The organism is Aureimonas endophytica (assembly GCF_014642635.1).
Taxonomy (GTDB): Bacteria; Pseudomonadota; Alphaproteobacteria; order Rhizobiales; family Rhizobiaceae; genus Plantimonas; species Plantimonas endophytica.
Map to the genome: position 1 here is coordinate 55,721 of NZ_BMIQ01000005.1, position 56,212 is coordinate 111,932.

Genomic DNA, 56,212 nt, shown 5'->3' on the forward strand with positions numbered 1-56,212 from the left:
GTCGCAGCGCCATCCGGCGCGGCTGCGCATCCTCGGCGTCACCAGCTTCGCCCCGACCGGCGACGCGGGCTTCCTGCTCGACCATTTCGGGCTGAACGCGGCCGGCATCGAGGCCGCGGCCCGCGAACTCGTCGCGGCCTGATCCGATGGCGGCGGCGGATCTCCTTCTCGCGATCGACCAGGGCACGTCCTCGACGAAGTGCCTGCTGATCGATCGCGCCGGCACGGTGGTGGCCGAGGGCGCGGCGCCGCTCGGCGAGACCTGCCCGCAGCCGGGCCATGTCGAGCAGGACCCGGAGGAGATTTGGCAGAGCCTCAAGACAGCGGTCGCCCGCACCTTCGAGCGGGCGGACGCGGCGCGCGTCGCGGCGGTCGGCCTGTCGACGCAGCGCGAATCCATCCTTCTCTGGGACAAGGCGACGGGCAAGGCCCTGTCGCCCCTCCTTTCCTGGCAGGACCAGCGCACCGTCGAGCTCGCCCGGCGCATCGGCACCGGGGAGGCGCGCCGGACCGTGCGCCGCCTCAGCGGCCTGCCGCTCGATCCGATGTTCTCGGCGCTGAAGGCCGCCTGGCTGCTCGATCGCTTCGACCCTGAGCGCCGGCGGGCCGAGGCCGGCGAGATCGCGCTCGGCACGGTCGATTCCTGGCTCCTCTGGAAGCTCGGCGGCGAGCATGTGACCGAGATCGGCAATGCCTCGCGCACCCAGCTTCTCGACACGGCGCGGGCCGAATGGTCGCCCGAGCTCTGCGACCTCTTCCGCGTTCCGATGGCGGCGCTGCCGCGCCTCCTGCCCTCGGTCGGCCCCTTTCCGGCGGTGCGCGGCCTCGCGCCGCTGCGCGACGGCACGCCCGTCACCGCCGTTCTCGGCGACAGCCATGCCGCGCTCTTCGGCCATGGCGCCTTCCGCCCCGGCTCGGTGAAGGCGACCTTCGGCACCGGCTCCTCGGTCATGGGCCTCGTCGGCGAGGCGGCCGGAGCCATGGACCCCGGCACCTGCCTCACCATCGGCTGGCAGATCGAGCCGGGCCGGCCCGCCTTCGCGGCGGAAGGCAATATCCGCTCCGCCGGCTCGACGCTGCGCTGGCTCGCCGCGATCTTCGACCGGCCGGTGGCCGAGCTCGTCGCCGAGGCGCTGGAGGCGCCCGCCGCCGGCATCCATCTCGTGCCGGCCTTCAACGGGCTCGGCGCGCCCTATTGGGACGACGGCGCGACGGCGATCCTGTCCGGCTTCAAGCTCGGCACCTCGCGCGGCGCGATCATGCGGGCCGGCCTCGAATCCATCGCCCATCAGGTGGCCGACGTCGTCGCGTCGGTGGAGCGCACCACCGGCAGGCGCATCGAGCGGCTCTTCGCCGATGGCGGACCGTCGGGCAACGACGATCTCATGCGGATGCAGGCCGATTTCGCCGATCTGACGGTGCTGCGCGCCCCGGTGGCGGGCCTGTCCGCGATCGGCGCCGCGCATCTCGCCGGTCTGTCGGCGGGTCTGTGGAGTCTCGCCGATCTGGAAGCCCTGCCGCGTCGGCGGGACATTTTCGAGCCCCGTTCGAGCGCGGACGAACGCGCGGCGGCGCGGGCCGCCTGGGCGGGCGCCGTCGCCAGGGCGCGCGGCGAGGCCGGGACGCCCTCGGGGCTCCGGCCGGACGCGGCGCCGGCACCGGCATTGGCCGGCTGACGGGAATGGGGGAGGAACGGAACATGAGCAGCGACACGATGACGACAGGCGCGACCCGGACGCGGCGCATGCCGAAGCTCGAACTCGGCGGCGTCGCCGGCCCGCTGATCGGCCTCGTCCTCCTTTGCGTCGGCTTCGCGCTGACCTCCGACTATTTCCTGTCGGTCCGCAACGGCCTCAACATCCTCGACCAGGTGACGGTGCTCGGCATCCTCGCCATCGGCATGACCATGGTCATCATCATCGGCGGCATCGACCTGTCGGTCGGCTCGGTCCTCGCCCTGTCGATGATGATGATGGGCTGGCTCGCCAAGAATGCCGGCCTGCCGCTGCCGCTCGCCATGGCGCTCGGCATCGTCACCGGCGCGGCCTGCGGCACGGTCTCGGGCCTGCTCATCACCTATGCGCGGCTGCCAGCCTTCATCGCGACGCTCGCCATGATGTCCGTGGCGCGCGGCCTCGCCAATCTCCTCACCGACGGGCGCCAGATCGTCGGCTATGCCGAATGGTTCACCGATCTCGCCACGATCCGCCATCTCGGCTTCTTCTCGGCGACGGTCACGACCTTCGTCCTCCTGATGATCGCGGCCGGCATCTTCCTGCGCTACCGGGCGACGGGCCGCAATCTCTTCGCCATCGGCGGCAATCCGGAAGTCGCCCGCCTCGCCGGCATCGACGTCCGCCGCTACACGATCGTCACCTATGCCGTGGCGGGGGCGCTGGCCGGCGTCGCCGCCGTGGTCATGGCGGCGCGGCTGAATTCCTCGCAGCCCAGCGCCGGCCTCGGCATCGAGCTCGACACGATCGCCGCCGTCGTGATCGGCGGCGCCAGCCTCGTCGGCGGCGTCGGCTCGATCGCCGGCACGCTTATCGGCGTCCTCATCATCGGCGTCCTGCGCAACGGCCTCAATCTCCTCGGCGTCTCGCCCTTCTTCCAGATGGTGGTGATCGGTCTCGTGATCGCGCTCGCCGTCGCCTTCGACACACTGGGGCGCGAACGCGGCAAGTGAGGGCCGCGCCGTTCCAGTCCCCTTTCCATCAGAGCAACGGGAGGACCATATGCTCGCAGACTGCCTGAAGACCCTGACCGCCGGACTCGTCCTGTCGGCCGCCCTCGTCGCCTCGCCGGCGCTTGCCCAGGACGGCAAGAAGACGGTCGGCCTCGCCGTCGCCAATCTCCAGGCCGACTTCTTCAACCAGATCAAGCAGTCGGTGGAGAAGGAAGGCAAGGCCAAGGGCGTCGAGGTGGTGACGGTCGATGCCGGCGGCGATTCCGCGACGCAGGTGAGCCAGATCCAGGATCTCATCACCCGCAATGTCGACGCGATCATCTATATCCCGGCCGGCGCCACCGCCGCGAGCGTGCCCGTCCAGGCCGCCAAGAAGGCCGGCATCCCGGTCGTCGCCGTCGACCGCAATCCGCCGGACGCCCCCGCCGACACCTTCATCGCCACCGACAGCGTCGCGGCCGCCGAGGAGCTCGGCAACTTCGTCTGCAAGCAGTCGGGCGGCAAGGGCCGGCTCGCCGAGATCCAGGGCCAGATCGGCACGACGCCCCAGATCGACCGTGACGAGGGCTTCGCCAAGGCGATGAAGAACTGCGCCGGCATCCAGGAAGTCGCCAAGCAGGCGAGCAACCAGTGGGCGCAGGACGAGGGCTTCAACATCGCCCAGGCGATGATCCAGCGCGATCCCGAGATCTCGATCTTCTGGGGTCAGGCCGACGCGCTGGCGCTCGGCGCCGCCCAGGCCGCCAAGGTCGGCAACCTGTCGAACGTGATCGTCGTCGGCTTCGACGGCGACGTCGCGGGCCTCGAGGCCGTCCAGTCCGGCACGCTGACCGCCACCATGACGCAGCAGACGCAGCTGATGGGCCGTCTGGCGCTCGACTCGGCCCTGAAGCTCGCCGCCAAGGAGAGCGTGCCCGCGACGCAGCTCCAGCCTGCGACGCTGACCACCAAGGACAATGTCGGCCCCTTCATCGAGCAGCATCCCTGATCGATCGCGGGAGGCGCCGCTCCGGCGCCTCCCCTTCCGCCGCGCGGCACCCGTCGCGCGGCGCCAAGGTTTCGACCCCCCATTCCAGTCTGGGAGGACTGTTGCCATGTCCGCAGCCCTGGCGCATGCGCCGATGCCGACCGACGCCGCGAACCCCGCCGGCGGCCTGACGATTCGCGGCATCGCGAAGTCCTTCGGGCCCGTCCGCGTGCTTGAAAGCATCGATCTCGACATCCGGCCGGGCGAATGCATCGCCGTTCTCGGCGAGAACGGCGCCGGCAAGTCCACCCTGTCCTCCATCATCGCCGGCGTCGTGCCGCCGAGCGCCGGGGCGATGACCTGGAACGGCGCGCCCTACGCGCCGCGCTCGCCCGCCGAGGCGCTGTCGCAGGGCATCGGCCTCATTCACCAGGAAATGCGGCTCCTGCCGGAGCTCTCCATCGCCGAGAACGTCTTCGTCGGCCGACTGCTGATGAAGAACGGCCGCGTCGACCGCGCCGAGATGGTGCGCCGCGCCGAGATCCAGCTACGCCGTCTCGGCCTCGACGTGCCGGCCACCGCCAAGGTCGGCACGCTGAAGGTCGCCGCCCAGCAGCAGGTCGAGATCGCCAAGGCGCTGACGCTGGAAGCCCGCCTCCTGATCTTCGACGAGCCGACGGCGGCGCTCGGCGGCGACGAGACCGACCGGCTGTTCGAGCAGATCCACCGCCTGAAGGCCGAGGGCGTCGCCTCCGTCTACATCTCGCACCGCCTGGAGGAGATCGCCCGGATCGCCGACCGCATCGCGGTGCTGCGCGACGGCCGGCTGATCGCCGTCCACGAGACCTCGGCCGTGCCGGTGCGCCAGCTCGTCGAGGAGATGGTCGGGCGCAGCGTCGACCGGCTCTTTCCCGAACTGCCGGCGCCGCAGCCGCGCGAGGTCCTCGCCGTCTCCAACCTCACGGCGGCGGCCGGCGCCTTCCGCGACATCTCCTTCTCGGTGCGGGCGGGCGAGATCCTCGGCATCGCCGGCATCGTCGGCGCCGGGCGCACCGAGCTGGTGCGGGCAATCGCCGGCGTCGACGCGCTGGCCGGCGGCGAGGTGCGGCTGGAGGACCGTCCGCTGCGGCTCACCCAGCCGCGCGACGCGATGGAGGCCGGCATCGTGCTGGTGCCCGAGGATCGCAAGGCGCAGGGCCTGCTCCTGAAGCAGACGATCGAGAACAATGTCGCCGTCGGCAATTTCGACCTCATCGGCAGCGGCGGCTGGGTGCGGCCGACCGACAAGCGCGCCTTCGCCGAGAAGGCGATCGCGGCCATGGGCGTGAAGGGCCGGCCGGAACAGCTCGCCGGCCGCCTGTCGGGCGGCAACCAGCAGAAGGTCGTCATCGCCAAGTGGCTGGCGCGCAATCCCAAGCTCTTCATCATGGACGAGCCGACGCGCGGCGTCGATGTCGGCGCCCGGGCGCAGATCTACGCGGCGATCGTCGCGCTCGCCCGCTCCGGCATGGCCGTCATCGTCGTCTCCTCGGATCTCGAGGAGGTGATCGGCCTGTCGCATCGCGTGATGGTGCTGTCGCGCGGCCAGAATCGCGGCATTCTCGAACGCGGCGCGGCGACCCATGTCGCCATCATGGAACGCGCCACGACCTGACCGGCCGCCGGATCAATCCTCAGAACGGAACGACCATGAAGCTCTTCGACCTATCCGGCCAAGTCGCGCTCGTCACCGGGGCGGGCAGCGGCATCGGCCAGCGCATCGCGATCGGCCTCGCCGAGGCCGGCGCCGACCTCGCCCTGCTCGACCGCCGCTCGGACGACGGCCTGGCGCAGACGGCCTCGGCCATCGCCGCCAAGGGCCGGCGCAGCCTGTCGCTGGCCGCCGACGTGACCAAGGCCGAGGCGCTGGCTGAGGCCGTCGCCCGCACCGAGGCCGAGCTCGGCCCGCTCGCCCTCGCCGTCAACGCCGCCGGCATCGCCAATGCCAATCCGGCGGAGGAGATGGGCGAGGACCAGTTCCAGACGATGATAGACATCAACCTGAAGGGCGTCTTCCTGTCCTGCCAGGCCGAGGCGCGCGCGATGCTGGCCCATGGGCGCGGCGCGATCGTCAACATCGCCTCCATGTCGGGCGTCATCGTCAATCGCGGCCTGTCGCAGTGCCATTACAACGCCTCGAAGGCGGGCGTCATCCATATGTCGAAATCCATGGCGATGGAGTGGGTCGGGCGCGGCATCCGCGTCAACACGATCAGCCCCGGCTATACGGCGACACCGATGAACACCCGGCCCGAAATGGTGCACCAGACGAAGCTCTTCGAGGAGCAGACGCCGATGGGCCGCATGGCCAGCGTCGACGAGATGGTCGGCCCAGCGATCTTCCTCCTGTCGGAGGCCTCCTCCTTCGTCACCGGCGTCGACCTTCTGGTCGATGGCGGCTTCTGCTGCTGGTGAGCGCGATGCGTCGCAAGCTCGCCGCCGGCAACTGGAAGATGAACGGCTCGCGGACGGCGCTGGCGGAGGTGGAGGCGCTAATCGCCGCCCATCCCGCGCCCGGCTGCGAGATGCTGCTCTGCCCGCCCGCGACGCTCATCGCCGCGATGGCGGCGACGGCGAAGGGCGGCCCGCTGAAGGTCGGCGGCCAGGACTGCCATCACAAGCCCTCCGGCGCCCATACCGGCGACCTTTCGGCGGCGATGCTCGCCGAGGCGGGGGCCAGCCACGTCATTCTCGGCCATTCCGAGCGCCGCGCCGACCATGGCGAGACGAGCGCGCTGGTGCGGCAAAAGGCGGAGGCCGCGAAGGCGGCCGGCCTCGTCGCGATCGTCTGCATCGGCGAGACCGAGGCCGAGCGCGACGCCGGGCGCGAGCTGGACGTCGTCGGCGGGCAGCTCGCGGAGTCCCTGCCCGATGCCGCGACGGGCGCCGACACGGTGATCGCCTACGAGCCGGTCTGGGCGATCGGCACCGGCCGCACGCCGAGCGAGGCGCAGATCGCCGCGATGCACCGCTTCCTGCGCGAGCGCCTCGTCGCCCGCTTCGGCGAGGGGGGCGAGGCCTTCCGCCTGCTCTATGGCGGGTCGGTGAAGCCGGACAACGCCGCCGCGATCTTCGCCATCCCGGATGTCGACGGCGCGCTGGTCGGCGGCGCCTCGCTGAAGGCCGGCGATTTCGGCGCGATCATCACGGCGCTCGGCAACTGACGCGATGTCATCGGCCCGAGGACAACCATCGAGGGTCCGGTGACAAAGTCTTAAGATCGACCGCGCTAGATCTTTGGCCAGCCAATCGTTCGTCGGGAGGGACGCGACGTACACGACACGAGCTGGACCCATGCTGCGCAGGAACGAATGCGACGAGATCTACAGGGCACTGGTCGCGGAACTCGCCTATAGTATCGTGCCGACCGCGATCATGAGCGCGACGCTTTTCGGCGTCGGGCTCTATGCCTATCTTCAAGCCGGCGAGCTGCGGCTCATCGCCGTCACGCTCGTCGGCACGCTCCTCAGCCTCGCCAAGATCGGCCTCATCCTCGCGCATCAGCGGCAGAGCGCGCGAGTCCTCGTCTCGACGCCTCTCGCCCGACGGTTCGAAGCCATGCATGCCGTCATCACCTGGCCGATGGCAAGCTCGGTCGGGGCGCTCGCGGCGGCGATGTTCCATGCGCCGGTCGAGTCCCTCCACATCGTCGCCACCGCCCTGCTCTTCGGCTATTGCGCCGGCGTCGTCACCCGCCTGTCGATCCGGCCTTTGATCAGCGCGACGGCCGTGATGCTGGCGGCGGCTCCGCCGCTCGCCACGGCCGCCCTGTCCGGCGTGGGGCCGCATATGATCGTCGCCTCGATCTTTCTGGTCTTCCTGCTCGGCTCCCTGGAAACGATCGGCTATGTCTACCGCACGGCGAAGGACCAGATCACCCTGCGCCTGGAGATGGCCGCGCTCGCCCGGCGCGACCCCCTCACCCATCTCCTCAACCGGCTCGGCCTGCGCGAGGCCTTCGATCAGCTGAAGCAGCGGCCCGGCACGGTGGTCGCGCTTCACGTCCTCGATCTCGACGGGTTCAAGGCGATCAACGACACCTATGGCCACCATTCCGGCGACCGGCTGCTGAAGGAAGTGGCCAACCGGCTGAACGGTTTCGCGGAAGGCGGCGCGATCGTCGCCCGCACCGGCGGCGACGAGTTCGTCATCGTCCAGCCCGGCGCGGCGCCGGAGGTCGCGCCGGACCCCGCGCTCGGCCCCGCCATCCATGCCAAGCTGACCCGCCCCTACGCCTTCGCCACCGGCGAGGAACATCGCATCGGCCTCAGCCTCGGCTATACGGTCGCCGCCATCGGCGAGGCGGCGCTGGAGGATCTCATCCGCTGCGCCGACCATGCCGCCTATGCGGCCAAGCGCGGCGGCGGCGGCGTCCGCCACGCGCCCTATCCGCCGCCCGCCGCCCGCGTCGTCATGGCGAGGGCCTGACGGCCGGTTCAGGCCTCGCTTTGCGACGCCCCGCCCGTCGCGCCGCGCAGCCATTGCCGGAAGGCGACCAGCGGCGGGAAGCGGTCGCGCTCGCGCGGCCAGACGAGGTGATAGTTCTCCGCCGAGCGCATCGGGCGCTCGATGATCGGCACCAGTTCGCCGCGCTCGATCTCCTTGGCGACGAGGACGGTCGGCAGAAGCGCGACGCCGAGACCGGCCATCGCCGCCTGGGCCATGGTCGCGAACTGGTCGAACAGCATGCCGGTCACGCCCTCGGCCGGCACGTCATTGGCGATGAACCACTGTTCCCAGGCGTCCGGGCGCGAGGTGATGTGGAGGAGCGACAAGGCCCGGAGCCGGCTCGGATCGCCGTCGACCGGATGGCTCGCGACGAAATCCGGGCTCGCCATCGGCACCACCTCCTCGGCCATCAGCGTCATGTGATGGGTGCCCTGCCAGTTGGGCGCGCCGAAATGCACCGCCGCGTCCATGTTGTCGAGGCGGAAGTCGAACTCGACGAGGCGGGTCGCGAGATTGATGGTGATGCCGGGATGGCGCGCCAGGAAATCCGGCAGGCGCGGCGCCAGCCAGCGCGTGCCGAAGGTCGGCAGGATGGCGAGGTTGAGCGTGCCGCCGCAGGGATTGGCGCGCAGGTTGAGCGAGGCGGTGGAGATGCGCCGCAGCGCCTCGCGGATGTCGCGGGCATAGGCCTCGCCCGCCGGCGTCAGCCGCACGGTCTGGCGCTCGCGCAGGAAGAGCTCGACGCCGAGCTGCTCCTCCAGCGCCCGGATCTGCCGGCTGATGGCGCTCTGCGTGAGATTCAGCTCGCGCGCCGCCGCCGTGAAGCTCCCCGTCCGCGCCGAGGCCTCGAACGCGCTGAGAAGGCCGATGGAGGGAAGAAACCGACGCGGCGTCTGCATGGGGCCATTCCAGAATGGAATGGGGGGCATTGGCAACCGGTTTCGGCGCGGGCGCGGGCAAGCTGTGAGAAGGCGCGGGCCGCGCTGCCGCTTTCTTCTCCCCAGCGGGGAGACGTGCCGGCAGGCGATGAGGGGTCGGCGCAGCCGAGGGGCCTCGGTCATTCTCCACCGCCGCAGGCCCCTCACCCGGCCGCTTCGCGGCCACCCTCTCCCCGCAGGGTAGAGGAAGGGCGCCTTTCCGCCCCCGACTTGGCTGCATCCGCCGCTTCTTCGGCGCCGAATAAAGCGGAGGCCGCAAAGCTTCCTCCTTCTCCCGAGTCGGGAGAAGGTCGCGGCAGCGGGATGAGGGAATGACGGGCGCCGGCGTCTGCGTCCGGTGGTGGATGCCAGCATCCGAGCCCTACGGCTCCCTCACCCGCCTGCCGGCACCCTCTCCCGATTCGGGAGAGGGACGCGGTGGCGCCCTTCCCACCTGTCCTGACCGCTTGCGAGAAGGTGCCGCCGCGCCACCGCGTTCTTCTCCCCTGCGGGGAGAAGTGCCGGCAGGCGATGAGGGGTCGGCGCAGCCGAGCGGCCTTGGTCATTCTCCACCGCCGCGTGCCCCTCACCCGGCCGCTTCGCGGCCACCCTCTCCCCGCAGGGGAGAGGAAAGGCGCCCTTCCGCCCCGACTTGGATGCATCAGCCGCTTCTTCGGCGCCGAATGCGGCGGGGGCCGCGAAGCTTCCTCCTTCTCCCGAGTCGGGAGAAGGTCGCGGCAGCGGGATGAGGGAATGGCGGGCGCCGGCGTCCGCATCGAGCGATTGACGCCAACGTCGGCGCCCCACGCCTCCCTCACCCGCCTGCCGGCACCCTCTCCCGACTCGGGAGAGGGACGCGGCGACAACGGATCCGCCTCATCGAGGCGGCGGGTCGAGATCGCGGAGGCCGAGGGCGGCGAGGAGGGGGGGGTCGAGGGCGTGGCTGCGGTCGTCCATCACGCCCATGCCGTCGAAGAGGTTCCACAGGGCCCAGCCGAAGCCCGAAGCTTCGGCGCTCTTGCGCACGTCGCGCAGATAGCGCAGGCGGTCGGCGCGCCCCGCCGCGACATAGCGGGCGTCGCTGCCGAGGGCGCCGAATTCGCCGAGGAGGATGCGGGAGGGCGGAAGGCCGTGGCGCGCGCCCCAAGCGGCAACGCGCGCCATGTAGCCGTCGACGAACCAGCGGGCCGGCCGCGCCGCGAAATATTCCGTCATGACGCGCACCGTCTCGGCATAGGCGGCCTCGCGTCGCTCGGACGTCAGCGCCGGGTCCGCTGCCATGCGGCGGCGCACGGCGGCGAGCACCGTTTCGAGATCGCCTTGGTCGGCCGGCCAGGGCACCTCGTTCAGCGCCCGGTAGACCGGCTCGCGCATCCAGGGCGCGCCCTGATGGGTGAAGAGATAGGGCTCGTAGAAATGGAAGGTGAAGAGCGTCGGCCCGGCGAGGAGGTCCGGCGCGGGGTCGAGCGCCTCCAGCCCCGGCACCATGCTGCCGCAGGCCCCGGTCGCGACATAGGCGAGATCCGGCGCGGCCTCCCGGCAGGCGCCGACGAGCCGGGCCTGGAGGAGGCTCCAGGCCGGCGCGCCGCAGGCGCCCGGCGGCTCGTTCACCGGCTCGATGGCGAGACGCGGGTCGCCAAGCCGCGCCAGCATGCCCGCGACGGTGCCGGCGAGCCGCAGATAGCCTTCCAGAAGCGGCGCCTCCGGCGCGCCGAACATCCGCTCGGGATTGTAGAAATGCGTCGCGCCGTTCGCCTGGAGATTGACGACGACCGAAAGGCCCGCCGCGAGCGCCGTCTCGACGGCACCTTCGAGATTCGAGACGAGCGCCTGGCGTCGCGCCCCCTCGAAGAACAGGAAGGGGCCGGGATCGACCGGTAGCCGCACGAAGTCGAAGCCCGCCGCGGCGAGGCGGCGCAGATCGCTCCCGGTCGGCACGGGTCGCCCCTCCTGGAAGGGAGGCCAGGCATAGTCGGTGCGCGGCGCCGGATATTCGCGCGTCAGCGAGAACCAGGGCCAGAGATTGACGCCGCGCCGCAGAACGGGCGGCGCGGCGCGGCGCGGCGCCGGAAGGGCGGCGGACGCGACGAGACCGGCGCCGGCGACGCCGAGGAAGCCGCGCCGCGTTAGGGGCGGCGCGCCCGTCACTCGGCCGGGCCGCGCGTCGGCACGGCGATCTCCGGCGGCGGGCCGGCGCTCGCCGCCGGACGGCCGAGCGAGGCCTCGGCGGGGCGCGGCTCGCGATCCGGCGCGACGGCGGGGCGCGTCTGCTCCAGAAGCTGCGCCTCGTAGGCGCCGAGCACCGAGGGCCAGTCGAAGCGCGCCGCCTCCCGCCAGGCGATGGCGCGGACCTCGCCGGGCTCGCGACGCTCGGCGAGCCGGGCCTCCAGCGCGGCGACGAACTCGTCGCCGGTGCGGAAGAAGCGTGCCGCCGCGCCGGCCGTCCAGCGGTTGAACGCGTTGTCGTGCGCAATCACCGCATTGCCGGCCGCGAGCGATTCCACCAGCGAGGGATTGGTGCCGCCGACCGTATGGCCGTGCAGATAGGTGAAGGCATGGAAGCGCAGCGCCTGGACCTGGGCGGGATCGTAGAGGCCGCCGGTGAAGACGACCTCCGGCCCGGCGGCATCGAGCAGCGCCCGATGATAGGGGATGGCGGGATCGAGATTGCCGAGCACCGCCAGTTTCTTCCCGCGCGGCCGGCGGGAAAAGCCCTCCACCATCGGCAGGATGCTGTTGTCGGGCTCGAGCCGGGCGATGGAGACGAGATAGTCCTGCGGCGACAGGCCGAGCGCCGTCACCGGCTCCACCGGCGCGTCGGTCACCATGTCGCTGCCATAGGGAATCATCGCCGTCGCCGCCCGTGCCCGCCGCGTCGCCAGATGGTCGGCGATGGCGGGATGATCGGCGATCATCCGGTGCGAGGTCCAGGCCGCGATCCACTCGTTCGTCCAGAACCAGGTCTTGGCCGCCATGCCCCATTTCGCCCGGCGCCATTCGATGCCGTCCATATTGGTGACGACGCGCCGGCCGTGGAGGCGCAGATACGGAAGAAAGGCGGCGCCGTTATAGCCGAGCACCAGATTCACCGCGTCGCGCCGGGCGGCGTCGCGCACGCAATGCCAGTCGAAGACGAGGGTGGAGAGCGGCCCTTCGGAGGGCACCGCCACATGGAGAAGATCGATGCCGCGCCACGTCTCCGTCATCAGACGCGAACCGGAAACGGCGCGCTGGTCCTGGCAGTAGACGCCGACCTTCCAGCCGCGATCGACGAGAAACAGCGCGAGATGTTCGGCGAAGGTTTCGAAGCCGCCATGGGCGGCGGGGATGCCGCGCGTCCCCAAAATCAACACAGACCGACCGTGCATTGCCAAGATCCGAACGACGCAATAGGCATATGCTTAGCCGGAAACATTCTGCGGATCGCCTAAGTCATTATGTCTAATTCGAAGCATAAAGGTTGTTTCGAAAGAACTACGCCGCTCGATGGATCGAGAGACGTTTCGCAAGGAAAGTCGGTTCAACTGCACGTCGGCATCGCGCCGATGTCCCCGTCAGACGAGGCTCTCTCCGTCGTGCGCATCGCATGTATCCATCAAGGTTACGAGCTCTACGGCTCCGACCGCAGCTTCGTCGAAACCGTCATGACGCTACGGAATGCCTATCCGTCGGCGGAGGTCGAGGTCGTCCTGCCGCGCGACGGGCCGATCGTGGCGGCGCTCCGTCCCTTCGCGACCGTCATCCGCTTCGAGCCGCTCTTCGTCCTGCGCCGGCGCGGTCTGGCGGCGCAGCTCCTCGCCGCCCCGGTCCGCCTGCCGCTGGCGCTCTGTCGCGCGGCGCGCCGGCTGGCGCGCTCCGACCTCGTCTATGTCAACACGGTCGTCGTGCTCGACCACATCCTCGCCGCGCGGCTGGCGCCGAACCGGGCCGTCCTGCATATCCACGAGATCCCGGAAGGGCGGGCGCGCGCCGTCTTCCGCGCGCTTCTCGCCTGGAGCCGAGCCCGGATCGTCTTCAATTCCAACGCGACGCGCGCCGCCTATGACCTGCCGGCCGGCGCCCGCGCGCGCGTCGTCTATAACGGCATCGCCGATCCCGGCCCGCCGGCGGGCGCGGCCTATGACGGCGAGCGGCCGCTGCGCGTCCTGATGCTCGGCCGCATCAGCCGCATCAAGGGCCAGGAAGTGCTGGTCGAGGCCCTGGCGCTGCTGCCGGAGGCGGTGCGCCGTCGGGTGGAGCTGCGCATCGTCGGCAATGCCTTCGAGGACGCGGAGCGCGAGCGCGCCCTCGCGGCGCTGGTCGCGGCGCGAAACCTCACCGCCGAAGTGACGCTCTCGCCCTTCGTGCCCGATCCGTCCGACCATTACCGCTGGGCCGATATCGTCGCGGTGCCCTCCCGCCGGCCGGAATCGCTCGGCCGCGTCGCCATCGAGGCGATGGCCTTCGGCCGGCCGCCGGTCGTCTCCGCCATCGGCGGGCTGACCGAGGTGGTGGCCGATCGCGAGACGGGCTGGATCGTGCCGCCGGACCGGCCGGAGGCGCTGGCCGAGGTGCTGGAAGAGGCGGTGACGCAGCCGGCGGCCTGGCGCGATTTCCGCGCGGCGGGCCGCCGGCGCTACGAGCGGCTCTTCAGCGCCACGGCCGTCGCCACGGCCATCGCCGGTGTCGCGGCGGAGGTGCTCGGCGCCGCGCCGGCCGGAACGGCGGCGCGCGCCCCGATCGCGGCGGAGGCGGGACGATGAGGGCGGCACCGGCCGCGCTGCTGCGCCGCGGCGCGCTGATGCTCAGCGGCGAGATGCTGCAGAGCGCCTTTCATTTCGCGCTGAACATCGTTCTCATCCACCAGCTGGCGCCGACCGATTACGGCATCTTCGCCATCGTCATGCTGATGGGCGGGCTGGCGCTCACCTATATGCGCTCGCTCGCCGGGCTGCCGGCCAATCTCCTGATTCCGGCCCATGCCGGGCGCCGCCGCGCGCTGCCCTTCGAAGTGACCTTCGGCACGGTGGCGGCCTTGTCCGCCCTCGCCATGGGCCTCGCCACCGCCGCGCTGCTCGCGCTCTGGCTGCGCTCGGACAGTCTCGTGGCCGGCGGCGCCTTCGTCGCGCTCTGGGCCCTGCGCAGCTATCTGCGCAGCCTCGCCTTCGCCAAGGGGCGGCAGGGCGAGGCGAGCCTCGGCGACCTGACCTTCGCGCTGACGGGCGCGCTGCTCGTCGCCGGCTTCGCGCTCGGCTGGCGCGGGGCGGACCCGCTGAACAGCGTGTTCATGCTTCTCGCCGCCGCCAATGGCGCCGGCATTCTCATGGCGCTCGGGCTGGCGCGGCGCTGGCCGCGCCTCACCCTGCGCCGGTCGATGCGGCGGCGCTACGGCACGATCGGCCGGCAGGTCCTCTGGTCGGTGCTCGGCACGACCACCACCAATATCCAGGGCCAGGGCCAGGTGATGCTGATCGCCGCCTGCGCCGGCCCGGCCGCCTATGCGCCGCTCGCCGCGATGACGGTGATGTTCGCGCCGCTGCGGATGCTGACGGCGGCGATCGGCAACATGGTGCAGCCCGAGCTGGCGCGGCTCTGGCAGGCGGGCGCGACGGAAGCGGCGCTGCGGATCGCCCGGCGCTGGACGCTCGGCGTCGCCCTCGTCGGCATTCTCTACGGCGCGGTCGTCGTGACGCTGGTGCCCTTCCTCCGCTTCCCCGTCTTCGACGGCCAGCCGGTGCTGCTCATCGGCCTCCTGACCTTCGCGACCGCCCTGCCGCCGCTCTTCTACCTGATGCCAAGGCTGCTGCTCGAAGTGCGGCGCTCCTTCCGCCTCGCGGCGGCGATCGGGCTGGCGGGCGCGGCGATCGGCATGGGGCTCGTGGCGCTGATCCTCCTGGTGGCGACGCCGCCCTGGGCGCTCGTCGGCGCCTTCGCCTCCGAGGCGACGGTGCTGGCCGGCTCGCTTCTGGCGATCCTGCGGCCGGAAGCGCTGCGGTTCCGGGGCTCCGGCGCCGGCGCGAAGACCTGGGCGCCGGCCCGGCGCGCCGGGGCATGACGGCGATGGCGGACGAGCGGAGCCCGGAGGGAGCGCGAATGATGACGGAGCAAACGCGCGAGACGGAGATCGCCATCATCGGCGCCGGCATGGCGGGAACGAGCGCGGCGCTCGCCCTCGCCCGCCTCGGGCATGGCGTGGCGCTGATCGACACCCACGCGGCCTATCCGCCGGACTTCCGGGCCGAGAAGCTCGGCGACCCGCAGGTCGCGCTTCTCCAAAGGCTCGGCCTCGACGCGGCGGCCCGATCGGTGCTGACGCCGATGGACGACATTCTCGTCTATCGCTTCGGCCGGCCGGTGCGGCGCGAGAGGCGGCGCGAATACGGATTCGCCTATGCCGATCTCGTCAACGCGCTGCGCGCCGAGCTCGGCGGCGAGATGCTGCGGGTCGGCCGCGTCGCCGCGATCGAGGCGGGGCCGGAGCGGCAGGCGGTGACGCTGAACGACGGCAGCCGGATCGAGGCGCGGCTCCTCGTCGTCGCCACCGGCCTCGGCGACACGGTGCGCCGGCAGGTGGGCATCGGGCGCGAGACGATCAGCAGGACCCATTCCCTGTCGATCGGCTTCGACCTCGCCCGTCCCGCCGCCGCCCATCGCTTCCAGACGCTGACCTATTACGGCTTCCGCGCCGCCGACCGGATGGCCTATGTGACCTTCTTCCCGATCGGGGAGACGATGCGCGTCAATCTCTTCGTCTATCGCGAGCCGGGCGAGGCCTGGACGAAGGCCTTCCGCAAGGCGCCGGCCGAACATCTGCGGCGCCTCGCGCCGGAACTGTCGCCGCTTCTCGGCGACTTCGCGACGGCCGGCGCCGTCGAGCTGCGGCCGATCGATCTCGTCGAGGCGCGCGATCATGTCCGCGACGGGGTGGTGCTGATCGGCGACGCCTTCCGCACCCCCTGCCCGGTGGTCGGTCACGGCCTCGAACGGACGCTGACCGACGCGGTGCGGCTCGCCCATTACGCGCCGCTCTGGCTGGCGACACCGGGCATGGGCGCGGCCAAGCTGGCGGAGTTCTATGCCGACGCGGAAAAGCGGGCGGCGGACGAGCAGAGCACGCGGCTCGCGCTCTATTCCCGATCGATCGCCGTCGATCCGCGCCTGCCCTGGCGCCTGCGCCGCCTGCGCAACCGGGTCGTCCGCAAAGGCCTCTACGGCATGGGCGACATGTGGAACCGGCTGCGGCATCGCGGCTTCGACCGCGAGCCGCTGCGCCCGGAAGCCGGCGGGTCCTGATCAGGCGCGGCGCGGCCGGAAGCGGAAGGGCGCGGCGGCCGAGCCGTCGATGAACTCGTGGCCGCCGGCGGCATTCAGGCTGTGCAGCCGCCGCCCCGGCCAGTTCGGCCCCGGCCGCAGCACGGCGGTCACCGTCTGGGCGAAGCCCTCGCGGTCCAGGCGGTCGACGCGGGCGAGCGCCAGCGCCGCGCCATAGCCGGCGCCGCAATCCTGCACCGGGCGCCAGAGCGCGCCGCCCCGCCGCAGCATGGCGCCGGCGGGCCGCGCGGCCGCGATGTCGATCAGCACCGGATTGCCGGGATGGGGCGTCCAGGGCCCCCGGAAATCCGGCGCCCACCAGAGATGCAGCGCATCGGAAAAGGCGCCGCCGCCGTCGCGCACCGTGGCGAAGAGCCACCAGGTGCCGTCCTCCTGTTCGACCAGCGTCGCGTCGCTGGCGGTGACGCCGGAGACGAGCGTCGCCTCGCGCACCCAGCCGCCCGGAAACGCCGTCGCCCGGAAGAGTTCGATCGTGCCGGCGCCGCCGGTCTCCGGCACCATCCAGATCTCGCCCTCCCGCGCGAAGACGAAGGGATAGGAGAGGTGGCAGGACCATTCGAGCACCGGGCGCGGCGCGCCGACCGGCCCGTCCGGCCCGATCTCCACCGCCGAGATCAGACCCTTGCCGAGCCGGTGCACGAAATCCTCGACGAAGAGCCAGAGCCGGCCCGCATGCTCGATCGCGAAGGGATCGGCATAGAAGCGCCGGCCGTCGTCCGGCAGGTCGCGCCAGCCGCCGGGCAGCGCGCCGCCATGGTCCCAGACGCTGCCGCCCTCGATCCGCCGCCAGCCGATCCGCCAATGCGGGGAATCGAAGGCCAGCCGATAGAGCCGGCGCGCGAGGCCGAGCGTCAGGAGCCGACCGATCCGCTCCGCCAGGACGGCGGGCGCGAGCGGCGGCGCCGGCGGCGGGACATCGGACGGCAGAAGGCGCGGCGCCGCGCGGCCCGCATCCTCGGCGGCGAGCGTCGCCAGGATCAGCGTCGCCGTCCGCGCCAGGGCGTCCTCGAAGGAGGCCCTGAGGATGCCGCCGTAATCCGTGCCGAGCCGCGCCGCCGCGACGATCCGGTTTCCCTCGCGGATCTCGGCCACCGGGTTGCGGCCGGCGAGAAGCGCGGCGAGAAGCGCGTCCTCGCCCGGCGCGCCGTCGAAGGTGACGCGCCAGTGCCGGCCGGGCACCGTCGGCGCGTCGAGACCGGCGGAAAGGTCGATCGTCAGTTCGGGCGAGGCGGCAGCGGGCATGGCGGGCGGCAGGTCCGCCGTCGCCAGACGGGTCGTGGCACTGTCGCGGGCGAGGCCGAAGACGAGGCGTTCCAGTTCGAAGAGCAGCGCCAGACCGGAGGGCGGCGCGACGGCGCTCGCCGCCGGCACGAGGTCCACGGCGCCGGAATGCCGGGCGGCGAGGCGCGCCCGCAGGGCGGGATGCCAGCGGCGGGGGCGGCTGCCGTCGATCAGAAGGCGCAAGGGACGTCCTGGCCGCTCGGCCGGCGAATCGTGCATCGGGCCGCGCTCCGCTCGCATCGGGATGCCGGCTGGCGGCATGCGCCCAGCTTACGGCCCGATCCCCTTCGGATCGGTAAAATCCGCGACCGGAGCGGGCATCGGCCGCTTCGGCGCGGCACGATCTACCGCAAGGGAAATCTTAGGCCCGATCGTTAGGCGGGTGGAGAGGGATTGATGCTATCGAGACGGGAGAAACCGGCGGCCCGGCGGTTCGCGAAGAGGTTGGAAGAATGCTGATCGGCGCAACCGGCACGGAGGTCCGCATGGGTGAACCGCTTTCAGGCTCCGTCGCCGCCGCCGACGCCCCGCGCTTCCTCGTGCGCCGCCACGCGACGCTGGACAAGCTGGCGCCGCTCTGGCGCGACTGGCAGGAGGCCGGTGCCGTCGGCGCCTATCAGCGGCTCGAATGGGTGGAGCTGCTGCTGGCCCATCTCGGCGGGCCGGCCCGGGCGCGCCCGCTCTTTCTCGAAGTCCGCGAGGCGGCGGGCGACCGGCCGGTGATGATCCTGCCGCTCGTGCTGCGGTGGCGGCGCGGGCTTCGCCGCCTCGCCTTCCTCGATCTCATGGTCTGCGACTATGCCGCGCCGCTCCTCGCCCCGGACCGCGAGCTTTCGCCGGCCGAGGCCGAGGCCGCCTTCGCGGCGATCCGGGCCGTCCTGCCGAAGGCCGACCTTCTGGAGATCACCCGCATCCCCGCGACGGTCGGCGGCCGGCCGAACCCCCTCGCCCACCTCGCGCGCCATCGGCCGATCGCCATGACGAGTTCCGGCATCGCGATCGAGGGCGAGGCCGAGACCCTCCTCCGGCGCCTGATGTCGGCGAGCGCCTTCAAGGATCTCGGCAAGCGGCGCCGCCGTCTCGAACGGGCCGGGACGCTGCGCTTCGAGCGGGCGGCGACGCCGGAGGCGGTGGAGCGCACCTTCGCGGCGCTGGTCGAGCAGCGGCGGCGGCGCTTCGGCGAGATGGGCCGCTTCGACCTTCTCGCCCGGCCGGAGGTCCTTGCCTTCTATCGCGACGCGGCGCTTCTCGGCCTGTCGTCCGGCGCCGCGCGGCTCTTCGGCCTCTGGGTGGACGAGACGCCGGTCGCCGCCGCCTACGGTCTCGTCCATGGCGGCGCCTTTCACGGCCTGCTCCTCACCCTCTCCGGCGACGAGGCCTGGCGCAACGCCTCGCCCGGCCTCCAGATCGTCGGCGAATGCCTGCGCTGGTCGCGGGCGGAGGGGCTCGACTATTTCGACTTCACCATCGGCGACCTGCCCTACAAGCGCGACTTCGGCACCGAGCCGCGCGCCTTGGGCGAGATCGCGCTGCCGCTGACGCCGGCCGGCCGGATCGCGCTCGGCGCGGCGCGGCTGCGGGAAGCGGCGATGCGCCGGCTGGGCGAGCATCCCGCCGCCCATGCGCGGCTTCAGAAGGCGCGCCGGCTCGCCCGCCGGCTCGGCATCGGCTGAGCCGTCAGCGGCGAGAAGAGGCAGAGGATCAGCACCGCGAATTTCGCCAGCAGCGTCGTCTTGCCGCCCAGCGTCTCGGCGGTGAGGATCAGGATGGCGAAGCCGAGCATCGGCAGGAGCGTGCCGCGCCGCGAGACGCGGGCGAGCTCGCGCACATAGAGCGCCACGGCAACCGTCTGCATGAGGGCGATCAGCAGGCCGTGATAGACGGCGGTACGCACGATCGGGTTCTCGATGCCCCATTCGAGGCCGGCCATGCGCCGTACGCTGTCCACATAGTCCGGGTCGGGCCCGAGCAGCAGGTCGCCGAGCGACAGGTAGCCGAAGATGTCGAACATCAGGACGCGCGCCTCGGCACTGCCGCCATCGGCGACGAAGCGGTCGAGCAGCGCGTCGAAGAAGCCGGACAGGGCGAGCGCGGCGATGGCGGTCGGGATCAGCGTCGCCAGGAGCACCGTCAGGGCGGCGCCGAAGAGCGGCACACGGCCGCGCATCAGCGTCCGCGCCCCGGCGATCGCCAACCAGCCACCGCCGAGCACCACCGTCACCACCATGGCGGAGCGGCCGCCGAAGGCGACGAGCGCCAGGCATTGGAGGCCGATCATCGCCAGCCGCCGCCACGGGCCGGCGAGCGCCGTGCCGCCGCCGCCGAGAAGGGCGAGCACGTACCAGGCCGTCAGCGAGGCATTGGCGAGCGGGTGGCCCTGGAGCGCGCTGGAGCGCAGATCCGTCTCGAAGACCGCGCCCTCGAAGCGATAGGGAAACAGGCGGAAGTCGGTCGCGAATTCGCCGAGGGCGAGAAGCGCGTTCAGCGCCATGACGACATGGATCGCGATCTCGATCCGCCGGATGTCGGCGCGGCCGGTCCGTGCCAGGAGCAGCGCCAGGAGCGCCGACGGCACGAAGGTGTCGAGGACGCCCGCCATGCCCGGCGCCTTGCGCAGGACGACGTCGAGGAAGAAGACGAGGGAGGTGCAGAACAGGAGCGCGCTCGCCGGCCGCCGCCGCGCGACATCGGCGAGGAAGCGGACGAGATTGCCGGAGGCGAGCACCGTGCCGCCGAAGACGAGCAGCGTCAGATAGGTCGAGGGATGGATCTTCGCCGCGCTGCCGCCGGTGAGGCCGTCGTAATTGATGCCGGCGAGCCAGAGCATGCCGCCCGAGACGGCGAAGAGCACGGTGATCGTCGCGAGAAGCGGCCAGTTGCCCACCGCTTCGGCCGCCGGGCCGGCGGCGACGGGCCGGATTGTCGGAAGGGCGACCATCGCCTGGAGCCGCGCCTCAGGCGGCGCGCCGGGGCTCGGCGACGAGCGTCGCCGTCAGGCGCTTGCCGAGCCGGGCCAGCGCCTCGGCATTGGCGGCGGCATCGGCCTGCTTCGTCTGGCCGAGACGGGCGACGAGCACCGCGTCGTCGATCGCCGGCATGATCGAGAGGAGGCGCGAATCCTCCGCCAGAAGGCCGCCGTCGAGGATCAGGATGTCGAAGCGCCGCCCGGCCTCGGCGAGGAAGCGCTGCGCCGCCGCGCCGAGCCCGAGATCGCCCGTCCGTGTCCGGCCGCGCGAGATCACGGTCGGGCCGGCGCCCGGCGCCTCGGCGACGAGCCGCGCCTCGCCGCGGATGAAGTCGAGAAGGCCGGGCGGGTCCCGCGCCTCGGCCGGCCGGCCCCATTCGACGAGAAGCACGGCGAGGCCGTAGTCGAGCGCCGCCTCCGCCAGACGATGGCTGGCGGCATGGGCGTCGCCCGCGCCGTCGCGCCCGCACAGGACGGCGATGGCGCGCACCGGGCCGTCCTCCAGCGAGGACTTCTCGGCGAGGAGGCTGCGCAGCGCCGCCGCCGCCGCCGGATCGCTGCCTCCCGGCGCGCCCTTGCGGCGGCGCCTTCGGCGGCCGGTGGGAATGGTGCCGAGATCGGGCGCCCCCGTCACCCGCAGCAGCTGCGGGCGGGAGAAGATCCGGGGCGACAGCGATTCGGCGACCAGCGCGCCGCTCGCGGCGAGGCCGAGCCCGCCGCCGAAGGCGACGAGGGCGAGGATCGGCGTCGGCGGCCAGCTCTTCTTCGTCGGCGCCGCCGCCCAGGAGATGACGCGCACGTTGCTGGTGTCGATGCCGGCCTGCTCGCGCGTTTCCTGCGCCCGCAGGAGATAGGAGGAATAGACGGTGCGGCTCGCCTCGACCTCGCGCTCCAGCTCGCGCAGCTCCACCTGGTCGCGGTCGCCCTCGGCCTTGTCGCGCTTCAGGCTGTCGAGCCGCTCGGCCAGCGAGGTCTCGTAGGCGAGCGCGCCCTGATAGTTGCGCTCGGCCACCTTGCGCAGGCGGGCGAGTTCGTCGGCGAGCAGGCGGCGCACCTCGGAGAGCTGCGACTGGAGGTTCCGCAGGCCCGGATAGCGCGCGCCGTAGCTGCGCTGGAGGTCGGAGACCTTCAGCAGCAGCGCCGCCTCCTGGTTGCGCAGATCGCCGATGGTGGTGGAGCGCACGGCATCCGCCGTCGCGCCCTCGCCGGCCGCGAGGTCGGCGCTCGCCTGATCGAGGCGCGTGCGCATCAGCGCCGTCTGCGCCCGGGCGCTGGTGAGCTGGGCCGAGACGGCGGCGAGGCGCTCGTCCGAGACCGACAGGTTGTTGGCTTCCAGGATGTCGTGCAGCGCCTTGTAGGATTCGACGGCGTCCTCGGCGGCGCGCAGCTTGCGGCGCTGGTCGTCCAGCCGTTCCGACAGCGCCTTCGACACGCGCTCGGCGGCGTCCGCCTTGGCCGCCGCCTGATCGTCGAGATAGGCGGCGAGGATGGCGTTGACGATCGCCGCCGCCTTGTCGGGCGCGCGCGCCGTCATGCCGACATCGATGACCAGCACCTTCTCGGCCCGTTTGATGGTGAGGCGCTTGCGCAGCTTCTCGATCGTCGCCATCTCGCGCGCCGAGCCGATGCCGGGCTCGGCCGGCTGGGTCGTCCCCTCCGGCGCGGCATCGCCCGAACCCCGCAGCAGGAAGAGGTCGCGCGGGCGGTCGGGGCCGAATTCCGGATCGTCGGCGAGGCCGAGCTTGCGCACGACGCGCAGGAGCACGCCCGAGGATTCGAGGACCTTAGACTGGCTCTCGACCTGGGCGACGCCGCCATCGGGCGACAGCGCCGTCGGATTGACGTCGTTGGCGACGACGGCGCGGTCGCGCGGATCGATCAGCAGCTGGCCCGTGGCGGCGTAGAGCGGCGGGGTCAGCAGCGAATAGGCGATGGCGAGGCCCGAACAGGCCAGGGCGGCCGCGAGGATGCCCCAGCGGCGGCGCCAGACGATGCGCCAGATATCCGCGATCGCCACCTCGTCCGTCGCGCGCGGCGCGGCGAGCCCGATCTCGGCATTGGTGTCGGGAAGACGAATGGTGCTGTCCCGGACCACGATCCCCATCCGCTGCGTCCCGAACTGTTCGCGGACGCGAAGCCCTCGCGCTTCGCCTCGCCGGAAGAGACCTCGTTAGTCGCCGAAGATGAATCAGGACGGTTAATCATTGGTGAAGTCAAGCCGACGGGAGCGCGGGATTCGCGGCGCTCCGGGGCTCACCGGACGAGGATCGCGCGGAAGTCGTTGACATTGGTGCCGGTCGGGCCGGGCGAAAAGAGCGTGCCGAGGGCGGCGAAGGCGCCATAGGCGTCGTTCGCCGCCAGGAAGCCGGCGAGCGGCGTGCCGCGCTGCCGGAGCGCCCCGGCGCTGGCGCCGTCGCAGAAGGCGCCGGCATTCGCCTCGCTGCCGTCGATGCCGTCCGTGTCGGCGGCGAGCGCCAGGAGGCCGGGAACGCCGTCGATCGCCTCGGCGAGGCCGAGCAGGAATTCCGTGTTGCGCCCGCCCCGCCCGCCGGGCGCGCGGAGGGTGACGCTCGTCTCGCCGCCCGACAGAAGCACGCAAGGCCGGGGGAACAGGCCGCGCTCGACGGTCTCGCGCGCCAGCGCCCCATGCATCCGGCCGATGTCGCGCGCCTCGCCCTCGATCCGGTCGGAGAGGACGATCGCCGCGAGCCCTTCCGCCTCCGCCGCCCGCCGCGCCGCGTCCAGCGAATTCCGGGCGGTCGCCAGGGTGATCACGGCATCCCCGGCGAAGGCCGCGCCCGGGCGCGGCGCCTCGGCATCAGGGCTTTCGAGATGGGCGCGCATGGCGGCGGGCAGGTCGAGACGGTAGCGGCTGACGATGTCCAGCGCCTCGGCGCGCGTCGCCTCGCTCGGCACGGTCGGGCCGGAGGCGACGATCGCGACGTCGTCGCCCGGAATATCGGACACGACGAAGCTGACGACGCGGGCGGGATGGGCCGCCGCCGCCAGCCGCCCGCCCTTCACCCGCGACAGATGCTTGCGCACGGCGTTGATCTCGTGGATCGAGGCGCCGCAGGCGAGGAGCCGGCGGTTGACCTCGCGCTTCTCCTCCGGCGCGATGCCCTCCGGCGGCAGGGCGAGCAGGGCCGAGCCGCCGCCCGATACGAGGGCGACGACGAGGTCGTCCGGCCCCGCATCCTCCACCAAAGCCAGCATGGCGCGCGCCGCCGAGAAGCTCGCTTCGTCCGGCACCGGATGGGCCGCCTCGACGATGCGGATCGCGCGCGTCGGCACGCGCGTGCCGTGCCGGACGGCGACGAGGCCGGCATCGATCCGGTGCCCCGCCTCGAGCCAGGCCGCCTCGAAGGCGAGCGCCATCTCGCCCGAGCCCTTGCCGGCGCCGACGACGAAGGTGCGGCCCTTCGGCGGCGCCGGCAGCTGGGCGGCGATGCCCGGCCGAGGATCCGCCGCCGCCACGGCGACGGAAAAGAGATGCGTCAGCAGCGCCCGGTCGTCCATCGTTCAGTCCTTTCCGATCCGCGCCAGCGCCGCTCCCGCCTGGAGGAAGGCGCCGGGCGCGGCGAGACGGGCGATGGTTCCCGCGACGGGCGCCGTCACCGGCGCCTCCATCTTCATCGCCTCCATCACGGCGACGAGCTGCCCGGCCTCCACCAGGGCGCCCTCCTCGACGCGCCAGCCCTGGAGCGTGCCGGAGACCGGCGCTTCGAGAAGGCCCGGATCGGCGGGCGGCGGCGGCGGCTCGGGCTCGCCCGCCGCCCCGAGGGCCGGGCCGAGCCGCGCCAGAAGGGCGGCCGGCAGGCCGAGGCAATGGCGGCGCCCGTCGATCTCCACCGGCAGGCGCAGGAGCGCCGGCGCCTCGGCCGGCTCGGGCCGCGCGGCGATGGCGAGCGTTCCGGCGAAATCCGTCTCGATCCAGCGGGTATGGACGCGGAACGCCTCGCCCGCGAAATCCTCCGCCTCCAGCACCGCGCGGTGGAAGGGCAGGACGGTCGCGACGCCCTCCACCGCGAATTCGGCCAGCGCCCGCCGGGCCCGGCGGAGCGCGATCGCCCGCGTCGGGCCGGACACGACGAGCTTCGCCATCAGGGAATCGAACCGGCCGGACACGACCGAGCCGGCCGCGACGCCGGCATCGACGCGCACGCCGGGGCCGGAGGGCGGCTCGAAGCGCGTCACCCGTCCCGGCATGGGCAAGAAGCCGCGCCCCGGGTCCTCGGCATTGATGCGGAACTCGATCGCATGGCCGCGCGGCTCGGGCGTCTCGGTCAGGCGCAGCGCCTCGCCCTCGGCGATGCGCAGCTGTTCCACCACGAGATCGAGGCCCGTCGTCTCCTCCGTCACCGGATGCTCGACCTGGAGGCGGGTATTGACCTCCAGAAACGAGATCGCGCCGTCGGCGCCGAGCAGGAATTCCACCGTGCCGGCGCCGACATAGCCGGCGGCGGCGCAGATCGCTCGCGCGCCCTCGTGGATGCGCCGGCGCTGTTCCTCGTCAAGGAAGGGCGCGGGCGCCTCCTCCACCAGCTTCTGGTTGCGGCGCTGGAGCGAGCAGTCGCGCGTGCCGACGACGAGCACCTGCCCGTGCCGGTCGGCGAGGATCTGCGCCTCCACATGGCGCGGCCGGTCGAGGAAGCGCTCGACGAAACATTCGCCGCGCCCGAAGGCGCTTGTCGCCTCGCGCACCGCCGAGGCGAAGAGCTCCTCCACTTCCTCCAGCCGCCAGGCGACCTTCAGGCCGCGCCCGCCGCCGCCGAAGGCGGCCTTGATGGCGATCGGCAGGCCATGCGCCTCGGCGAAGGCGAGCGCCTCGGCGGCGTCGCGCACCGGCCCGTCCGAGCCCGGCACCAGGGGCGCGCCGACGCGGGCGGCGAGGGCGCGCGCCCGCGTCTTGTCGCCCAGCGCCTCGATCACGGCGGCATCGGGGCCGATCCAGGTGAGGCCCGCCTCCGCCACGGCGCGCGCGAATTCGGGACGCTCCGACAGGAAGCCATAGCCCGGATGGACGGCATCGGCCCCCGCGCGCCGGGCGACGGAAAGCAGCTTGCCGATGTCGAGATAGGTCTCGCCGGCCGTCTCGCCGCCGAGCCCGTAGGCCTCGTCGGCAAAGCGCACATGCGGCGCCTCGGCATCGCCGTCGGCATAGACCGCGACGGACAGGAGGCCGTGGTCGCGGCAGGCGCGCGCGATGCGCAGCGCGATCTCGCCGCGATTGGCGATCAGGACTTTCCTCATGGCGAACCTGCGGTCATATCGGATTCGATCGCGGCGAAGGGCCGGATCACGTTGAAGCGGAGGCGCGCGCCGGGCGGCACCTGACCGGCGAGATCCAGATGATGTTCGGCGAGCGTCGCGATCACCGGATAGCCGCCGGTGAGCGGATGATCGGCGAGAAACAGCACCGGCTGGCCGTCATGCGGCACCTGGATCGCGCCGTTCGCCGTGCCCTCGCTCGGCAGTTCCGCCGCCGGATCGCGGCGCGCCAGCGGCACGGCGCCGTCGAGCCGCAGGCCGACGCGGTTGGAGCGCGGCGTCACCGTCCAGTCCTGGCCGGTCAGCGTCTCGATGCCGGCCTCGGTGAACCATTCGGCGCGCGGCCCCAGCACGATGTCGAGCACCACCGTCTCGCCGGGCGCCGGGCGGCCGGGCGCCGGCATCTCGGCCTCGCTTACCGCCGCCCGGCTCTGGAGCGGCCCAAGGACGAGCCGGTCGCCGACCTTGACCGGCGGCGGGCCGAGGCGGGCGAGCGTGTCCGTCGCGGCCGAGCCGAGGACGATGGGCACGCGAAAGCCGCCGCGCGCGGCGAGATAGCTGCGCAGGCCCCGCTGGGGCGGCAGGAGCACCACCCTGTCGCCGCTCTCCAACGCGAAAGGCCGATGGCTGGCGACGACCCGCCGGCGTCCCGCCGCGTCGCGGATCTCCAGGGCGGCATCCGTGCCCGCGAGGGCGATGACGGCGGGCCCATCCGCTTCGAAGGAGAAGCCGCCGGCGACGATTTCCAGGGCCGGCATGCCGGCCGGATTGCCGACGAGGCGGTTGGCGGCGCGGAAGGCGGCGCGGTCGAGCGCGCCACCGGCGGAAACGCCCTGCGCCGCCGCGCCCGGCCGGCCTTCGTCCTGGAAGAGCGGCGGCAGCGGCGCCGCCGTGACGCGAAGCGCCGGGCCGTCCTCCACAGCCGCTCCGGGCGATGCCGCGCCCCGCGCCGCTTCCGCCGCCGCGATCGCCGCGAAGGCCGCGCGGTCCGGCAGCGGCGTGAAGCGCACGCGCGTGCCCGGCTGGAACAGCGCCGGGGGATCGCGGGCGAGATCGAACATCGTCAGCGGCGTCGTGCCGATGAGCTGCCAGCCGCCCGGCCCTTCCTGCGGATAGACGCCGGAAAAGGCGCCGGCCAGCGCCACCGCGCCGGCGGGAATGCGGATACGCGGGCTCTGCCGCCGGGCGACGCGGAGCGCCGGATCGCCGCCGGTGAGATAGCCGAAGCCCGGCGCGAAGCCGGTGAAAGCGACGGTGAACCGGCTTTCGGCATGGCGGCGGATCACCTCTTTGGAGTCAAGGCCGGTCAGCCGGGCGACCTCGGCGAGATCCTCGCCGTCGTAGAGGACCGGAATCTCGACCTCGCGTTCAGAACGCGGGGCCTTCGCCGAGAGGTCGCGCGCCCGCAGGTCCGCGGCCAGGGCCGGAAGGTCGGGCGGCGTCCCCGGCCGGAAGCGGAGAAGGAGCGTCCGCGCCGCCGGAACCATTGCCTCGATCCCCGGCAGGGGCCGCGCTTCGAGGGAAGCGAGAAGCGCCAGCGTGGCGTCGAGATCCTCAAGCTCGACGAGGGTGCCGCGCAGGCCGACGGGCAGGAGGCGCATCGCGGGTCTCAGGCGGGCGCGAAGGAGCGGATCGCCACCCCTTCCGCCTCGAGACGGGCGCGCACCGCCTTGGCGATCGCCACGGCGCCGGGACTGTCGCCATGGATGCAGATGGACTCGGCCCGCAGGCGGATGATCGAGCCGTCCACCGCCTCGATCTCGCCGCTGGCGGCGAGCCGCGCCATGCGCGCCGCGACGCGGTCGGGATCGTGGATCACCGCGCCCGCCTCGCGGCGCGAGAGAAGCGCGCCCGCCGGCGTATAGGCGCGGTCGGCGAAGGCCTCGGACACCGTCCGCAGCCCCGCATCCTCGGCGAGGCGCAGGACCGGCGCGCCGGCGAGGCCCATGAGGATCAGCGTCGGATCGGCCAGGACCATGGCCTCCACCACGTCGCGCCCCTGGCGGGGATCGGCGGCGATCCTGTTATAGAGCGCGCCATGCGGCTTCACATAGGCGACGCGCGTGCCGGCGACGGCGGCGAGGCGCTGGAGCGCGCCGATCTGGTAGATCACGTCGGCGACGAGCTCCTCCGAGGCGACATCCATGTCGCGCCGGCCGAAGCCGACGCGATCGGGATAGGAGACATGGGCGCCGACGGCGACGCCGCGCGCGGCGGCCGCCTTGAGAGTGCGCAGGATGCCCGCCGGATCGCCCGCATGGAAGCCGCAGGCGACATTGGCGGAGGAGACGAGGCCGAGCAGGGTCTCGTCCTCGCCCATGGTCCAGGCGCCGTAGCTCTCGCCGAGATCGCTGTTGAGATCGATCGTGGGGGTCATGCGGTTCGTCCTCGCGCCCGGGCCTCAACGGATTGCCGATGCGGCCGGGCGAGGCTAGCCCATCCGGCGGGCGGGGTCAGCGGGCGCGCGCCATATGCCTCGCCGGCGCGAAGCCGCCGGGCGTCCTTGTGAGCGGCCGGCGCGAAGCGTAAGCAGGCACCGAATCTGGCTGCCGGGAGACTGTCCATGAAAACCCTCGCGATCTCGTCGCGGACCATCTGCGGCATCGAGGAACTGCCCGCCCATAGCAAGGCGGGCGTGACGCATGTCCTGTCGATCATCGATCCCGGCCATCCCGACATCCACCATTTCGAGGCCTATTCGCAGCATCTGCGCACGACGCTGCGCTTTCACGACATCATCGATCCGCAGCCGCGCCAGGTCATGCCGGCGAAGGAGCATGTCGCCGCCATTCTCGGCTTCGGCGATTCGCTCGACAAGGGCGCGGTGGCGGGCACCGCCGGCCATCTCCTCGTCCATTGCCATATGGGCATCTCGCGCTCGACGGCGGCGATGGTGACGCTGATGGCGCAGGGCGACCCGGAAGCGGGCGAGGACGAGCTGTTCGAGCGCCTGCGCCAGATCCGAGGGAAGGCCTGGCCGAATTCGGTGATGATCGGCTTCGCCGACGAGAAGCTCGGGCGCGGCGGTCGCCTCGTCGAGGCGCTGCGCCGCCATTACGGCCACCAGCTGAAGCACAAGCCCGAATATGCCGAATGGATGCGCGAGCTCGGGCGCGGCCGCGAGGTCGAGATGGCGCTGCCGGCCTGATCGGGCCCGCGCGCCGATCCCGGCCCCGAGTGTAACTCGCGACGACGGGGAGGCAGGGCATGACGGATAGGATCGACGGGACGGTCGGCGGCGACGGCCGGCTCGTCCTGTCGGTCATGGCCGGGATCACGGCGGCGAAGATCGCCCGGCTCCGTCCCGTTCAGGCGTTGCGGGGCGTCGGTTCGGCGGGACGGTCCAGCGGATAGGCCGTCGCCTCCGGCGCATTGGCCCAGCTCTGGAGCGTCTGGCCGCCGTCGATCAGCCAGGACGCGCCGGTGACGTGGCGGGCCTCGTCCGAGGCGAGGAAGGCGACGGTCGCGGCGACGTCTTCCGGCTGGCCAATGCGGCGCAGCGGAATGCGATCGGCGAAGCGCTCGATGCCCTGGCGATAGGCGACCTCGTCGGCGGCGGGTACGCCGAGGCGGGTCTCGATGACGCCCGGGCTGACCGCATTGACGCGGATGCCGTAGCGGGCGGCGTCGAGCGCCGCGACGCGGGTGAGGCCGTCGACGCCATGTTTCGAGGCGGCATAGCCGGCGCCGCCGGCCAGCACGTCCCAGCCCGCCATGGACGAGCCCATATTGACCACCGCCCCGCCCCCGCCCGCCGCGATCATGGCGCGCAGGCTGGCGCGGAGCACGAGGAACATGCCGCGCAGATTGATGCGCAGGATCTCGTCGAAGGCTTCCACCGGCAGGTCGTAGACCGGCGCGACGGTGCCGGGGATGCCGGCATTGTTGAAGACGGCGTCGAGCCGGCCCGTGCGGGCGACGGCATCCGCGACGGCGGCCTCCGCCTCGGCCGGATCGCCGATATCGGCCCGGAGCGGAAAGGCGCGGGCGCCGGTTTCGGCGGCGGCGGCCGAGGCGCGATCGAGGTCGCGGTCCACCACGGCGACCCGCGCCCCTTCCGCCGCGAAGCGCCGCACGGCCGCCGCGCCGATCGCGCCGCCGCCGCCCGTCACCAGCACGGTCCGGCCGTCGAAACGCATCATGCCGATTCTCCTCGATCCCTCGGATAGTCGCGCCAGCCGTGGCGCGGCACGAAGCCCAGCGCCGCGCGGGCGGCGCCCGTGTCGATCAGCGCGCCCGACCCCGCGATCGGCGCCTTCAGCGGCACGCCGGGCAGGCAGCGGGCGAGGAGCGGCGCGGTGTCCTCGGCCATGTAGGTGTCGGCGGCGCTGAGGAAGAGGCGCAGATGGCCGGCGACCGGCCGCTCCACCGCGAGGCGGAAGGCCTCGCCGGCATCGCGCGCGTCGAGATAGGCGAAGAGGTCGCGCACCGCCTCCGGCGTGTCGCGGCGCCGGCCGACCTCGTCCGCGAAGCTCTGCGGCGTCTGGATCCAGGGCATGCGCAGCGACACGGCCTCGAGACCGGTGCGGCGATGCGCGGCGTCGAGGATCTCCTCGCCGAGCCATTTCGACAGGGCATAGGCGTCCTGCGCGCCGATCGGATGCGCCTCGTCCACCGGCAGATAGGGCGGCGTCACCGGCCGCTCGTGGAACGGATAGCCGAGGACGCTGAAGGAGGAGGCGTAGACGAAGCGCCGCGCCCCGACGAGGAGCGCGGCCTCCACCGCCGCATAGCTGGCCGCGACATTGACCGAGAAGACCTCGCTCGGCGCCCGCCCGACGGGGCGCGGGATCGCGGCGACATGGACGACCGTCTCGGCCCCGCGCATCAGCTGCGCGGCGGCGCCGAGATCGGCGATGTCGGCGACCGCGTGCGACCAGGACGCGCTGGGCGGCGGCGGCGCGCGGTCGAGCCCGAGGACCTCGTGCCCCGCCGCGACGAGGGCGCCGGCGACATGGCGGCCGAGCAGCCCGCTGGAACCGGTGACGACGAGCCTCACGCGCGCCGCTCCGGCAGGGCGTGGAGGATCGCCTCGGCGAGTTCGAGATCGGCGAGGCCGCCGGCCAGCGGCGTCTCCGGCGCCGCGCCCGTCGCGACGCAATGGGCGAAATGCTGCCATTGCCGGCGGAAGGCGGTGTCCGGCGCGCCGAAGAGCGTGCGCTCGCTCGGCCCCTCGCCCGCCGCCTCCTTGATCCGCACCGTGGCGGCGGTGTTGCGCACATAGGGGTTCTGGAACTCGATCCGCAATTCGGCCCGCTCGCCATGGACCGCGATCCACTCGTCCCACCATTCGTATTGCGCGCCGAAGGCGATCTCGACCAAAGCCGGCACGCCGTCCGGGAAGCCGAGCAGCGCCATGACATGGGTCGGGCCGGGAGCGGCGGCGTAATGGACGGTCTCCGGCGTGCCGAAGGCGCCGCGCAACACCGCCAGATCGTGGCTGCCGAGCATCAGGAGCGTCATGTGGAGATCGTGATAGGCGGCATGCGCCGGCCCCAGCATGGCCTTCACCCGCGCCTCGACCTCGGCCCTGCCGGCGGCGAGACGCGCCGGATCGACATCCCCTCCCCGGATCTGCGTATAGAGGGCGGGATAGCGGTCGAAGCGGCCGGCGAAATCGTGCACATGGATCATCTTCGGCCGGCCGAGCGCGGCGAGGCGCTCGACGCCGAGGCGATAGCCCGTGTCGTAATGCTTCATGTAGCCGACCATCGCGACGACCGGCGTCGCGGCGGCGAGCGCCACCAGCGGCCGGGCCTCCGCGGCGGTGAAGCCGAGCGGCTTCTCGACCAGGACATGCTTGCCGGCCTTCAGCGCCGCCTCGACGACGGGCGCGTGGTCGAAGGTACATATCACCACCGCATCCACCGCCGGATCGGCGAGCAGCGCCCGATAGTCGCGATAAAGGCCCGCCACGCCGTAGCGGGCGCCGAGATCCGCCATCACTTCCGCCGAGAGATCGCAGAGCGCGGCGATGCGGAAGGCGGGAAGCTCGTGGAGGATCGGCAGGTGCATCAGCTGGGCGATCTCGCCGCAGCCGATCACGCCGACGCCGATGGGTTGTGCCGCCGTCATGTCGCTCACGCCTTCACTGCGCCGGCCGTGAGGCCCGCGATGAACTGCCGCTGCATCAGGAGGAACACGGCGACGACCGGCAGCGTCACGATCGTCAGGGCCGCGAAATAGAGATTCCAGAGACTGTCGTACTGCTGGAAGAAGGCGACGAGGCCGAGCGGGATCGTCTGAAGCTCCGGCCGGCGCAACAGGAGGAAGGCGAGGAAGAAGTCGTTCCAGATCTCGATGAAGCCGAAGATCAGGACGAGCGCGATGCCCGGCCGGATCAAGGGCAGCATCACATGGACGAGCGTCGCCAGCCGCCCCGCCCCGTCCATCCGCGCCGCGTCCTCCAGTTCCGCCGGCAGCGTCAGGAAGAAGCCGCGCATGATGAAGATCGCGAGCGGCATGGCGGAGGCGGCATGGATCAGCGCGATGCCGGGCAGGCTGTTGATCAGCGACAGGTCGCGCGCCACTATGAAGAGCGGGATCGCCATGACCTGCGGCGGCACCAGCATGGCCGCGACGACGAAGCCGAGGACCAGGGCGCGGCCCGGAAAGCGCAGGCGCGTCACCGCATAGGCGCAAGGCGTGGCGACGAGGACGAGGAGCGCCAGCGCCAGACCCGTGACCGTGACGCTGTTGAGGATGCGCGTGCCCATGCCGGCCATGCGCCAGGCCTCGACATAGTTGGAGACGACCGGCGCCAGCGGCGGGCCCCAGATATTGCCGATGATCTCCTGCTTGGTCTTCAGCGAGCCGAACAGCACCCAGACGAGCGGATAGAGCGCCTGGACCATGACGAGGAGAAGCGCGCCATGGACGAGGAGGAGCTCGGCCGTGCCCTGGCCCCGGCGGGCCGGATGCCGGCGCGCCGCCGGCACGCTGGCGGCGGCGGCGCGGGCGGGCGCGCGGAGCGGGGCGAGCGCCCTCACGCCTCGAGCCTCAGGCGGCGCATCAGCGCGACGAGGCCGAGGCAGAGCAGGCCGACGAGGAGGAACAGCGCGTAGCCCATCGCCGAGGCATAGCCCATGTTGCCGTCCTGGAAGGCGGTCTTGACCATCAGCGTCATCACGACCTCCGTCGCGTGGTTCGGCCCGCCCTGCGTCAGCACCTGCACGATGTCGAAGTTGCGCACGAAGGCGCCGGACAGGCCGAGAATGGTGTTGATGAGGATCACCGGCATCATCAGCGGCAGCGTCAGGTGCCAGAAGCGCCGCCGGACGCCCGCCCCGTCCATGGTCGCCGCCTCGAAGAGCTCGCGCGGCAGGGTCTGGAGGCCGGCGAGATAGATCACGGCATGGAAGCCGACCCATTTCCAGACATCCACCGCGATGACGGCCGGCAGCGCCGTGGCCGCGTCGCCGAGCCAGGTCCGCTTCAGGCCGGAAAGACCGACGAGGTCGAGCCCGGCATTCAGGAGACCGAAGACGGGATTGTAGATCCACGACCAGAGCAGCCCCGCCGCGACGAAGGACATGGTGACGGGAATGAAGACCGCCGCCCGCGTCAGCCCGCGCAGCACGATCGCGCGGTCGAGCAGGATCGCGAGGCCGAGCCCGAGGCCGTTCTTCAGGACGAGCACCGCGACGACGAAGACGAGATTGTGGACGAGCGCGCCGGAAAAGAGCGGATCGCGCAGCAGGCGCGCATAATTGGCGAGGCCGACGAAGACGGGCGCCGAGAAGCCGTCCCAGCGCTGGAGGCTGATCAGGACGCCCCGGCCGAAGGGCCAGAGGAAGAAGAGCGCGAAGAGCAGCGCGGCGGGCGCCATCATGGCGAGCGCCACCGCCGCGTCGCCGGACGGATGGCGCCGGAAGGCCCGCCGCCGGCCGGAGGGCGCGAGGACGGGTGTCACGGCGACGGCGCCGCCGGATCGAGGACGAGGCCGAGCGTTCCGGTCAGATACGCGATGCTCTCCAGCGCGCTCGCCTCGGCGGTCTTCTGCGAGGCGTCGAGCTCGACGATGGCGAGGCCGTCGTAATCGGCGTCGAGCAGCACGTCGACGAGGCCCGGCAGGTCGACCTCGCCGGCCCCCAGCTCGCAGAAGGCGGCATAGCGGTCCCAGCCGGTCAGCGCGTCGTCCACCCGGCTGTCCTTCAGATGGATGTAGCGCACGGCCGAGATATAGGTGCGCAGCGCGTCCACCGGATCGGAATGGGTCTGCACCAGATGGGCAGGGTCGATGCAGAGCCCCGCATGGCGCGTGTCCAGCTCGTCCATCACCCGGTCGAGTTCCTCGCGCCGTTCCACGAAGGTGTCGAGATGCGGATGATAGACGGTGGCGATGCCGAGATCGGCGGTGCGCCGGCCGATATCCTCCAGCGCCCGGCAGAAGTCGCGATAGTCCTGCGGCGCATGGGCATTGCCCGAGGCCGCCGACGGTCCGCCGCCGAGCACCAGCACCGGGGCGCCGAAGCCCTTCAGCAGCCGGGCGAGCGAGACGAGCACGTCGCGCTCGTAGTCCCAGAGCACCGGGTTCACGAAGGTCGCGTTGACATAGAGCGAGGACAGGCGGATGCCGAGTTCGCTCTGCGCCTCGGACAGGATGGCGTAGCGGCGCAGGATGTCCGTGTCGGTGGTGACGCCCGGCGGCGCCTGATGGCCGAGCTGCATGTACTTGCGCGCGAACTGGTCCGACAGGCTGGTGAAGGCGAGGATCTCGAACCAGCCGAAGCCCTGGCGTTTCAGGAAGTCCAGCGCCGGCCGCAGCGGCTGGCCGGTGAGGTCCCAGCTGTTCAGATGATAGCCGATCGAAAAGCGCTGGCGCGCGGCGCGGGGGGAAGCCATGGGACGGGCCGCTCCTGGGAGGTCGGGACGGATGCCGGCGCCGGAGGCGCCGGCGGGACGGTTCAGTCCTTGGGCGGCCAGGTCCCGTCGTCGACCAGCGTCTGGAACGCGGCCTGGACCGAGGCGCCGGCGGCTTCCGGCGTCAGCGTGCCGCCGACGACGCCCGAAATGGCGGAGGCGGTCGCCGTCGCGACCTCGGACGGCCAGATCCAGTCGAGGAACTTGATCGTCTTCGGGAAGGTCGTCTCGCGCAGCGCCACCGCATAGGGTGCGTCGATACCGGCGACGCCCTTCACTGAGGTCGCGATCGGCTCCTCGGGTTCGAGATAGAGTCTGGCGACGTCGGGCCGCGTCAGATAGGCGACGAAGTCGAGCGCCGGCCTCACCTTCGCCTCCGGGATCGAGGCGGAGAGGCAGAGGCCGTTATCCGCGCCGCCGCCATGGGCGGGCTCGCCCTTGGCGCCCGGCATCTTCGGGAAGGGGAAGGTGCCCCAGCGGAAATCCTTCACGCCCTCGCGCAGCGACGGGATCTCCCAGGTGCCGCCGTAATACATGGCGCTCTTGCCGCTGGCGAAGGCCGAGCGCATGCCGTCCATGTCGATGGCGAGCGAATCCTTCGACAGGATGCCGTCGTCCACCCAGGTCTTGATCATGGCGAAGGCGGCGGTGCTCGCGGCGTCGTCGAAGCGCGTCTTGCCGTCGAGATCGGTCTGGGTCTTGGCGACCGCGTCGCCGGAGGTCTGCGACAGCGTCTCGAAATACCACATCGGCCACATCGGCACGTTGGCGCCCTGATGCAGGAGCGGAATGACCCCCGCCGCCTTCAGCTTCGGCGCGGCGGCCTTCAGGTCGTCGTAGCTCGGCGGCACGGGAATGCCGATCTTGGCGAAGAGGTCGGCATTGTAGAAGAGAGTCGAGGTCGAGAGCGTCGTCACCGGCACGCCATAGACCTTGCCGCCGATCGTGAAGGCGCCGAGCGCGGCCGGCTCGATATTGGCGGCGAAGGGCGCGATCTCCTCCGGCGACAGGGCGCGCACCAGGCCGCGCCGCACATAGGCGCCGTTGGTCCAGAAGGCCGAGCAGGCGATGAGGTCCATCTCCTGATCGGCGAGCTTCGCCGTCATCAGGCGCTGGAGGGCGCCGGTCTGCGGCCCCTGCGCGTCCCATTCGACGGCGGCGACCTCGGGATGGGCCTTCAGGAAGCCCTGGATCACCGCGTTCTCGATCGTCTTCTGCGCCTCGGGCGGCTGGCGCGGCGCCAGCTTGTCGAGCGAGGAGCCGCCGAAGACCTTCAGCGTCACGCCCTCGGCCCGGGCGCCTGCCGGCGCGGCGAGGGCCGCGGCGGCGAGGGCGAGGCCGATCAGCGGCGCCAGCCGCGCGGGACGGCGGTCGCGGATGATATTTCCGAGCAGGGGAACCATACGATATCCTTCCATCCCGAGGTTGGTGCAGGAGCGTCGGCGCAAGCGCCATATCGTTGATGCTCGTATAATCGCTCGCAGGACGCTTTCCTTGTCAAGTCCGTCCACCGGCGAAATTTCGGGCGGATCACCCCGACTTTTGCGCAGATGGCACGACTTGCCGTGAGATGCGGCGACCGGGCGCGGAAGCGATTGACAAGTCCGATCCGGTATCTTGTATGATCACAAACGATAGTTCCGCCTTGAACGCATCGCCGATCCGGTGCCCCAGAGCTTCGAGGAGCCCAGCATGGACGTCTTTTCCGCTCATCGGCACGAGGAGGGCATCCGCCTCGACCCGCAGCGCGCGGCCGTCGTCGTGGTCGACATGATCAACGAGTTCTGCAAGCCGGGCGGGCGCATGGTGCTGCCCGGCTACGAGCGGCTGGTGCCGCCGCAGCTCCGCGTCGTCGAGGCCGCCCGCGCCGCCGGGGCGCCGGTGATCTGGGTGCACGACACGCATCGCGCCAATGTGCGCCGCGACCGGGAATGGGCCAAGCGCACGCCGCATTGCGAGGACGGCAGCTGGGGCACGGAGATCATCGAGGATCTCGGCGCCCGGCCGGAGGAGATCCATGTCTTCAAGCGGCGCTACTCGGCCTTCTTCCAGACCGATCTCGACCTGACGCTGAAGGACCTTCTGGTCGACCAGATCGTGGTCTTCGGCGTCGTCACCAATATCTGCGTGCGCTCCACCGTGCACGACGCCTTCTTCCAGGGCTACGAGGTGGTGGTGCCGCAGGATTGCTGCGCGGCGACCGGCGAGCGCGAGCAGGCGAGCAGCCTCTACGACATCGCGACGCATTTCGGCGTCGTCAGCGACGCGGCGGGTGTGGCGGCGGCGCTGGCCGGCGGCGAGGTGCTGACGACGCTGCCGGGCGTCGCGGCATGAGAAAGGCGGACGCGGCGGACGAGGCCGGGCCGGAGACGGCCGAGGGCGGCAGCGGCCGAACGGGCGGGCGGCCGGTGGACAAGCCGCTCAGCCGCGACGAGATCCTCGCCTACTATGCCCGCACCGGCTACAGCCTCGAGCACCATCCCGCCCATGTGATCCGCCGGGCGCATCAGCGCGCCACCGCCTATTTCCAGGAGACGATCGGCGCGGCGAGCGATCTGACGCCGACGCAGCTCGCCGTCCTCGCGACGCTCCTCAAACATGGCGAGCTGTCGCAGAACCTTCTCGGCCGCCTCACCGCCATGGACCCGTCCACGGTCAGCATCGTGGTGCGCGCCCTCCTGAAGCGCGGCTTTCTCGACCGCCGTCCCTCCGACACCGACCAGCGCATGTCGATCATCACGCTGACCGAGGCGGGCGTGCGCTGCGGCCTGGAGAATCTCGACCGCAGCGTCGATATCGGCCGCCGCCTCCTCGCGCCCCTGTCCACCGTGGAACAGGCGATGCTGCTCGATTTCCTCAATCGCATCTGCGCGGACGAGGACTGATCCTCCCGCCCCTTCCAGGACCCGACCGATGATGGCCACCGCCGAGGGCACATCCGACATGCTCGTCATCCGCAATCTGGCGCAGGTCTTCAGCGGCGATCTCGCCGAGCCGATCCTCGACGCCGACACGATCGTCGTCGCCGACGGGCGCATCGCCGCCGTCGGCGCCGCGAGCCGGCTGGATCTTTCCGGCGCGACGGCGGTGATCGACGCGAAGGGCTCCTCGGTCATGCCGGGCATGATCGACAACCATTCCCATCCGGTGATGGGGGACTGGACGCCGCGCCAGAACCAGCTCGGCTGGATCGAATCGACGCTGCATGGCGGCGTGACGACGCTCGTCTCGGCCGGCGAGGTGCATGTGCCCGGCCGCCCGCGCGACGTGGTCGGCGTCAAGGCGCTGGCGATCACCGCGCAGCGCGCCTTCTCCGCCTTCTCGCCCTCCGGCATGAAGGTGCTGGCGGGCGCGCTGATCCTCGAACACGGGCTGGAGGAGGCCGATTTCCGCGAGCTCGCGGCGGCCGGTGTCACGCTCGTCGCCGAGGTCGGCCTCGGCACCGTCAAGGACGGGCCGACCGGCCGGCGGATGATCGGCTGGGCGCGCGAGAACGGCATGACCTCGATGACGCATGTCGGCGGCCATTCCATTCCGGGCTCGGCGCGGATCGGCGCCGAAACCGTGCTGGAGGTCGATGCCGACGTCGCCGCGCATCTGAACGGCGGGCCGACCGCGCTCGCCGATAAGGAACTCAGCCTCATCTGCGAGGAGAGCCGGCGCGGGCTGGAGATCGTCCATAACGGCAACATGCGCGCCGGGCTCTTCGTGCTCGACGAGGTGCGCCGCGTCGGCGCGCTCGACCGGCTGGTGCTCGGCACCGACGGGCCGGCGGGTTCCGGCGTCCAGCCGCTCGGCATGCTGCGCCTCGTCACGATGCTCGCCTCGCTCGGCGGCGTCGCGCCGGAAGAGGCGCTGTGCTTCGCCACCGGCAATGTCGCGCGGCTGCGCGGCCTCGCCGATCGCGGCCGCATCGCGCCGGGTCTCGCCGCCGATCTCGTCTTCCTCGACGCGCCGATGGGCGGCCACGGCTCGAACGTCCTCGACACGATCGCCAGCGGCAACCTGCCCGGCATCGGCATGATCATGGTGGACGGCACCGTCCGCGCCGGCCGCAGCCGCAACACCCCGCCCTCGATCGCGGTGCCGGAGCGCCTCGGCGCCGCCGGCTGAAGCCGGACGCGCATCGACCCACGGCGCCGCGCGGCGCCGTGGGTCTCATGAATCCGGGCCCCGCCTCAGACGACGCCGTCCCGGCCCTCGATCTCTTCCTTGCGCAGGCCGCCGACGCGCGGATGCGGGCGCCCGGAATCCGTCACCGCCACGGCGACGGCCACCTCGTCGGGGCGCGGCCCGTCCGGCACGCGCACTTCCATCCCGTCGAAATGGCTGCGCACCCGCGCCGCGTCCTTGTGGCCGAGCGGGATGTCAAAGGGCGCGCCGATCCCGCCGCGCTTCTTCGAGGAGGGGATCAGCGCCGCGCCGCCGCCGAGCAGCGCGCGGAACGGCGCGCCGATCTCGGGATGGAGCAGCGCGGCGGCATGTTCCAGCTCGCCGTCCTCGCCGACGAGCGCCGCCTTGCCGAAGCTTTCCACCGCCGGGCCGGGAATGCCGAGCGCCGCGACGGCGCGCGCCGGCAGCAATTCGCCGAGCGCCCGCCCGACCTCGTAGAGCGGCGAAAGATCGGCCTCGAAGCGCCCGGCATAGGGGTTCTCGATCACCGCGACCGCCGCCGCGCGGCGCGTCGGGGGATCGACCGGCACGCCGCCCTCGATCAGGGTCTCCTCGACCACGGTCAGGAGGCGTCGAATCCTCAAGGTCATCGCAGCCCGTCCTCGCCCTTGATCTCGGAAGCCTTCAAGCCCCCGACCCGCGCATGGACGCGCGGCCCCGTGGTCATCACCAGCGCCAGGACCATCTCGCCGGCGCGCGGCGCGTCGGCGATGCCGACCTCCATCGCGTCGAAATGGCTGCGCACATAGGAGGCGTTGACATGCGTCACCGGCACGTCGAGCCGCGCGCCCGGCCCGCCGACCTTCTTGCTGGACGGCACGATCGCCTTGGCGTCGCCGAGAAGCTCGCGCATCGCGTAGCCGCCCGGATTGTGCCAGAGCGCGGCATGTTCCAGTTCGCCGGCGCCGCCGACGATCGCGCCCTTGCCATAGCCCTCGACCACGGCGGGATCGCCGCCGAGCGCCGCGACGAGCCGGCGCGACATTTCGAGGCCGAGCGGCTTCAGGTCCGCCATGAAGTCCTGGATCTCCGGCTCGTAGCGGCCGGCATAGGGGTTCTCGATCACCGCCAGGACGGCGGCGCGCCGCGCCGGCACCGCCGGCGGCGGACCGCTCTCGTGCAGGATCTCCTCGACCGCGACGACGAACTTGCGCACCACCACCTTCGGCATCGTGACGCTCTCCGATTTCATATGATTACAAACAATCAACGACGGGCATCGTCTGTCAAGCGCGTGGACGATCCCGCGCGGCCGGACCGGGCGGTTCGGACCGACACAACTGCAAGGAAAGCCAGCCAAGGCGGGTGGAGGGCCGGTTTTGTGCGTCGCATCGCGTTTTTCGCCCTGCAACAAAATCGCGCAAGGTCGAAAAATGCGCATTGACGGCCCCCGCGAAGCATGGCCTATTTCATGTGTCTACAAACGAGACGCCGGCGGAAGGCGCGATCCCGCCGCCGCCGCGCGGGACATTTCCGACAATCCGATCCGAGGGAGTTTCGCATGCGATTCCTGTCCTGTTTCGCAGCCGCGGGGGCGCTGCTCGCCGCCCTGACGCTACCCTCGGGCGCGGCGGAGAAGCCGTCCGTCGCCGCGATCTCCGGCTATTTCGCCCAAGGGTTCGGCGTCTCGATCGTCAACGGGCTGAAGAAGGCCGAGAAGGATTTCGGCATAGAGCTGAAGCTCGTCGACACCGGCAACCGCGCCCTCGACTACGAGGAGCAGTTCACCAATCTCGCCAAGGGCGGCCAGTACGACCTGATCTTCGTGATGGGCTGGGAACTGGTGGATTCGCTCCAGAAGGTCGCCGCCGCCTATCCGAACCAGCGCTTCGTCTTCATCGACGGCGTGCTCGACGCCAAGAGCATCGTCTATGCCAATTTCGCCGAGGAACAGGGCTCCTTCCTCGCCGGCGCGCTGGCCGGCATGGTGGAGGACCAGGGGCCGCAATTCGACAAGATCGGCGACGGCAAGGCGATCGGCTTCGTCGGCGGCCGCGACATCCCGGTCATCCGCAACTTCCTCGGCGGCTACGAGCAGGGCGCCAAATATGCCGCGCCGGACGTCAAGGTGAACGCCGTCTTCGCCGGCACCTTCGACGATCCGGCGAAAGGCAGCGAGCTCGCCATGACGCTCTACGGCCAGGGGTCGGATATCGTCTACAACGTCGCCGGCCCGACCGGCGAGGGCGTGATGCAGGCGAGCGCTTCCGCCGACAAGTATTCGCTCGGCGTCGATGTCGACATGTGCGGCTCGGCGCCCGGCAATGTCCTCGCCAGCATGCTGAAGCGCGGCGACGTCGCCGTCTATTCGATCATCAAGGACGAGGTGGAGGGGCGCCGCATCGAGCCCGGCACCCGCACCTTCGACCTCGCCTCGGGCGGCGTCGAGCTGAAGCTCTGCGACGATGTCGCCGCCAAGCTGCCGGAGGCGGTCCGCGCGAAGCTGGAGACGATCCGCCAGGACGTCGTCGGCGGCAAGATCGCCATCGCCAAGGCCAAGTAGCGGCACCGGCATGGATCTCGCCGTCGAACTGGTCGGCATCACCAAGCGCTTCGGCGCCTTCGTCGCCAACGAGGGCGTCGACCTCGCCGTGCGGCGCGGCGAGATCCACGCCGTCATCGGCGAGAACGGCGCCGGCAAGACCACGCTGATGAACGTGCTCTTCGGCCTCGTGCAGCCCGATGCCGGCAGCATCCGGCTCGACGGCCGGGAGCGGGTGATCGCCAGCCCGGCCGAGGCGATCGAGGCCGGGCTCGGCATGGTGCACCAGCATTTCAAGCTGGTGCCCTCGCTCACCGTCGCCGACAATGTCTTTCTCGGCATGGAAATCCGCCGCCGCGGCCTGATCGACCATGCCGAACAGGCGCGGCGCACGCGCGAACTCTCCGAGCGCTTCGGCCTGAAGGTCGATCCCGACGAGCGCGTCGGCCTCCTGTCCGTCGGCATCGAGCAGCGGATCGAGATCCTGAAGGTGCTGGCGCGCGGCGCGCGGACCGTCATCCTGGACGAGCCGACCGCCGTCCTCACCCCGCAGGAAAGCCGCGAGCTGTTCCGCATCCTGCGCGGCTTTTCCGCCGAGGGCATGACGGTGATCTTCATCTCGCATCATCTGGAGGAGGTCATGGAGGTCTCCGACACGGTGACGGTGCTGCGCGCCGGCCGGCATGTCGCGACGCGGCCGACCGCCGGCCTGTCGCGCGAGGATCTCGTGCGCATGATGGTGGGGCGCGCCGTCAACTTCGCCCGCCGCCCGCGCGGCGCCCGGCCCGGCGCGCCGGTGCTGGAGGCGAAGGCGCTCTGGGCGCGCGACGCCCGCCGCCTGCCGGCGCTGAAGGACGTCAATCTCACCGTCCATGCCGGCGAGATCGTCGGCATCGCCGGGGTCGCCGGCAACGGCCAGACCGAACTCGCCGAGGTGCTGGCGGGGCTGAAGGTTCCGAGCCATGGCGAGGTGCGCCTCGGCGGCGCGGCGATCGCCGGCCGGTCGCCGGCCGAGATCCGCGCGCGGGGTCTCGCCCATGTGCCGGGCGACCGCCTGGCGCGCGGCGTCGACCGCAACGCCTCCATCACGACCAATATCCTGATGGGGCGGCAGAACGCGGCGCCCTGGAGCCGGAACGGGCTGATCCGCTGGAAGAAGGTGGCGGAGGAGGCGGAGACGCTGATCCGGCGCTTCGACATCCGGGCGCGCTCCGCCGCCAGCCCGGTGCGCAGCCTGTCCGGCGGCAATATCCAGAAGGTGGTGCTCGCCCGCGAATTCACGCAAGGCGCGCCCTTCCTTCTGGTCGACCAGCCGACGCGCGGCGTCGATATCGGCGCGCAGGAGGCGATCCACGACGAGATCATGGCGCAGCGCGAGGCGGGACGCGCCATCCTCCTCATCTCCGTCCAGCTCGACGAGCTCGCCGCCCTCGCCGACCGCATTCTCGTGATGTTCGACGGCCGCATCATGGGCGAGGTCGCGGGCGAGGCGCTGGACGAGGAGTCCGTCGGCCTGATGATGACCGGCGTGCCCCAGGCGGCGGCGGAAGGGGCGCGGCCATGAGCCCGGCTCTGCGCACCGCCCTCGGCCAGGGCCTGGCCCTTCTCGCGGCGCTCGCCTGCGGCGCCGTCGTCATCCTTCTCGCCGGCGAGAGCCCGCTGCGGGTCTGCCGGACGCTGCTTCTCGGCGCCTTCGGCGACCGGGAGAAGATCGCGGGCACCCTTCTCCAGACGACGCCGATCCTGATCTGCGGCGTCGCCGCCTGCATCGCGCTGCGCGGCGGCATGTTCAATGTCGGCATCGAGGGGCAGCTCTTCATGGGCGGTTTCGCGGCGGCCGTGGTCGGCTTCTCCGTCTCGCTGCCGGCGCCGCTCCATGTGGCGCTGGCGCTTCTCGCCGCCGTCCTCGCCGGCCTCGCCTGGGTGTTCCTGCCGGCGCTCTTTCGCGTCCGCTACGGCGCCAACGAGGTCGTCTCGACCATCCTCTCCAACTATATCGCCGTGCTTCTCACCTCCTACGCGACGATCTTCCTGTTCAAGCGGCCGGGCGGCTGGTCGGAAACGCCGCCGATCCTGCCCTCCGCCCATCTGCCGGAACTCTTCGACTTCTCGCGCCTCAATATCGGTCTCGTCGTCGGGCTCGTCCTCGCCGTCGCCGCGAGCCTCTTCTTCCGCTTCTCGGCGCGCGGCTATGCCCTGTCGATGATCGGCTCGGCGAAGGATTTCGCCGAATATGGCGGCATCGACGTGCGCAAGGGCGGCTTCGCGGTGCTGCTCGTCTCCGGCGGGGTCGGCGGGCTCGCCGGCGGCATCGAGACCCTCGGCGTCCATCACCGCTTCATGGAGGGCTTCGCGCCGGGCTTCGGCTTCGACGGGCTGATCGCGGCGCTGCTCGCCAACGGCTCGCCGCTCGGCACGATCGCGACGGCGCTGTTCTTCGGCGCGCTGCGCGCCGGCTCGCTGCTCCTGGAGATCGACACGAGCGTGTCGCGCGAGATCATCACCGTGATCCAGGCCTTCATCATCCTCGCCGTCTCCGCCGATCTCCTGATGCGGCGGCGGGGCGATGCCAGCGCGGGGGAGCGGCGATGGAAGTTCTGAACGCCCTCTTCAACACCGCCCTTCTCGTCGCGACGCTGCGCACCACGGCGCCGATCCTGCTCGTCGCCCTCGGCGGCTCCTTCACCACCAAGGCCGGCATCTTCAATATCGGCCTGGAAGGGCAGATGCTGATCGCCGCCTTCTTCGCCGTGCTCGGCTCGATCTGGACGGGCTCGGCGCTGGCGGGCGTCCTTTGCGGCGTCCTCGCGGCCCTCGTCTTCGCCCTCGTCTTCGCCGTCCTCGTCGTCAGCTTCCGCGCCAACGAGGTGGTGGTGGGCCTAGCCCTCAACATCCTCGCCGGCGGCATGACGATCTCGCTGATGAAGGCGATCTTCGGCACGCGCGGCTCGGTGGTCGGCCATGGCATCGTCGGGCTGCCGAAGCTGCAGATTCCCGGCCTGCGCGAGCTTCTGGGCTTCTCCTATGCGCAGCTCCTGTCCGGCTATACGCCGCTCGTCTATGTCGCCTTCCTCGCGGTGCCGGCGCTCGCCCTCTTCTATCGCCGCACGCGGCTCGGCCTGCATCTGCGGGTCGCGGGCGAGAAGCCGGAGGCGGCGGAGGCGCTCGGCATCCGCGTCGCGCGCCTGCGCTACACGGCCTCGCTGCTCTGCGGGCTGTTCGCGGGGCTGGCCGGCGCGCATCACTCGCTCGGCTACATCACCATGTTCACCGAGAACATGGCCTCGGGCCGGGGCTTCATGGCGGTGGCCATCCTGATCTTCTCGGCCGGCGATCCGGGCAAGCTTCTCGCCGGCTGTCTCGCCTTCGGCTTCGCCGACGCGCTGTCGCTGCGGCTCCAGACCTTCGGCCTGCCCTCCTATCTCATCCTCGCCCTGCCCTATGCGGTGGCGCTCCTCGCCCTCTTCGCCCTCGCCTACCGCGCCCGGCCGCGCCTGTTCCGCGAGAGCGCCGAGACCATGCGCCGCGCCCTTTCGGCCGGTCCCTCCTCCTCCATCTGACGGTTTGCCATGCAGCGTCTCATCCTCGACGTGGATTCGGCCGGTGACGACATCCTCGCCGTGCTCTTCGCCGCCGCCCATCCCGAGATCCGCCTGGAAGGCGTCACCACCGTCACCGGCGCGGCCGGGCCGATCGAGCAGGTGACGAATGTCGTCCTCAACACGCTCGCCCTCGCCGGGCGGGACGACATTCCCGTCCATGCCGGCGCCTTTCACCCGATCGTCGGCAATTCCAAGGCGGACATGGCGGCGCCCGTCCATTTCGAGAAGCGCCTCGCGGCCCGCTTCGGCGAGCGGCTGAAGCGCTTCAACCCGCCGGCTCCGCCGCCCGCCCGTCCGGCGACGCCCGGCCATGCGGTCGATTTCATCATCGAGACCGTGCTCGCCCATCCGGGCGAGGTGACGCTCGTCACCACCGGGCCGACCACCAACGCGGCCCTGGCCCTCCTGCAGGAGCCAAAGCTGGCGGGGGCCTTGAAGGCCATGTTGGTGCTCGGCGGCACCTTCACGACGCCCGGCAACATGACGCCGCTGTCCGAATACAACATCTGGGCCGATCCCGAGGCGGCGCGGATCGTGCTGAACGCCGCCACCGACAAGATCCTCGTGCCGCTCGACATCTGCGAGGACAATCGCGTGGCGGACAGCATGCTGACCCGCGACGACCTCGCCGACATGACGGCAGGCGCCCGCGACAACCCGGTCCTGGCGATGATCGCCGAGACCTTCCCGATCTATATCGACATCTGGCGGGAGTTCTTCGATCTCGTCGGCTTCCCGATGGACGACGTGATCACGGTGGCGCTCGCCATCGCGCCCGATCTCGTCACCACCACCGCCCCGCTCTTCGCGGATGTCGTGCTGGAGCGCGGCATCGCGCGCGGCCAGACCGTCGCCTATCGCGGGCGCCAGATCCTGCCGGGCGGCGACGGGCCGAAATCGACGCGCGTCGCCACCGGCCTCGCCGGCCGGCGCTTCCTCGACATGTTCAAGGCCACGATCGCCCGCTACGAGCGCGGCGCGGCAAGGACGGACGCATGATGCCGACCCCGATTCTCTACGATTGCGATCCCGGCCACGACGACGCCATCGCGCTGGTGATGGCGCATCGCTCGCCGGCGATCGAGCTTCTGGGCGTGACCACGACCTGCGGCAACGCCACGCTCGAACGCACCACCGAGAACGCGCTGCGCATTCTCGACTATCTCGGCGCGCGGGACGTGCCGGTGGCCGCCGGCTGCCATCGGCCGCTGGCCCGGCCGCTGGTGCTCGGCACGGCGGACGGGCCGAGCGGCCTCGAGGGCACGCCCTATCTGCCGCCCGCGACGCGCGGCCCGGTGGCGGAGCACGCCGTCGACTTCCTGGCCGCGCGCCTCCAGGCGGCGCCGGAGCCGCTGACCGTCGTCGCCACCGGTCCGCTCTCGAATCTCGGCCTCCTGGCGCTGAAGCGTCCCGAGGTCCTGCCGAAGATCAAGGAGCTGATCTGGATGGGCGGCGTCTTCTGGCGCCAGTCCGACATCATCACCCCGACCGAGTTCAACGCCTTCTGCGACCCGGAAGCGCTGGGGATCGTGCTCGACAGCGGCGTGCCGATCACCATGGTCGGGCTCGACGTCACCATGCAGGTGCTGATCGAGGCGGAGCAATATGCCGAGCTCGACCGGATCGACACGCCGCTCGGCCGCGTCGTCAAGGATTGGCTGCTCTATTACGAGAAGCTGCACCGCAACTCGATGGGCGTCGGCGGGGCGATGCACGATCCGCTCGCGCTGGCGCTGGTGATCGACCCGACGCTGGTGCGCACCCGCCCCGCCCATATCGGCGTCGAGCTCGGCGGCAGCTATACGTTCGGCGCGACCGTCGCCGATTTCTGGCGCGAGCGCGGCGAGCCGGACAATGCGAGGATCGCCTGCGAGGTCGATGCCGACCGCTTTTTCCAGCTGATGTTCGATCTCCTGCGGGACTGAGCCGTCCGGCCGCCCGCGCCGGGGAAGGGCTCCGGCGCGGCGAATCGGTTGTCCGCTGTCAACCATCCGTCATCCGGCGGCCGAAAGGCGCCCGTCGACCCGCGCGGCCGGCGCGAATGCGCGGATTCCCGAGGGAACGGGCATGATCGACGGGCGCCCGAGGGCTTTCCGGCATGGACGGCGGGGGCCGTCTCGTCTAGCAAGCGATTCAGCCTGCAAGAAGGAGCCTGTCTTGAACAATAGCGACATCGCGGCCGTGGTGGCCGAGGAGCATTCCATCGCCAAGGCCGAGGCGAAGGCGATCGTGGATCGCGTCTTCGCGGCGCTGGCGGAAGCCGCCGCGCGCGGCGAGGAGGTCTCGATCAACGGCTTCGGCAAGTTCAAGGTCAAGGAAGCGGCGGCGCGCGAGGGGCGCAATCCGAGCACGGGCGAGACGATCCAGATCGCCGCCTCGAAGAAGCTCGGCTTCACCCCAGCCAAGGCGCTGAAGGATCGCCTCAACGGCTGAGGTGGCCCACTCGCCCTCCGGGGCGCGCCATGGCCCCTGGCTCGGGACGGGATGACGTGCGATGATGGACGGCGAGGACGTCTACCGGTCGCGGATCGCGGCCTGTCTGGCGGCGGCCGAGGCGGCGGCGCTGCCGCAGGTCAAGGCGCGGCATCTGGCGGCGGCGCGCTCCTGGCAGCTGCTGCTGGACGACCTCCTGGCCCGGGCCGAGGCCCGTCCTCCGGCGACGGACCCGGACCCGGACCCGGACCCAGCGTCCGACGCCGACTGAGCCGCCGTCCCTTCCTTTCTACGCCACCACCGGAACCCGCATGAAGCGCCCACCCGCCCCCTTCGTCGTCGAGCACAAGCGCCGGCCGCGCCGCGCCAAGGCCGAGCCCGCCTCGATCTGGTCGGGCGATGTCGGCCGGACGCTGCAGGACATGCTGCGCCCCGACGCCGCGACGCCGGATGCGGGCGGCGCCGAGGCGGCGACCCGCTCGCCCACCATCCGCGTCGAGAAGCGCGCCGACTCCGCCTTGCCGAAGCGCATCCTGGAAGCGCAGGTCGCGGCGAGCGTCGAGCCCCCGCCGGCAGCGCCGGACGCGTCCGACGACGAGCCGTTCGAGAAGCCCCGGCGCGGCCGGCCGCGCAAGGCGCTCGTCGTGGCGCCGGTCGAGGCGGAGAGCGAGCCGGAGATCGAACTCGAGGCCGCCGACCCCATCGAAGCCGCCGCGCCGGAGCCGGTGGCGACCGTGCCCCTTCCCGACATCGCCGCCCACGATCCGGCGCCCGGTTCCGGCCGCCTCAGCTATCGCGAGCGCCGCCAGAGCGCCCGCAAGGACCTGCCGCTCGGCGAACGCTGGCGCTGGAACCGCAAATATTGAGGCGAACGCGGCGGGCGGGCCGAACGTCCGATACCAAAGCGCCGCTCCGCTGATCCTGGCCGGCGCCGCTTCGGCTGCGTCTTTCCTGCCGCGAGACGCGATGACGGAGTGGTCCCGGCCCGGGGCTGACAGGACAGCGATGTCTCGCGCTTCTCCCCGCTCCGCCGCGCGGTCGAGGACGCGTTCGGCGCCACCCGTTTTCCGCCCCTCGCCTTGGCCGCGACACCGAGAGCGCGCGGCAAGGGTCCGACCGCCCCCATCACCGTGCCAAGATCCTCCGCGAGTTGCGGTAGAACTCTCGAGCGCTTCGGCGACGCTTCACGCATCGTCGCCAAGTTTCGAAAAGCCGAAAACTTCGCGGGCCGCGCTAACGGCTGCGTAAGCATGGCGCCAGAAGCTTCGGCCCAATACGCTTGGTCGGCTGATTAGGAAAAATCGAAGGATAAATCATCGGGCTCCTTTAAATCGTTGCTGGCTATCTATTCCCGTGCCGCGATTGTCCGGCGGGTTTCTCTCAGTGACGCGGAGCCAGGGTTCCCGATGATGTCCTTCATTCGCAAGCTTCAAGGGTTCGAGCGCGACCGCTCCGGCGCGACGGCGATCGAATATGGCCTGATCGCCGCCTTCATCGCCGTCTGCCTGATCGGCGCCCTGCCGCAGATCACCGGCGGCATCGAGGCGCAGTTCACCAGCGTCGGCAATCATCTGACCACCGGCCAGTAAGCGACGCCTCGGCTTTCGAATTTTGCCTTGTCGGCTTGGCGACCCTCGCGAAGCCGACCACCGCGGGTTCGAACGGGGCCGGGGTCTCTCCCGGTCGATCCTTCGCGGTGGCGCCGCTCCCCCTTGGCCGCCGCCGCTGGCCCCTCGATCCCGCAGGAGCCCTGGCAATGCCAGGCTATCTGGACCGCCGACGGCCCGCCCCGCGCGAGGCCGGGAGCGGTCCTTTTTTCTGCCCGCCCGACGCGCCGGGACGGCGCGTCCTCAGATGGCGCCGTGGCGCGGCGGCTTCGTGCCGTTCAGCCAGTAGTCGCCGACGAAGCGGTATTTCCAGAGCTGCGGATCGTGCACCGCATGGGTGCGGGCATTGCGCCAGAAGCGGTCGAGATCGTGGACGGCCAGCGTGGCGCTGGCGCCGCCGAGCTCGATCAGCCGCGAGCCGGCGAGAAGCGCGGCATCGGTGGAGGCGATCTTCGCCTCGGCCACCGCGACCGAGGCGGCGGCGACCGTCTCCTCCGTCGGATCGAGGCTCGCCGCGTCGACGAAGTGACCGGCCCGGTCGAGCAGCGCCGCCGCGCCCGCGACGCGGATCGACACCTCGCCGATCGTCGCCGTCACATGCGGATCGTCGGCATGGCGCGCGACGCCGGCATCCCGCCAGGGCCGCGCCACGTCCCGCACGAAGCGGATCGTCTCGGCCAGCGCGCCTTCGGCCAGACCCTGCTGCACGCCGGCATGGATGATCTGCGCATGCGGCCCCATCGGGGTCGGGCGATCGAACAGCGCCGAATAGGGCACGACATGGTCCGGCTCCACCCGCACGTCGCGGAAGATCGTCGTGCCGGAGCCGGTGGTGCGCTGGCCGAAGCCCGACCAGTCGTCCTCGACGATCAGCCCGTCCGTGCCCTTGCGCACGAAGGCGATGACGGCCGTCTCGTCCGGCGCCTTGGCGACGGCGACGATCCAGTCGGCGAAGAGGGCGCCGGTCGAATAGAATTTGCGCCCGTCGAGCCGCCAGGCCGCGCCGTCCGGCCGGATCCGCGTCTCGATATCGTGCGCGGTGCGGGTCGAGCGTTCGGAGAGAGCGTTGCCGAGCCGCTCGCCGGCGAGGACGCGGGCGTAGAAGAAGCGCTTCTGCCCCTCCGTGCCCTCCAGCCGCAGCCCTTCCAGCATGAAGAAGTGGTTCTGCGGGATCTGGCCGATCGACCCGTCGGCACCGGCGAGGATCGCCGTGACGCGCGCCAGCGTCCCGGCCTTCACCCCCGCCCCGCCATAGGCTTTCGGCACGGTGATGGCGAAAAGGCCGGCGCGCGACAGGCGGTCGAGTTCGGCGAAGGGCAGGCGCCGGTCGCGGTCGCGCTCGGCCGCGCCGGGCGCGAGCTCGGCCGCCAGTTCGCGCGCGACGGCGATCGCCTCGGCGTCGTCGCGGATGCGGCGGGTCTCGGCCTCGGCCTCGCTCTGGCTGTCGGTAGGGGCAAGCGGGCGCAGGGCGCTCATCTCGTCTCTCCCGCGATCGTCGGATGGGTCATCGGATCTCAGCTCCAGGCATGGCGCGGCGGGGCAATGCCGTTCAGCGCGTGGTTGCCGACATGGAAATATTTCCAGCGCACCGGATCGTGCAGCGTGTGCGTCCGGGCATTGCGCCAATGGCGGTCGAGATTCTCGGCGGCAAGCGTCGAGCGCGTGCCGCCGAGCTCGTGCAGCCGGTCGGCGGCGAGGATCGCGGTCTCGGTGGTCGCCACCTTGGCCGCCGCCACGGCGACGGCGGTCTCGGCCACCGCCACCTCGGAGGGCTGGTCGAGAATGGCGTCGATCGCCCGCCCGGCCCGCTCCAGCAGCGCCTCGGCCGTGTGCAGCCGCACATGGAGATCGCCGATCGCGGAGATCGTGAAGACGTCCTGATGCGCGTGGTCCTGGCCGCTGTCGATCCAGGGCCGCGCCTTCTCGCGCACGAAGCGGATCGTGTCGGCGATGGCGCCGCGCGCGATGCCGAGATCGACCGCCGCCTGGATGAGCTGCGAGACGCTGCCGTTGGAGGAGGGCTCGACGCCGCCGCGATAGGCCGGGATCAGCGCCTCCGGCCCGATCCGGACGTCGCGGATCGTCACATTGCCGCTCGCCGTCGTGCGCTGGCCGAAGCTCGACCAGTTGTCGATGACGGCAAGGCCCGGCGCGTCGCTCGGCGCGATGGCGAGATGGACGTTCCCCTCCTCGTCCACCGCGCCGATATGGATGAAATGGGCGAAGAGCGCGCCGGTGGCGTAGAACTTCTCGCCGTTGACGACATAGCCCTCCCCGTCCCGGCGCACCGTGGTCTCGAAGGCCCCGACATGCTTGCTGCCGGCTTCCGAAAAGGCGTTGCCGAGCCGATAGCCGTCGAGGACGCGGCCGAACCAGAGGCGCTTCTGCGCTTCGCTCGCGGTGACGCGGATGGCGTCGAGCGCGGCGAGATGGTTCTGGGGGATCTGGCCGAGCGACGGATCGGCGGCCGAGATCGTGGCGATCACCTCGCCGAGCGTCGCGAAGGAGACCGCCGCGCCGCCATAGGCCTTCGGCACCGTGATGCCCCAGAGGCCGGAGCTGGAGAAGCGGTCGAGCTCGGCCGCCGGCAGGCGCCGCTCACGGTCGCGCGCCGAGGCCTCGACGGCGAATTCCGCCGCGAGCTCCCGGGCGACCGCGATCGCCTCGGCGTCGGAAGCGATGCGATGCGCCCTCGGATGGCGCTCGAAGCGCGGCGGCTCGGTGGAAAGGGCGGGGGCGAGCGACATGGCGCGCCCTCAATTCGTGCCGACCGGCCTGATCCAAGACGCGGTGACGGCGCCCTCCAGCCGGAATTCGGGCAGCTTGGCGTTCAGCTGCTCCTCGTTCTTCACGTCGTTGTCGAGGAGGAACTGGCGGGTGATCAACGTCGGCGGCAGGAGCACCTTCGTGTCCTTCAGCTCGCCCGTCAGCGCCAGCGCCACCGCCCGCACCGCCGCCGCGCCGGTGCCGGAGGCGCTGATCGCGGCGGTCGCGACCCAGGCGCTGCCCGGCTCGCGGATCGCCTGGATGTCCGAGGTCGAGACGTCGACGCTATAGACCTTCACCTGATCGGCGAGGCCCGCCTCGTCCACCGCGATCTTCGCGCCACGCGCGAACTCGTCCCAGGGGCCGAGAATGACGTTGATGTCCGGATTGGCGCGCAGCGCCGCCGCCGTCTGGTTGGCGGTGGTCTGGGCCGGCGTGTCGTCCACCGCGCCCCATTGCGCCTTCTGCTCGACCTTCGGATGGTCCTTCTTGAAGGCCTGCCAGACCTTGTCGCGCTTGTCGAGCGCCGGGAAGCCCTCGACATAGATGTAGCCGGCCTTGAAGGCGTCGCCATTGTCCTTGACCGCCTGGCCGAGCACGAGGCCGAGCTGCTTCGACTCGTCCTGGTCGATGACGATGACCTCCTTCTGCGGCAGCTCGACATTCTGCACCGCGACCTTGATGCCGGCCTTCAGCGCCTCGTCCACGACATCGGCGATCGCCTCGCCCTTGCCGCCAGCGAGGATGATGCCCTGGACGCCGAGATTGATCGCCTGGCGGATCTGCTCGCGCTGCTCGTCCGGCTTCTGGCGGCCCTGGAAGCTGCGCAGCTCGATGCCGAGCGCCTCGGCCTGGCGTTTCACGCCCGCCTCGTAGTTCTGGTAGTAGTCGCCGCCCGACAGATAGACGATCAGCGCGAGCTTCACCCCGCCCTTGTCGAAGGGCGCGGGCGCGCCGGGAAGGCCGGCGGCGAAGGCGGGGCCGGCGAAGAGCAGCGGCGTCAGCGCGAGCGTGGCGAGGAGATGGCAGCGAAGCATCGGGAAGGTCTCCGGGAGCGACAAGGGGAAAGGGGGCGGCTCAGGCGCGGCGACGCGCGAGGCCGAAGGTGAGCGCGAGCGCGCCGATGAGGACCGCGCCCTTCACGAAATCCTGCAGGTAGTAGGGCGCGTTCAGCATGGTCAGCCCGTTGAGGAGCACGCCGACGAAGACCGCGCCGACCACGGTGCCGAAGACGTTCGGCCGGTTGGCGCCGAGCACGGCATAGCCGATCAGCGAGGCGGCGACGGCGTCGAGCATCAGGGAATTGCCGGCCGAGACGTCGCCCCGGCCGATGCGGGCGGCGAGCAGCACGCCGCCGAGCGCGGCGATGGCCGAGGACAGGACATAGGCGGCGACGCGATAGGCATTGACCGGCGCGCCGGCGAGATAGGCCGCCGTCGGCGAGCCGCCGACCGCGTAGAAGACCCGGCCCCAGCGCGTGCGCTCCATCAGGAACCAGGCGACGAAGGCGACGGCGGCGAGGATCACCACCGGCACCGGCACGACGCCGCCGAGCCGCAGCCGGCCGAGCGCCAGGAAGGCCTCCGTGAAGCTGCCTTCGGCGGTGGAGCCGTCGAGCAGCACCATGCCGGGCGCGATGGAGCGCCCGCCGGTGGGGATGAGCTGCGCCCCGGCGAGAAGAAACAGGGTGCCGAGCGTCGCGAGGAGGTCCGGCACGCGCAGGGCGACGATCAGGAGGCTGTTGAACAGCCCGACGAGGACGCCGATGGCGAGCGCCCCGGCCACGGCCTCGAAGGTCGAGCCGCCATGGACGATGAGGATATAGGCGGAGGCCATCTGCGTCAGCGCCGCGAGCGCGCCGACCGAGAGGTCGAAGCCGCCGACGGCGGAGGAGACCGTGACGCCGATGCCGAGCAGCGCGACGATCGCGACCGCCTGGAGGATCGAGAAGAGATTGGCGACGCGCAGAAAGGCCGGCTCCTGCCAGGTGAAGCCGATGACGAGGAGCGCGAGGAGCACGAAGATGCCGCTTCGGATCGCGAGCTCGCGCAAGGCGGGAAGCGCCAGGCGGCGCGGCGGCGGGGTGGTGGCGATCGAGGTCATGACCGGATGTCCGATGGGGCGGCGGAACGGGAAGACGAAGCGGCGGCGGGAAAGGCCGTGTCGGGGCGCAGCACGCCGTCCTCGATCGCGACGATCCGGTCGCCGACTTCGAGCGCCTCCTCGGCGTCGTTGACGAAGACGAGGGTGGCGCGCGTGCCGGCCCGCTGCCGGATGGCCGCGATGATGTCGTCGCGCGCCCCGATATCGACGCCCTGGAACGGCTCGTCGAGCAGGAGGAGGCGGCAGGGCTCGGCGTGCCAGCGGGCGAGCACGACCTTCTGCTGGTTGCCGCCGGATAAGGCGGCGAGCGGATCGCGCGCCGAGCGCGCCTTGATGCCGAAGGCGCCGATGGCGGCGGTGGCGGCCGCGCGCTCGCGCCGCTCCGCCACGAGGCCGAAGGGCGACCAGCGCTTCAGGAACGGAAAGCCGATCGTGCCGGCGATGGAGGCGAAGGGCACGGAGGCGGGAAAGAAGGAGGTGCGCCAGCGATCCTCGCCGGCCAGGAACACGCCGCCGGCGATGGCGTGCGCCGGGTTCGCCGGGCGCCAGGGCGCGCCGTCGAGCTCCGCCTCGCCGGACGCGAAGGGCCAGAGCCCGAAGAGCGCCCCGGCGAGCGAGGACTTGCCGGCGCCGACCGGCCCGGTGACGGCGACGATCTCGCCCCGGCGGACGGCGAGGTCGAAGGGCTCGGCCGAGCGGGCGAGACGCACGCCCTTCAGCGCCAGGACGACCGGCGCCGCCGCGCCGACCGGAGCCGCGCGCCGGCGCTGGAGCACGGCATGGCCGACCATCAGACGCAGGGCCGCGTCGTAATCGACGGGCCGCGCGAAGGCGCCGGCGACGCGCCCGTCGCGCAGCACCAGCGCGCGGTCGGCCAGCCGCCGGAGATCGCCGGTCCTATGCGAGATATAGACGATGGCGACCCCGTCCCGCCGGAGCCCGTCCAGGACGGCGAAGAGCCGTTCGGCCTCGGCGGCGGAAAGACTGGCCGTCGGCTCGTCGAGCAGCAGGACCCGCGGCTTGTCGCCGAGCGCGCGGGCGATCGCCACGAGCTGGCGCTCGGCGAGCGACAGATCGGCGAGCCGCGCATCGAGATCGACCGCGAGCCCGATCCGGGCGGCGCGCTCGCCCGCCAGCCGGCGGATGACGGCGCGCGTCGCGACGAGCGGCGCCCGGCCGGAACAGAGCTGGTCGAGCGCCAGATTCTCCGCCACCGTCAGGTTCGGCACGCCGACATCGGCGATCGACTGGTGGACCGCGACGATGCCGCCGGCCCGCGCGCCGTCCGGCGTCGAGATCGACAGGCGCCGGCCGTCGATCTCGATCGTGCCGGCATCGGGCTCGACCAGCCCGCACAGGATCTTCACGAGCGTCGACTTGCCCGCGCCGTTGGCGCCCATCAGCGCCAGGATCTCGCCGGCATGGAGATCGAGATCGACGCCGCCGAGCGCCCGCGTCGGACCATAGGCCTTGGCGATGCCGCGCAGACGAAGCACCGGACGCCCGCCCCCGGAAGCGGGGGCGGCGGAGGCGGATCGGCTGGAGGCGGCAGGCGGATGGGTCATGCGACGAGGCTAGGACGCGCCCCGATATCGCACGAGCAAATATCTACTATATTCATCGATAATATGGGTAGAGCCATCCGCCCGCGGATGGGACGGGTGGTGCGGCCTGCCCGTCAGCAGACGCCGACCGGCAGGCCGGCGACCCGCCGCCGAGGGTGGACCATGCCGGTCGCCGAGAAGCGGTGCAGGAGTTCGGTCATGCGGGCGGCATCGACGGCGGGGCTGAACAGGAAGCCCTGGCCGAGCTCGACGCCGATCCCCGTCAGGAGCTCCGCCTGTTCGAGGCGTTCGATGCCCTCGGCGACGACGCGCATGCCGAGATTCTTCGCGATGGCGACGAGACCGGACACGACGGCGTGGCTCGCGGGATCGGCGGGCAGCCGTTCCACGAAGGACCGGTCGATCTTGATGATGTCGACCGGCAGGTCGAGAAGATGGGTCAGCGAGGCGTAGCCGGTGCCGAAATCGTCCAGCGCCACCAGAAAGCCCTGTTCGCGCAGCCGGCGGATGGCGTTCGAGACGTCGCCCCCCGTCCGGCCGAGATAGGTGGTCTCGGTGATTTCGAGCACCACGTGCCGGAGCGAGACGCCGGCGCGGCCGAAGGCCTCGGCGAGACGCGTCTCGAGCTTGGGATCCAGGAGGTCCGCCGGCGCGAGATTGACGCCGACATGCTTGAACGGAATGCCCGCGGCGAGCCAGGCGGCGACATCGGCCGCGATCCGGCGCAGCATGG

Annotated in this window: 51 protein-coding genes (2 of these 51 cut by a window edge); 26 read left to right on the plus strand and 25 right to left on the minus strand. The window is 71.6% G+C overall.

The genetic code is table 11. From position 1 onward, the window contains the following. From IEY14_RS15950 to IEY14_RS26180, 8 genes are all read left to right on the plus strand, one after another. On the plus strand, window positions 1-142 hold the final stretch of the coding sequence (locus tag IEY14_RS15950; protein ID WP_188910227.1) for a transketolase family protein. The gene continues 809 nt to the left of window position 1, outside the view; the window shows 142 of its 951 coding nt (coding positions 810-951); the start codon falls outside the window, past its left edge; its stop codon occupies window positions 140-142. A gap of 4 nt (window positions 143-146) precedes the next feature. Next, window positions 147-1,676 (plus strand): FGGY-family carbohydrate kinase, encoded by a 1,530-nt coding sequence (locus tag IEY14_RS15955; RefSeq protein WP_188910229.1) that lies wholly within the window; start codon window positions 147-149, stop codon window positions 1,674-1,676. A gap of 23 nt (window positions 1,677-1,699) precedes the next feature. After that, window positions 1,700-2,686: an ABC transporter permease gene (locus tag IEY14_RS15960; RefSeq protein WP_188910231.1), complete on the plus strand. Its 987-nt coding sequence runs from the start codon at window positions 1,700-1,702 to the stop codon at window positions 2,684-2,686. A 49-nt stretch (window positions 2,687-2,735) separates the two neighbouring features. Beyond that, window positions 2,736-3,674 (plus strand): substrate-binding domain-containing protein, encoded by a 939-nt coding sequence (locus tag IEY14_RS15965; RefSeq protein WP_188910232.1) that lies wholly within the window; start codon window positions 2,736-2,738, stop codon window positions 3,672-3,674. 106 nt (window positions 3,675-3,780) lie between these two features. Further along, window positions 3,781-5,307 carry a sugar ABC transporter ATP-binding protein gene (locus tag IEY14_RS15970; RefSeq protein WP_188910235.1) on the plus strand — a complete coding sequence of 509 codons (1,527 nt, stop codon included), beginning with the start codon at window positions 3,781-3,783 and terminating at the stop codon, window positions 5,305-5,307. A gap of 35 nt (window positions 5,308-5,342) precedes the next feature. Then, window positions 5,343-6,107 carry an SDR family oxidoreductase gene (locus tag IEY14_RS15975; protein WP_188910237.1) on the plus strand — a complete coding sequence of 255 codons (765 nt, stop codon included), beginning with the start codon at window positions 5,343-5,345 and terminating at the stop codon, window positions 6,105-6,107. 5 nt (window positions 6,108-6,112) lie between these two features. Beyond that, window positions 6,113-6,856 (plus strand): triose-phosphate isomerase, encoded by a 744-nt coding sequence (gene tpiA / locus IEY14_RS15980; RefSeq protein WP_188910778.1) that lies wholly within the window; start codon window positions 6,113-6,115, stop codon window positions 6,854-6,856. A gap of 130 nt (window positions 6,857-6,986) precedes the next feature. Next, the gene (locus IEY14_RS26180; RefSeq protein ID WP_188910239.1) at window positions 6,987-8,120 is read left to right on the plus strand and encodes a GGDEF domain-containing protein; all 1,134 of its coding nucleotides are present in this window, start codon (window positions 6,987-6,989) and stop codon (window positions 8,118-8,120) included. Window positions 8,121-8,128: 8 nt separating this feature from the next. Here the strand turns inward: IEY14_RS26180 and IEY14_RS15990 are convergent, their stop codons facing one another. The 3 genes from IEY14_RS15990 to IEY14_RS16000 all read right to left on the minus strand — a co-directional run bounded on the left by IEY14_RS15990 (window position 8,129) and on the right by IEY14_RS16000 (window position 12,426). Then, a complete protein-coding gene (locus IEY14_RS15990; RefSeq protein ID WP_188910241.1) occupies window positions 8,129-9,040 on the minus strand; it encodes a LysR family transcriptional regulator in 912 nt (303 codons plus the stop codon). 894 nt (window positions 9,041-9,934) lie between these two features. Continuing rightward, the gene (locus IEY14_RS15995) at window positions 9,935-11,206 is read right to left on the minus strand and encodes a glycoside hydrolase family 5 protein (protein ID WP_188910243.1); all 1,272 of its coding nucleotides are present in this window, start codon (window positions 11,204-11,206) and stop codon (window positions 9,935-9,937) included. Then, window positions 11,203-12,426: a DUF1972 domain-containing protein gene (locus IEY14_RS16000; protein WP_188910245.1), complete on the minus strand. Its 1,224-nt coding sequence runs from the start codon at window positions 12,424-12,426 to the stop codon at window positions 11,203-11,205. The genes IEY14_RS15995 and IEY14_RS16000 overlap by 4 nt, the downstream gene beginning before the upstream one ends. Window positions 12,427-12,603: 177 nt before the next feature. Between IEY14_RS16000 and IEY14_RS16005 the strand changes: the two genes are divergently transcribed. Genes IEY14_RS16005 through IEY14_RS16015 form a run of 3 tightly spaced genes read left to right on the plus strand, consistent with a single transcriptional unit; the run spans window position 12,604 to window position 16,330 of the window. Then, window positions 12,604-13,800: a glycosyltransferase family 4 protein gene (locus IEY14_RS16005; RefSeq protein ID WP_188910247.1), complete on the plus strand. Its 1,197-nt coding sequence runs from the start codon at window positions 12,604-12,606 to the stop codon at window positions 13,798-13,800. Then, on the plus strand, window positions 13,797-15,092 hold the full coding sequence (locus IEY14_RS16010; protein ID WP_188910250.1) for a polysaccharide biosynthesis protein: 1,296 nt from the start codon (window positions 13,797-13,799) through the stop codon (window positions 15,090-15,092). Before IEY14_RS16005 ends, IEY14_RS16010 begins: the two co-directional genes overlap by 4 nt. A 41-nt stretch (window positions 15,093-15,133) precedes the next feature. Beyond that, entirely contained in the window at window positions 15,134-16,330 is a 1,197-nt protein-coding gene (locus IEY14_RS16015; RefSeq protein ID WP_188910251.1) for an FAD-dependent oxidoreductase, read from the plus strand. On the opposite strand, the gene IEY14_RS16020 is transcribed toward IEY14_RS16015, so the two are convergent. Then, window positions 16,331-17,869, minus strand: a complete 1,539-nt coding sequence (locus IEY14_RS16020; protein WP_188910253.1) for a glucosamine inositolphosphorylceramide transferase family protein — start codon at window positions 17,867-17,869, stop codon at window positions 16,331-16,333. Window positions 17,870-18,102: 233 nt separating this feature from the next. On the opposite strand from IEY14_RS16020, the gene IEY14_RS16025 reads away from it, so the two are divergent. After that, entirely contained in the window at window positions 18,103-19,323 is a 1,221-nt protein-coding gene (locus IEY14_RS16025) for a GNAT family N-acetyltransferase (protein WP_210318448.1), read from the plus strand. Here IEY14_RS16025 and IEY14_RS16030 read toward each other — a convergent pair. The 6 genes from IEY14_RS16030 to IEY14_RS16055 form a co-directional block, all read right to left on the minus strand. Next, on the minus strand, window positions 19,281-20,588 hold the full coding sequence (locus IEY14_RS16030; protein WP_210318450.1) for a VpsF family polysaccharide biosynthesis protein: 1,308 nt from the start codon (window positions 20,586-20,588) through the stop codon (window positions 19,281-19,283). The genes IEY14_RS16025 and IEY14_RS16030 overlap by 43 nt on opposite strands. 16 nt (window positions 20,589-20,604) lie before the next feature. Then, window positions 20,605-22,710 carry a GumC family protein gene (locus IEY14_RS16035; protein ID WP_210318451.1) on the minus strand — a complete coding sequence of 702 codons (2,106 nt, stop codon included), beginning with the start codon at window positions 22,708-22,710 and terminating at the stop codon, window positions 20,605-20,607. Between the two features lie 158 nt (window positions 22,711-22,868). Beyond that, window positions 22,869-24,134 (minus strand): glycerate kinase type-2 family protein, encoded by a 1,266-nt coding sequence (locus tag IEY14_RS16040; protein ID WP_188910259.1) that lies wholly within the window; start codon window positions 24,132-24,134, stop codon window positions 22,869-22,871. A 3-nt stretch (window positions 24,135-24,137) separates the two neighbouring features. Further along, window positions 24,138-25,868, minus strand: coding sequence for an acetyl/propionyl/methylcrotonyl-CoA carboxylase subunit alpha (locus IEY14_RS16045; RefSeq protein ID WP_188910261.1), 1,731 nt, complete (start codon window positions 25,866-25,868; stop codon window positions 24,138-24,140). Then, complete coding sequence (locus tag IEY14_RS16050) at window positions 25,865-27,487, minus strand: 5-oxoprolinase subunit B/C family protein (RefSeq protein WP_188910263.1); 1,623 nt, start codon at window positions 27,485-27,487, stop codon at window positions 25,865-25,867. Before IEY14_RS16050 ends, IEY14_RS16045 begins: the two co-directional genes overlap by 4 nt. An 8-nt stretch (window positions 27,488-27,495) precedes the next feature. Continuing rightward, on the minus strand, window positions 27,496-28,263 hold the full coding sequence (locus tag IEY14_RS16055) for a LamB/YcsF family protein (RefSeq protein WP_188910265.1): 768 nt from the start codon (window positions 28,261-28,263) through the stop codon (window positions 27,496-27,498). Between the two features lie 186 nt (window positions 28,264-28,449). Here IEY14_RS16055 and IEY14_RS16060 point away from each other — a divergent pair, with 186 nt between their 5' ends. Continuing rightward, a complete protein-coding gene (locus tag IEY14_RS16060) occupies window positions 28,450-29,034 on the plus strand; it encodes a tyrosine phosphatase family protein (protein ID WP_188910267.1) in 585 nt (194 codons plus the stop codon). A 160-nt stretch (window positions 29,035-29,194) separates the two neighbouring features. On the opposite strand, the gene IEY14_RS16065 is transcribed toward IEY14_RS16060, so the two are convergent. The 7 genes from IEY14_RS16065 to IEY14_RS16095 all read right to left on the minus strand — a co-directional run bounded on the left by IEY14_RS16065 (window position 29,195) and on the right by IEY14_RS16095 (window position 36,151). Beyond that, entirely contained in the window at window positions 29,195-30,028 is an 834-nt protein-coding gene (locus tag IEY14_RS16065; RefSeq protein ID WP_188910269.1) for an SDR family NAD(P)-dependent oxidoreductase, read from the minus strand. Beyond that, entirely contained in the window at window positions 30,025-30,885 is an 861-nt protein-coding gene (locus tag IEY14_RS16070; RefSeq protein WP_188910271.1) for an NAD-dependent epimerase/dehydratase family protein, read from the minus strand. Before IEY14_RS16070 ends, IEY14_RS16065 begins: the two co-directional genes overlap by 4 nt. Then, the gene (locus IEY14_RS16075) at window positions 30,882-31,961 is read right to left on the minus strand and encodes a Gfo/Idh/MocA family protein (protein WP_188910782.1); all 1,080 of its coding nucleotides are present in this window, start codon (window positions 31,959-31,961) and stop codon (window positions 30,882-30,884) included. The genes IEY14_RS16070 and IEY14_RS16075 overlap by 4 nt, the downstream gene beginning before the upstream one ends. A gap of 5 nt (window positions 31,962-31,966) precedes the next feature. Then, window positions 31,967-32,875, minus strand: a complete 909-nt coding sequence (locus IEY14_RS16080; protein ID WP_244639520.1) for a carbohydrate ABC transporter permease — start codon at window positions 32,873-32,875, stop codon at window positions 31,967-31,969. Continuing rightward, complete coding sequence (locus IEY14_RS16085; RefSeq protein WP_244639521.1) at window positions 32,872-33,798, minus strand: carbohydrate ABC transporter permease; 927 nt, start codon at window positions 33,796-33,798, stop codon at window positions 32,872-32,874. Before IEY14_RS16085 ends, IEY14_RS16080 begins: the two co-directional genes overlap by 4 nt. Beyond that, complete coding sequence (locus tag IEY14_RS16090; protein WP_188910273.1) at window positions 33,795-34,730, minus strand: sugar phosphate isomerase/epimerase family protein; 936 nt, start codon at window positions 34,728-34,730, stop codon at window positions 33,795-33,797. The genes IEY14_RS16085 and IEY14_RS16090 overlap by 4 nt, the downstream gene beginning before the upstream one ends. Window positions 34,731-34,792: 62 nt before the next feature. Continuing rightward, window positions 34,793-36,151 (minus strand): extracellular solute-binding protein, encoded by a 1,359-nt coding sequence (locus IEY14_RS16095; RefSeq protein ID WP_188910275.1) that lies wholly within the window; start codon window positions 36,149-36,151, stop codon window positions 34,793-34,795. Window positions 36,152-36,440: 289 nt separating this feature from the next. Here IEY14_RS16095 and IEY14_RS16100 point away from each other — a divergent pair, with 289 nt between their 5' ends. The 3 genes from IEY14_RS16100 to IEY14_RS16110 are packed head-to-tail and all read left to right on the plus strand — an operon-like array spanning window position 36,441 to window position 38,861. Then, window positions 36,441-37,082, plus strand: coding sequence for a cysteine hydrolase family protein (locus tag IEY14_RS16100; protein WP_188910277.1), 642 nt, complete (start codon window positions 36,441-36,443; stop codon window positions 37,080-37,082). Beyond that, complete coding sequence (locus IEY14_RS16105) at window positions 37,079-37,633, plus strand: MarR family winged helix-turn-helix transcriptional regulator (RefSeq protein ID WP_188910279.1); 555 nt, start codon at window positions 37,079-37,081, stop codon at window positions 37,631-37,633. Before IEY14_RS16100 ends, IEY14_RS16105 begins: the two co-directional genes overlap by 4 nt. A 28-nt stretch (window positions 37,634-37,661) precedes the next feature. Further along, complete coding sequence (locus IEY14_RS16110; protein WP_188910281.1) at window positions 37,662-38,861, plus strand: amidohydrolase family protein; 1,200 nt, start codon at window positions 37,662-37,664, stop codon at window positions 38,859-38,861. Between the two features lie 65 nt (window positions 38,862-38,926). On the opposite strand, the gene IEY14_RS16115 is transcribed toward IEY14_RS16110, so the two are convergent. After that, window positions 38,927-39,511, minus strand: a complete 585-nt coding sequence (locus tag IEY14_RS16115) for an amino acid synthesis family protein (RefSeq protein WP_188910283.1) — start codon at window positions 39,509-39,511, stop codon at window positions 38,927-38,929. Next, the gene (locus IEY14_RS16120) at window positions 39,508-40,092 is read right to left on the minus strand and encodes an amino acid synthesis family protein (protein WP_188910285.1); all 585 of its coding nucleotides are present in this window, start codon (window positions 40,090-40,092) and stop codon (window positions 39,508-39,510) included. Before IEY14_RS16120 ends, IEY14_RS16115 begins: the two co-directional genes overlap by 4 nt. Before the next feature lie 330 nt (window positions 40,093-40,422). On the opposite strand from IEY14_RS16120, the gene IEY14_RS16125 reads away from it, so the two are divergent. From IEY14_RS16125 to IEY14_RS16170, 10 genes are all read left to right on the plus strand, one after another. After that, window positions 40,423-41,424 (plus strand): BMP family lipoprotein, encoded by a 1,002-nt coding sequence (locus IEY14_RS16125; RefSeq protein ID WP_188910287.1) that lies wholly within the window; start codon window positions 40,423-40,425, stop codon window positions 41,422-41,424. 10 nt (window positions 41,425-41,434) lie between these two features. After that, the gene (locus tag IEY14_RS16130) at window positions 41,435-42,967 is read left to right on the plus strand and encodes an ABC transporter ATP-binding protein (protein ID WP_188910289.1); all 1,533 of its coding nucleotides are present in this window, start codon (window positions 41,435-41,437) and stop codon (window positions 42,965-42,967) included. Then, on the plus strand, window positions 42,964-44,004 hold the full coding sequence (locus IEY14_RS16135) for an ABC transporter permease (RefSeq protein ID WP_188910290.1): 1,041 nt from the start codon (window positions 42,964-42,966) through the stop codon (window positions 44,002-44,004). The genes IEY14_RS16130 and IEY14_RS16135 overlap by 4 nt, the downstream gene beginning before the upstream one ends. Further along, on the plus strand, window positions 43,992-44,963 hold the full coding sequence (locus IEY14_RS16140) for an ABC transporter permease (protein ID WP_188910292.1): 972 nt from the start codon (window positions 43,992-43,994) through the stop codon (window positions 44,961-44,963). Before IEY14_RS16135 ends, IEY14_RS16140 begins: the two co-directional genes overlap by 13 nt. A gap of 9 nt (window positions 44,964-44,972) precedes the next feature. Then, entirely contained in the window at window positions 44,973-46,004 is a 1,032-nt protein-coding gene (locus IEY14_RS16145) for a nucleoside hydrolase (RefSeq protein WP_188910294.1), read from the plus strand. Further along, on the plus strand, window positions 46,001-46,930 hold the full coding sequence (locus IEY14_RS16150; RefSeq protein ID WP_188910296.1) for a nucleoside hydrolase: 930 nt from the start codon (window positions 46,001-46,003) through the stop codon (window positions 46,928-46,930). Before IEY14_RS16145 ends, IEY14_RS16150 begins: the two co-directional genes overlap by 4 nt. 232 nt (window positions 46,931-47,162) lie before the next feature. Further along, window positions 47,163-47,438, plus strand: coding sequence for an HU family DNA-binding protein (locus tag IEY14_RS16155; RefSeq protein ID WP_188910298.1), 276 nt, complete (start codon window positions 47,163-47,165; stop codon window positions 47,436-47,438). 61 nt (window positions 47,439-47,499) lie between these two features. Then, window positions 47,500-47,709 (plus strand): hypothetical protein, encoded by a 210-nt coding sequence (locus tag IEY14_RS16160; protein WP_188910300.1) that lies wholly within the window; start codon window positions 47,500-47,502, stop codon window positions 47,707-47,709. A 40-nt stretch (window positions 47,710-47,749) separates the two neighbouring features. Next, window positions 47,750-48,304, plus strand: coding sequence for a hypothetical protein (locus IEY14_RS16165; protein ID WP_188910301.1), 555 nt, complete (start codon window positions 47,750-47,752; stop codon window positions 48,302-48,304). 540 nt (window positions 48,305-48,844) lie between these two features. Further along, a complete protein-coding gene (locus IEY14_RS16170; protein WP_188910303.1) occupies window positions 48,845-49,027 on the plus strand; it encodes a Flp family type IVb pilin in 183 nt (60 codons plus the stop codon). A 261-nt stretch (window positions 49,028-49,288) separates the two neighbouring features. Here the strand turns inward: IEY14_RS16170 and IEY14_RS16175 are convergent, their stop codons facing one another. The 6 genes from IEY14_RS16175 to IEY14_RS16200 form a co-directional block, all read right to left on the minus strand. Beyond that, the gene (locus IEY14_RS16175; protein WP_188910305.1) at window positions 49,289-50,521 is read right to left on the minus strand and encodes an SfnB family sulfur acquisition oxidoreductase; all 1,233 of its coding nucleotides are present in this window, start codon (window positions 50,519-50,521) and stop codon (window positions 49,289-49,291) included. 38 nt (window positions 50,522-50,559) lie between these two features. After that, entirely contained in the window at window positions 50,560-51,792 is a 1,233-nt protein-coding gene (locus IEY14_RS16180) for an SfnB family sulfur acquisition oxidoreductase (RefSeq protein WP_188910307.1), read from the minus strand. A gap of 9 nt (window positions 51,793-51,801) precedes the next feature. Then, window positions 51,802-52,848 (minus strand): substrate-binding domain-containing protein, encoded by a 1,047-nt coding sequence (locus IEY14_RS16185; RefSeq protein WP_188910309.1) that lies wholly within the window; start codon window positions 52,846-52,848, stop codon window positions 51,802-51,804. A gap of 40 nt (window positions 52,849-52,888) precedes the next feature. Next, window positions 52,889-53,914, minus strand: coding sequence for an ABC transporter permease (locus IEY14_RS16190; RefSeq protein WP_188910311.1), 1,026 nt, complete (start codon window positions 53,912-53,914; stop codon window positions 52,889-52,891). Further along, window positions 53,911-55,410, minus strand: a complete 1,500-nt coding sequence (locus IEY14_RS16195; protein ID WP_188910313.1) for a sugar ABC transporter ATP-binding protein — start codon at window positions 55,408-55,410, stop codon at window positions 53,911-53,913. The genes IEY14_RS16190 and IEY14_RS16195 overlap by 4 nt, the downstream gene beginning before the upstream one ends. A gap of 182 nt (window positions 55,411-55,592) precedes the next feature. Continuing rightward, a protein-coding gene (locus tag IEY14_RS16200; RefSeq protein ID WP_188910315.1) for a putative bifunctional diguanylate cyclase/phosphodiesterase crosses the window boundary here: on the minus strand, window positions 55,593-56,212 show its 3' portion. It continues 802 nt past the right edge of the window; the window shows 620 of its 1,422 coding nt (coding positions 803-1,422); the start codon falls outside the window, past its right edge; its stop codon occupies window positions 55,593-55,595.

Excerpts from the sequence above, each read along its gene's own strand:
- IEY14_RS16055 (WP_188910265.1), bottom strand. The coding sequence starts at position 28,263 with ATGACCCCCACGATCGATCTCAACAGCGATCTCGGCGAGAGCTACGGC.
- IEY14_RS16100 (WP_188910277.1), top strand. The coding sequence starts at position 36,441 with ATGGACGTCTTTTCCGCTCATCGGCACGAGGAGGGCATCCGCCTCGAC.
- IEY14_RS16020 (WP_188910253.1), bottom strand. The coding sequence starts at position 17,869 with ATGCACGATTCGCCGGCCGAGCGGCCAGGACGTCCCTTGCGCCTTCTG.
- tpiA (WP_188910778.1), top strand. The coding sequence starts at position 6,113 with ATGCGTCGCAAGCTCGCCGCCGGCAACTGGAAGATGAACGGCTCGCGG.
- IEY14_RS16110 (WP_188910281.1), top strand. The coding sequence starts at position 37,662 with ATGATGGCCACCGCCGAGGGCACATCCGACATGCTCGTCATCCGCAAT.
- IEY14_RS16040 (WP_188910259.1), bottom strand. The coding sequence starts at position 24,134 with ATGGACGACCGGGCGCTGCTGACGCATCTCTTTTCCGTCGCCGTGGCG.
- IEY14_RS16025 (WP_210318448.1), top strand. The coding sequence starts at position 18,103 with ATGCTGATCGGCGCAACCGGCACGGAGGTCCGCATGGGTGAACCGCTT.
- IEY14_RS16010 (WP_188910250.1), top strand. The coding sequence starts at position 13,797 with ATGAGGGCGGCACCGGCCGCGCTGCTGCGCCGCGGCGCGCTGATGCTC.
- IEY14_RS15965 (WP_188910232.1), top strand. The coding sequence starts at position 2,736 with ATGCTCGCAGACTGCCTGAAGACCCTGACCGCCGGACTCGTCCTGTCG.
- IEY14_RS15990 (WP_188910241.1), bottom strand. The coding sequence starts at position 9,040 with ATGCAGACGCCGCGTCGGTTTCTTCCCTCCATCGGCCTTCTCAGCGCG.
- IEY14_RS16030 (WP_210318450.1), bottom strand. The coding sequence starts at position 20,588 with ATGGTCGCCCTTCCGACAATCCGGCCCGTCGCCGCCGGCCCGGCGGCC.
- IEY14_RS15975 (WP_188910237.1), top strand. The coding sequence starts at position 5,343 with ATGAAGCTCTTCGACCTATCCGGCCAAGTCGCGCTCGTCACCGGGGCG.
- IEY14_RS16000 (WP_188910245.1), bottom strand. The coding sequence starts at position 12,426 with ATGCACGGTCGGTCTGTGTTGATTTTGGGGACGCGCGGCATCCCCGCC.
- IEY14_RS16095 (WP_188910275.1), bottom strand. The coding sequence starts at position 36,151 with ATGGTTCCCCTGCTCGGAAATATCATCCGCGACCGCCGTCCCGCGCGG.
- IEY14_RS16125 (WP_188910287.1), top strand. The coding sequence starts at position 40,423 with ATGCGATTCCTGTCCTGTTTCGCAGCCGCGGGGGCGCTGCTCGCCGCC.
- IEY14_RS15970 (WP_188910235.1), top strand. The coding sequence starts at position 3,781 with ATGTCCGCAGCCCTGGCGCATGCGCCGATGCCGACCGACGCCGCGAAC.
- IEY14_RS16050 (WP_188910263.1), bottom strand. The coding sequence starts at position 27,487 with ATGCGCCTCCTGCCCGTCGGCCTGCGCGGCACCCTCGTCGAGCTTGAG.
- IEY14_RS16135 (WP_188910290.1), top strand. The coding sequence starts at position 42,964 with ATGAGCCCGGCTCTGCGCACCGCCCTCGGCCAGGGCCTGGCCCTTCTC.
- IEY14_RS16140 (WP_188910292.1), top strand. The coding sequence starts at position 43,992 with ATGGAAGTTCTGAACGCCCTCTTCAACACCGCCCTTCTCGTCGCGACG.
- IEY14_RS16045 (WP_188910261.1), bottom strand. The coding sequence starts at position 25,868 with ATGAGGAAAGTCCTGATCGCCAATCGCGGCGAGATCGCGCTGCGCATC.
- IEY14_RS16150 (WP_188910296.1), top strand. The coding sequence starts at position 46,001 with ATGATGCCGACCCCGATTCTCTACGATTGCGATCCCGGCCACGACGAC.
- IEY14_RS16145 (WP_188910294.1), top strand. The coding sequence starts at position 44,973 with ATGCAGCGTCTCATCCTCGACGTGGATTCGGCCGGTGACGACATCCTC.
- IEY14_RS16065 (WP_188910269.1), bottom strand. The coding sequence starts at position 30,028 with ATGATGCGTTTCGACGGCCGGACCGTGCTGGTGACGGGCGGCGGCGGC.
- IEY14_RS26180 (WP_188910239.1), top strand. The coding sequence starts at position 6,987 with ATGCTGCGCAGGAACGAATGCGACGAGATCTACAGGGCACTGGTCGCG.
- IEY14_RS16175 (WP_188910305.1), bottom strand. The coding sequence starts at position 50,521 with ATGAGCGCCCTGCGCCCGCTTGCCCCTACCGACAGCCAGAGCGAGGCC.
- IEY14_RS16105 (WP_188910279.1), top strand. The coding sequence starts at position 37,079 with ATGAGAAAGGCGGACGCGGCGGACGAGGCCGGGCCGGAGACGGCCGAG.
- IEY14_RS16190 (WP_188910311.1), bottom strand. The coding sequence starts at position 53,914 with ATGACCTCGATCGCCACCACCCCGCCGCCGCGCCGCCTGGCGCTTCCC.
- IEY14_RS15960 (WP_188910231.1), top strand. The coding sequence starts at position 1,700 with ATGAGCAGCGACACGATGACGACAGGCGCGACCCGGACGCGGCGCATG.
- IEY14_RS16170 (WP_188910303.1), top strand. The coding sequence starts at position 48,845 with ATGATGTCCTTCATTCGCAAGCTTCAAGGGTTCGAGCGCGACCGCTCC.
- IEY14_RS16120 (WP_188910285.1), bottom strand. The coding sequence starts at position 40,092 with ATGCCGAAGGTGGTGGTGCGCAAGTTCGTCGTCGCGGTCGAGGAGATC.
- IEY14_RS16015 (WP_188910251.1), top strand. The coding sequence starts at position 15,134 with ATGACGGAGCAAACGCGCGAGACGGAGATCGCCATCATCGGCGCCGGC.
- IEY14_RS15955 (WP_188910229.1), top strand. The coding sequence starts at position 147 with ATGGCGGCGGCGGATCTCCTTCTCGCGATCGACCAGGGCACGTCCTCG.
- IEY14_RS16115 (WP_188910283.1), bottom strand. The coding sequence starts at position 39,511 with ATGACCTTGAGGATTCGACGCCTCCTGACCGTGGTCGAGGAGACCCTG.
- IEY14_RS16165 (WP_188910301.1), top strand. The coding sequence starts at position 47,750 with ATGAAGCGCCCACCCGCCCCCTTCGTCGTCGAGCACAAGCGCCGGCCG.
- IEY14_RS16130 (WP_188910289.1), top strand. The coding sequence starts at position 41,435 with ATGGATCTCGCCGTCGAACTGGTCGGCATCACCAAGCGCTTCGGCGCC.
- IEY14_RS16090 (WP_188910273.1), bottom strand. The coding sequence starts at position 34,730 with ATGGCTTCCCCCCGCGCCGCGCGCCAGCGCTTTTCGATCGGCTATCAT.
- IEY14_RS16180 (WP_188910307.1), bottom strand. The coding sequence starts at position 51,792 with ATGTCGCTCGCCCCCGCCCTTTCCACCGAGCCGCCGCGCTTCGAGCGC.
- IEY14_RS16160 (WP_188910300.1), top strand. The coding sequence starts at position 47,500 with ATGATGGACGGCGAGGACGTCTACCGGTCGCGGATCGCGGCCTGTCTG.
- IEY14_RS16075 (WP_188910782.1), bottom strand. The coding sequence starts at position 31,961 with ATGACGGCGGCACAACCCATCGGCGTCGGCGTGATCGGCTGCGGCGAG.
- IEY14_RS16185 (WP_188910309.1), bottom strand. The coding sequence starts at position 52,848 with ATGCTTCGCTGCCATCTCCTCGCCACGCTCGCGCTGACGCCGCTGCTC.
- IEY14_RS16005 (WP_188910247.1), top strand. The coding sequence starts at position 12,604 with ATGTCCCCGTCAGACGAGGCTCTCTCCGTCGTGCGCATCGCATGTATC.
- IEY14_RS16060 (WP_188910267.1), top strand. The coding sequence starts at position 28,450 with ATGAAAACCCTCGCGATCTCGTCGCGGACCATCTGCGGCATCGAGGAA.